Origin of the sequence: Anabaena sp. FACHB-1391, assembly GCF_014696755.1 — a bacterium.
Taxonomy (GTDB): Bacteria; Cyanobacteriota; Cyanobacteriia; order Cyanobacteriales; family Nostocaceae; genus Dolichospermum; species Dolichospermum planctonicum.
On record NZ_JACJQS010000033.1, the window covers coordinates 1 to 53183 of the forward strand.

At 39.8% G+C, this 53183-nt stretch carries 43 protein-coding genes and 1 tRNA gene; 26 read left to right on the forward strand and 18 right to left on the reverse strand.

Translation table 11 applies throughout. The annotated features are described in order from the left end of the window. A partial coding sequence (locus H6F62_RS15220) for a pre-peptidase C-terminal domain-containing protein (RefSeq protein ID WP_190372406.1) occupies positions 1-7310 on the reverse strand: 7310 nt, incomplete at its 3' end. 1078 nt (positions 7311-8388) lie between these two features. Here H6F62_RS15220 and H6F62_RS15225 point away from each other — a divergent pair. From H6F62_RS15225 to H6F62_RS15235, 3 genes are all read left to right on the forward strand, one after another. Beyond that, positions 8389-9327, forward strand: a complete 939-nt coding sequence (locus tag H6F62_RS15225; RefSeq protein WP_190372407.1) for a serine hydrolase — start codon at positions 8389-8391, stop codon at positions 9325-9327. 145 nt (positions 9328-9472) lie between these two features. Then, positions 9473-11338: a tetratricopeptide repeat protein gene (locus H6F62_RS15230; RefSeq protein WP_190372408.1), complete on the forward strand. Its 1866-nt coding sequence runs from the start codon at positions 9473-9475 to the stop codon at positions 11336-11338. Between the two features lie 223 nt (positions 11339-11561). Beyond that, entirely contained in the window at positions 11562-12560 is a 999-nt protein-coding gene (locus H6F62_RS15235; RefSeq protein WP_137908653.1) for a tRNA-dihydrouridine synthase family protein, read from the forward strand. Between the two features lie 274 nt (positions 12561-12834). Here the strand turns inward: H6F62_RS15235 and H6F62_RS15240 are convergent, their stop codons facing one another. The 3 genes from H6F62_RS15240 to ccsB all read right to left on the reverse strand — a co-directional run bounded on the left by H6F62_RS15240 (position 12835) and on the right by ccsB (position 17758). After that, positions 12835-15516 (reverse strand): DEAD/DEAH box helicase, encoded by a 2682-nt coding sequence (locus tag H6F62_RS15240; RefSeq protein WP_190372409.1) that lies wholly within the window; start codon positions 15514-15516, stop codon positions 12835-12837. A gap of 345 nt (positions 15517-15861) precedes the next feature. Next, complete coding sequence (locus H6F62_RS15245; RefSeq protein ID WP_347238717.1) at positions 15862-16551, reverse strand: sterol desaturase family protein; 690 nt, start codon at positions 16549-16551, stop codon at positions 15862-15864. Between the two features lie 163 nt (positions 16552-16714). Continuing rightward, positions 16715-17758 (reverse strand): c-type cytochrome biogenesis protein CcsB, encoded by a 1044-nt coding sequence (ccsB, locus tag H6F62_RS15250; protein WP_190372411.1) that lies wholly within the window; start codon positions 17756-17758, stop codon positions 16715-16717. A gap of 324 nt (positions 17759-18082) precedes the next feature. On the opposite strand from ccsB, the gene H6F62_RS15255 reads away from it, so the two are divergent. Together H6F62_RS15255 and H6F62_RS15260 are read left to right on the forward strand one after the other, a co-directional pair. Next, on the forward strand, positions 18083-18475 hold the full coding sequence (locus H6F62_RS15255) for a hypothetical protein (protein WP_190372412.1): 393 nt from the start codon (positions 18083-18085) through the stop codon (positions 18473-18475). Between the two features lie 226 nt (positions 18476-18701). Next, on the forward strand, positions 18702-18953 hold the full coding sequence (locus tag H6F62_RS15260) for a prevent-host-death protein (RefSeq protein ID WP_228036518.1): 252 nt from the start codon (positions 18702-18704) through the stop codon (positions 18951-18953). Positions 18954-19092: 139 nt separating this feature from the next. Here H6F62_RS15260 and H6F62_RS15265 read toward each other — a convergent pair whose 3' ends face one another. After that, positions 19093-19707, reverse strand: coding sequence for a chorismate lyase (locus tag H6F62_RS15265; protein ID WP_190372413.1), 615 nt, complete (start codon positions 19705-19707; stop codon positions 19093-19095). A gap of 307 nt (positions 19708-20014) precedes the next feature. Further along, positions 20015-20097: transfer RNA gene (locus H6F62_RS15270), tRNA-Leu, on the reverse strand. Between the two features lie 278 nt (positions 20098-20375). Between H6F62_RS15270 and accC the strand changes: the two genes are divergently transcribed. After that, a complete protein-coding gene (gene accC / locus H6F62_RS15275; protein WP_137908646.1) occupies positions 20376-21722 on the forward strand; it encodes an acetyl-CoA carboxylase biotin carboxylase subunit in 1347 nt (448 codons plus the stop codon). A 400-nt stretch (positions 21723-22122) separates the two neighbouring features. On the opposite strand, the gene H6F62_RS15280 is transcribed toward accC, so the two are convergent. Continuing rightward, a complete protein-coding gene (locus H6F62_RS15280) occupies positions 22123-22410 on the reverse strand; it encodes a YggT family protein (RefSeq protein WP_137908645.1) in 288 nt (95 codons plus the stop codon). A 262-nt stretch (positions 22411-22672) separates the two neighbouring features. Between H6F62_RS15280 and H6F62_RS15285 the strand changes: the two genes are divergently transcribed. The 4 genes from H6F62_RS15285 to H6F62_RS15300 all read left to right on the forward strand — a co-directional run bounded on the left by H6F62_RS15285 (position 22673) and on the right by H6F62_RS15300 (position 25237). Then, a complete protein-coding gene (locus tag H6F62_RS15285) occupies positions 22673-22792 on the forward strand; it encodes a photosystem II reaction center X protein (RefSeq protein ID WP_028083398.1) in 120 nt (39 codons plus the stop codon). Between the two features lie 270 nt (positions 22793-23062). Further along, on the forward strand, positions 23063-23989 hold the full coding sequence (locus H6F62_RS15290; RefSeq protein ID WP_137908644.1) for a Ycf66 family protein: 927 nt from the start codon (positions 23063-23065) through the stop codon (positions 23987-23989). A gap of 60 nt (positions 23990-24049) precedes the next feature. Then, positions 24050-24610, forward strand: coding sequence for a TolB family protein (locus H6F62_RS15295; protein ID WP_137908643.1), 561 nt, complete (start codon positions 24050-24052; stop codon positions 24608-24610). Between the two features lie 102 nt (positions 24611-24712). Continuing rightward, positions 24713-25237, forward strand: a complete 525-nt coding sequence (locus H6F62_RS15300) for a PD40 domain-containing protein (RefSeq protein WP_190372414.1) — start codon at positions 24713-24715, stop codon at positions 25235-25237. Between the two features lie 65 nt (positions 25238-25302). On the opposite strand, the gene H6F62_RS15305 is transcribed toward H6F62_RS15300, so the two are convergent. Both H6F62_RS15305 and H6F62_RS21250 read right to left on the reverse strand, forming a co-directional pair. Then, positions 25303-26310 (reverse strand): succinate dehydrogenase/fumarate reductase iron-sulfur subunit, encoded by a 1008-nt coding sequence (locus tag H6F62_RS15305; protein ID WP_137908641.1) that lies wholly within the window; start codon positions 26308-26310, stop codon positions 25303-25305. Between the two features lie 641 nt (positions 26311-26951). Continuing rightward, complete coding sequence (locus H6F62_RS21250) at positions 26952-27086, reverse strand: hypothetical protein (RefSeq protein ID WP_265915575.1); 135 nt, start codon at positions 27084-27086, stop codon at positions 26952-26954. Positions 27087-27555: 469 nt separating this feature from the next. Here H6F62_RS21250 and H6F62_RS15310 point away from each other — a divergent pair, with 469 nt between their 5' ends. The 7 genes from H6F62_RS15310 to H6F62_RS15345 all read left to right on the forward strand — a co-directional run bounded on the left by H6F62_RS15310 (position 27556) and on the right by H6F62_RS15345 (position 35234). Next, positions 27556-27987 (forward strand): AbrB family transcriptional regulator, encoded by a 432-nt coding sequence (locus H6F62_RS15310; RefSeq protein WP_137908640.1) that lies wholly within the window; start codon positions 27556-27558, stop codon positions 27985-27987. A 196-nt stretch (positions 27988-28183) separates the two neighbouring features. Then, positions 28184-29053, forward strand: a complete 870-nt coding sequence (locus tag H6F62_RS15315) for a CPBP family glutamic-type intramembrane protease (RefSeq protein ID WP_190372427.1) — start codon at positions 28184-28186, stop codon at positions 29051-29053. Between the two features lie 176 nt (positions 29054-29229). Further along, the gene (locus H6F62_RS15320; protein WP_137908639.1) at positions 29230-29595 is read left to right on the forward strand and encodes a response regulator; all 366 of its coding nucleotides are present in this window, start codon (positions 29230-29232) and stop codon (positions 29593-29595) included. Between the two features lie 13 nt (positions 29596-29608). After that, complete coding sequence (locus H6F62_RS15325) at positions 29609-30169, forward strand: CheW domain-containing protein (RefSeq protein WP_190372415.1); 561 nt, start codon at positions 29609-29611, stop codon at positions 30167-30169. A gap of 16 nt (positions 30170-30185) precedes the next feature. Then, positions 30186-32546 (forward strand): HAMP domain-containing methyl-accepting chemotaxis protein, encoded by a 2361-nt coding sequence (locus H6F62_RS15330; protein ID WP_190372416.1) that lies wholly within the window; start codon positions 30186-30188, stop codon positions 32544-32546. Between the two features lie 57 nt (positions 32547-32603). After that, the gene (locus tag H6F62_RS15340; protein WP_236097152.1) at positions 32604-35036 is read left to right on the forward strand and encodes a chemotaxis protein CheA; all 2433 of its coding nucleotides are present in this window, start codon (positions 32604-32606) and stop codon (positions 35034-35036) included. Between the two features lie 15 nt (positions 35037-35051). Further along, a complete protein-coding gene (locus H6F62_RS15345; protein WP_137908636.1) occupies positions 35052-35234 on the forward strand; it encodes a hypothetical protein in 183 nt (60 codons plus the stop codon). Here the strand turns inward: H6F62_RS15345 and pheA are convergent. Next, entirely contained in the window at positions 35227-36087 is an 861-nt protein-coding gene (gene pheA, locus H6F62_RS15350) for a prephenate dehydratase (RefSeq protein WP_137908635.1), read from the reverse strand. The two genes, H6F62_RS15345 and pheA, sit on opposite strands and share 8 nt — an antisense overlap. 58 nt (positions 36088-36145) lie before the next feature. Here pheA and H6F62_RS15355 point away from each other — a divergent pair, with 58 nt between their 5' ends. Beyond that, positions 36146-36736 (forward strand): DUF1997 domain-containing protein, encoded by a 591-nt coding sequence (locus H6F62_RS15355; protein ID WP_137908634.1) that lies wholly within the window; start codon positions 36146-36148, stop codon positions 36734-36736. Between the two features lie 24 nt (positions 36737-36760). Here the strand turns inward: H6F62_RS15355 and H6F62_RS15360 are convergent, their stop codons facing one another. Both H6F62_RS15360 and H6F62_RS15365 read right to left on the reverse strand, forming a co-directional pair. Beyond that, positions 36761-37405 (reverse strand): ribonuclease HII, encoded by a 645-nt coding sequence (locus H6F62_RS15360; RefSeq protein WP_190372417.1) that lies wholly within the window; start codon positions 37403-37405, stop codon positions 36761-36763. A 148-nt stretch (positions 37406-37553) separates the two neighbouring features. Further along, positions 37554-39737, reverse strand: a complete 2184-nt coding sequence (locus H6F62_RS15365; RefSeq protein ID WP_190372418.1) for an Rne/Rng family ribonuclease — start codon at positions 39735-39737, stop codon at positions 37554-37556. Positions 39738-40995: 1258 nt separating this feature from the next. On the opposite strand from H6F62_RS15365, the gene H6F62_RS15370 reads away from it, so the two are divergent. After that, the gene (locus tag H6F62_RS15370; RefSeq protein ID WP_137908631.1) at positions 40996-41193 is read left to right on the forward strand and encodes a hypothetical protein; all 198 of its coding nucleotides are present in this window, start codon (positions 40996-40998) and stop codon (positions 41191-41193) included. A gap of 20 nt (positions 41194-41213) precedes the next feature. Here H6F62_RS15370 and H6F62_RS15375 read toward each other — a convergent pair whose 3' ends face one another. Then, positions 41214-41714 carry a thioesterase family protein gene (locus H6F62_RS15375; protein WP_137908630.1) on the reverse strand — a complete coding sequence of 167 codons (501 nt, stop codon included), beginning with the start codon at positions 41712-41714 and terminating at the stop codon, positions 41214-41216. Positions 41715-41899: 185 nt separating this feature from the next. On the opposite strand from H6F62_RS15375, the gene H6F62_RS15380 reads away from it, so the two are divergent. Next, the gene (locus tag H6F62_RS15380; protein WP_190372419.1) at positions 41900-43372 is read left to right on the forward strand and encodes a leucyl aminopeptidase; all 1473 of its coding nucleotides are present in this window, start codon (positions 41900-41902) and stop codon (positions 43370-43372) included. 55 nt (positions 43373-43427) lie between these two features. On the opposite strand, the gene gntT is transcribed toward H6F62_RS15380, so the two are convergent. Beyond that, the gene (gene gntT / locus H6F62_RS15385) at positions 43428-44783 is read right to left on the reverse strand and encodes a guanitoxin biosynthesis MATE family efflux transporter GntT (RefSeq protein WP_137908628.1); all 1356 of its coding nucleotides are present in this window, start codon (positions 44781-44783) and stop codon (positions 43428-43430) included. A gap of 502 nt (positions 44784-45285) precedes the next feature. Between gntT and plsX the strand changes: the two genes are divergently transcribed. From plsX to H6F62_RS15415, 6 genes are all read left to right on the forward strand, one after another. Further along, entirely contained in the window at positions 45286-46311 is a 1026-nt protein-coding gene (gene plsX / locus H6F62_RS15390) for a phosphate acyltransferase PlsX (protein WP_137908627.1), read from the forward strand. 190 nt (positions 46312-46501) lie between these two features. Beyond that, positions 46502-47503, forward strand: a complete 1002-nt coding sequence (locus H6F62_RS15395) for a beta-ketoacyl-ACP synthase 3 (protein WP_190372420.1) — start codon at positions 46502-46504, stop codon at positions 47501-47503. Positions 47504-47538: 35 nt separating this feature from the next. Then, on the forward strand, positions 47539-48420 hold the full coding sequence (gene fabD, locus H6F62_RS15400) for an ACP S-malonyltransferase (protein WP_190372421.1): 882 nt from the start codon (positions 47539-47541) through the stop codon (positions 48418-48420). 227 nt (positions 48421-48647) lie between these two features. After that, the gene (locus H6F62_RS15405) at positions 48648-49361 is read left to right on the forward strand and encodes a PspA/IM30 family protein (RefSeq protein ID WP_028083378.1); all 714 of its coding nucleotides are present in this window, start codon (positions 48648-48650) and stop codon (positions 49359-49361) included. A 20-nt stretch (positions 49362-49381) separates the two neighbouring features. Next, the gene (locus H6F62_RS15410) at positions 49382-50281 is read left to right on the forward strand and encodes a phosphate ABC transporter substrate-binding protein (RefSeq protein ID WP_190372422.1); all 900 of its coding nucleotides are present in this window, start codon (positions 49382-49384) and stop codon (positions 50279-50281) included. A gap of 117 nt (positions 50282-50398) precedes the next feature. Further along, the gene (locus tag H6F62_RS15415; RefSeq protein WP_190372423.1) at positions 50399-50860 is read left to right on the forward strand and encodes a DUF4079 domain-containing protein; all 462 of its coding nucleotides are present in this window, start codon (positions 50399-50401) and stop codon (positions 50858-50860) included. Between the two features lie 11 nt (positions 50861-50871). Here the strand turns inward: H6F62_RS15415 and H6F62_RS15420 are convergent, their stop codons facing one another. The 4 genes from H6F62_RS15420 to H6F62_RS15435 all read right to left on the reverse strand — a co-directional run bounded on the left by H6F62_RS15420 (position 50872) and on the right by H6F62_RS15435 (position 53171). Next, a complete protein-coding gene (locus H6F62_RS15420; RefSeq protein ID WP_190372424.1) occupies positions 50872-51702 on the reverse strand; it encodes a type II CAAX endopeptidase family protein in 831 nt (276 codons plus the stop codon). 30 nt (positions 51703-51732) lie between these two features. Beyond that, complete coding sequence (clpS, locus tag H6F62_RS15425) at positions 51733-52014, reverse strand: ATP-dependent Clp protease adapter ClpS (RefSeq protein WP_190372425.1); 282 nt, start codon at positions 52012-52014, stop codon at positions 51733-51735. Positions 52015-52268: 254 nt separating this feature from the next. Further along, positions 52269-52466 carry a hypothetical protein gene (locus H6F62_RS15430; RefSeq protein WP_137908621.1) on the reverse strand — a complete coding sequence of 66 codons (198 nt, stop codon included), beginning with the start codon at positions 52464-52466 and terminating at the stop codon, positions 52269-52271. Between the two features lie 480 nt (positions 52467-52946). After that, positions 52947-53171 (reverse strand): zinc ribbon domain-containing protein, encoded by a 225-nt coding sequence (locus H6F62_RS15435; RefSeq protein ID WP_347238718.1) that lies wholly within the window; start codon positions 53169-53171, stop codon positions 52947-52949. Positions 53172-53183: the final 12 nt, after the last annotated feature.

A 53183-nucleotide genomic window follows, 5' to 3' on the forward strand; every position in this document is an offset into this window, starting at 1 on the left:
GCTGCTGTTCCTGTTAAAGTCAGGTTTTCCACGTTAGCAGGCAAAACAGTGTAAGTAACACTAGATTGAACGGTATCTATACCTGCGTTGGTAAGTTCAGTAATGGTGTCAGTGGTGCTATCTACAATGTAAATATCATCCCCTAAACCACCAATTAAGGTATCTGTACCTGCACCACCGTCAAGGGTATCATTACCTTCACCACCATCAAGAGTATCATTACCTGCCAAGCCGAAGATCTGATCATTTCCAGCATATCCATACAGAAGATCATTCCCAGCAGCACCGGATAAAGTGTCATTTCCGGCAGTACCCTCAAGAGATGGGTCAAAGAACAACGAATAACCAACTGCTGCTTGACCACTTGGTTGACTGATTTTTAACTGATAGTTTTGCCCATCTTCCGCAGAATACTGGATTTTTAGTTCACCCGTACCAGTTTGAGAAGCGATCGCTGTTGAATTTCCCACCCGGAAAAGTTCTGCACTCACAGTTGAACTACCAGCAATGCTAACAATAACTTGTCCAGGTTTTGCAGTGAGACTTCTGGCACTAGCAAAATTAAAGAAATCTGGGTTTGTGGCATCAATCCTCAGTCCAGGGACCTGTAAATCACTTAAAATCACTCCCAAATCTTCCGACTTACCAGAGCGATTATTAGCCCCCACCCAGTCATTGCCATTAGTAACTGTTCCCGGTGCGTCTATACTCAAAGAGTAATCAGGGACAACCGTTGTACCATTCCCCGTCACCTTAATTAAATATTCTCCCGCAGCCAACCCTGTTAAAGAGACAATTTCTTGTCCCGAACCAGTATTAGAGGTAAGTTGCTGTTGTTGACCATTAGCATTAGTGTAACGGAGTGACAGAGATAGACTTTGTCCATTGATTGGACTATAGTTGACCTTAACGCGATCGCCAGTTGCTCCAGTTTGGTTAATAGTAAAACGGAACCAGTCCTGATCACCAGCTTGATGAATATTCAAGCGATTAAAAGTATGACCATCACCAATCAAAGTCTGTAAATTATAAGCAGTAGCCGCTAAATCATTCGACTCCGACCAATCTAAAGACCAGTCTGGAGCAGAACCACTCCGGCCACCAGTCCGCGTAGTAAAGCTTTGGAGATAATCTTTCCAACCAGTAGCCGTAAAGAAAGATTGATAACCGTTTAGATAACTAATGTCGAGACTTGAGCCAGGTGCAGGAAGATAAATTGACAGTCCTTGGGTATCAAACTGGTCAGTTGTATCAGCAATCACCAAATTATTCAAAGCATTAATTACCAATTGGGCATTAGTGCGAATAACTTGGGTAATACCACTATTATTAGCGATCGCTCCCATATACTGCCCCAAGTCCCGGAACTCTTGGTAACTAAACCCCGTAGCAGAATCACGGGCTGCTTGCAACTTAGTCCAATCACTAGCCGTGGCACTATTGCTGACACTGGTTGTAAAGTTCCTTAGTGCCGTTGTGAAAGCATTAAATTGAGTTGTGTCAGTAGCTGAAAGCGTATCTGCTCCACCTGCACTTCCCTGATATTGATTTTGAAAACTCGTAACCAGTCCCGAAGCCAGAGATTGAGCAGTGACTTGACTGGGATTAGTGAATAAAGTATTAAAGGCAGTAGTGTAATCATAGCCATCTCCACCCACAACTTCCTCAGAAGCAACAAACACCCTAGCGTAATCCTTCAAAGCGAAGCCAACTTCCGCCATCGCCATCAAACAAGCATCAAAAGCCAGCACACTAATATTAATACCCGCTGACTTGAGAGTATTCAAAGCTGTAGCTAACTCACTAGTAGTCAGATTATCACTAGTCGTACCATCAGAGTTATCATAGTTAAAACCATAGACCCCACCACCATGGTCCCACATCACCAAAGCGTAATTATTAGCAGGAGCATTAGTTGTTGCCCATTGTACGAAATTAACTAAAGTATTTGGACTACCCGTATTTTGTTCACCAATGCGTTCAAAAGGAGTAACAACCGTATTTCTATTAGTATCCGGCCGAATAATCGCCCGACCCGTATCACCCCAAGCCGCACTTCCACCAGTAGCATAAGTTGTCTCCTGAGAACTTTGATCCCAAAGAGCCGCAAAATTAACGGTACTAGGTAAACGAGAAGCAGCCACCTCCATTTCATTAATATCTTTAAAGGCATAGTAGTCTAAATCACTTGCCGTTATATAGGCCATTACCGTCCAATCATTGCGGTTATTGGGTTGGTTGCCTTGGGTTGGGGCATCAATATTCAGTTGATAGGAATTGGTAGCAGTTCCATTACCATAGACATGAGCATAGTAAGTACCCGCAGCTAGTCCATTCAAAGAAACGCTTTCATTATTACTAGTCCCTACAGAACTGCTAACCAGGACTTGACTACCGTTTTGTTCTCGATACAGTTTTAGCTGTAAATCACCAAGGCTATTCTCAAATTGCAGACTAATGGAATTAGAATTTGTGCCTATTGCCGTTGTGGTAAACTTGAAATAATCCACATCACTGCTATGGATAGTAGCAGCAATATTAGTCACCCCGTCTACCAAATTTAAATTAGTTGCCGTAGCAAAACTATTATTGGGTTCAAAGTCATCAGCAGCAACAGAAGTGTCCGGGGCAATTACAGAAAGATTATATTGGGGGTTGAGCGCACCATCGTAACCATAAACCTTAACCGTGTAAGTTCCAGCAGCCAAACCATTGAGACTAATCTCTTCAAAGTCTTCCGTACCTTCAGACTTGCCAATCTCTTGACCGCTTTGATTATACAGAACCAAGTCTATATCACCCTGGTCGTGGCTAAAATCAATGCGAACCTTATTAGCTGCTTGTCCTGGCCGTAATGTTGTAAACTTAAACCAATCCTGATCTGTGTCCGTATGGATAGACAGGTTATTGAGATTACGAGTACCATCCACAGTTCGTAAATCGTAAGCTGTGCTAATGGTGTTATTCGCTTCTGCAAAGTCCCCTTGATTAATTGTACCAGTATTCAGCGTAAGCGCGTAAAGGGGATTAGTCGCGCCATTAACTCCACTAACGCGAACATAATAACTGCCCGCTGTTAAACCAGCCAAACTAACTTGCTCATTATCACCACTATTATTAGAACTATCCACTAAATAGCTTTGATATTGACTAGCAGGGGTATTAATCGCAAAAGCCTCAAACAGTTCTAATTGTAAATCCCCCAAATTGTTATCAAAGCTAATAGCAACAAACTGATCCTCTTCTCCACTACCGCTAAGTTCAAACTTAAACCAGTCCGTATCAGTAGAAGTGTGAATAGACAGATTTTCCAGTGGGTTATCAATCCGGTTAGTTACAGTCCGAACAGGAGGACTACTTCCAGCAGCGGGATTATAACCATTGCTATAGGGATTGTCACGACCTGTGTAAACATTATTATTCGCCGCATTAGAACCAACAGCGCCGTCATTACCAGCATTTCTGCTTGTCCTATTCCGCAAATTGTATGCTGCTGCTGGAGAATCATTAGGCTCTAAAGCATCTGCTCGTAAAGCAGCAGGACCATCAATCACTAAACTGTAATTAGGATTAGTTGCTCCACCAACTCCCGACACCCTAACGTAATAAGTTCCTATTCCCTTACCCGCTAAAGAGATTTCTTCAAAATTACTACCCGTGTCAGCATTATAAACCTGACCATCAGCACCGATTAACTGTAAAGCCAGATTACCTACAGCATTTTCAAAATTAATCCGTACCGATTGACCCAGCACAGGAGCAGTTGTTAAATTGAACTTAAACCAATCTACATCTGTACTAGTATGAATGGATAGATCCTCTTGAGTAACTATACCATCAATAGTCCTTAAATTGTATGCAGTCACCTGGGTATTATTGGGTGTACTGGCATCAATAACATCCGCAACAGCGGTTTCTGGAGCATCAATAACCAAGCGATAACTGGGATTAACAGTCGCGCTAGTTGCCCCAAATACCCTGACATAGTAAGTTCCCTGGGCCAGGTTTTCTAAAGAAACTTGCTCACGGTTGGCATTATAGTTTGATGTATATTGTTGACCATTAGCACCAATAACCAACAAACTTAAATCACCCAAACTATTGTCAAATTCAACCGTAACTGCATCCCCAGCCTTACCTTGACCAACAGTAGTGAACTTAAACCAGTCCTGATCTCCGGCTACATGAATTGAGTAATTTTCAGCAATGAATTGTCCCTGTATTTCCCGTAAATCATAAGCGGTGGCTTGAGTATTATTAGCTTCTGCTGCATCACCCGCTGGTTCATTACTATCAGGTGCATTGATGATTAAATCGTATGCTGGGTTAGTCGCACCATTGTAGCCAAATACCTTGAGCAAATATGTCCCCACCGCTAAACCGTTGAGGTCAAACAACTCATAATCGTCAACTGAGTTAGAATTACGCAACCGGGTTGTTCCCGTTGCGTCATATAACTCCAAGTCAAGATCCCCCAAGTCATGACTAAAAATAATTCCCACATTATTTTCTGCCGTACCAGCACCGGTAATCGTAAACTTGAACCAATCCTGATCACCTGTGGTAATTGATAGGGGTTGGGAATTAACAGTAGCAGAATCCCACCAACCGTTAATAGTTCGCAAATCTTTGGCTGTTGCAGCGGTATTATTCGTTTCTGCCCAATCTCCCGTTACCCCTTGAGGTGGGTTAATAAATAGACTATAATCAGGATTAACAGCACCGTTATAACCATAGACTTGCAGATAATAACTGCCAGCAGTTAGTCCCTCTAGGGAAATCGTTTCTTGATTATCTACCCCTGTAGAACTACTGAGGAAATTACCATTACCATCATACAGCCCAATATCCAAGTCCCCTTGAATATGGGTAAAGTCAATGCCCACAGAATTGGTTTCATTACCTGCGGTTGCTAAAGTAAATTTAAACCAGTCAACATCACTACTAGTATGAATTGAGAGATTACCACGGTTAAAGGCGCTCGTTAGAGTTCCTAAATCCGTCGCTTCTGCTTGGGTATTATTAGATTCTGCACTGTCTCCAGAGGGGTTTAACGCAGTCCAAGGTGCGTTAACAAAAAGGGAGTATTCCGGGTTTGTAGCATTGTTATAGCCAAAAACTCGCAGATAATAGTCCCCAGCCACCAAACCATCAAGACTAATTTCCTCGCTGTTGGTGACACAATTAGAGTAGTCTAGTTGAGTTCCCGTAGCGTCATATAGTTCAAAATCTATATCACCCTGATCATGCTCAAACTCAATTTTGGCATAGTGAGTATAATCTCCTGCACCAGCAATGGTGAACTTATACCAGTCCTCATCTCCAGTTGTATAAATAGATAAAGGACGAGCGGGATTATCTAATGCTAATATCTGTTCTCCAGCCTGTAATAATGCATTCAAGTTCGTGGCGGTTGCACGGGTATTATTTGGCTCAAAAGTATCAACAATTGTGGCAGGAGGAGCATTGATAGTTAAGGTATAATCTGGATTAACGGCACCATTGTAACCATAGATTTTAACCCTGTAAGTACCAGCAGCCAAACCATCGAGACTGATTTCTTCAGCATCATCAATGCCTGTGGAACTACCGACTTCAATGCCATTGAGGTCATAAAGTTTGAAGTCTACATCCCCCAGAGAGTGAGTAAACTCAATCCGCACATAATCACTTTCCGTTCCCGCATTAGCTATAGTGAATTGAAACCAATCTTGATCACTAGAAGTATGAAGAGAAAGATTGTCAATTACCCTTAACCCGGTGATTTGTCCTAAATTAGTCGCCGTAGTATTGGTATTATTTACTTCGTAAGCATCCCCACCAGGAGCATTGATAGTTAAGGAATAGTTGGGATTAGTTGCACTATTGTAACCATAGACCTGAACAAAGTAGTCACCAGCAGCAAGTCCCTGTAAACTAATTTCTTCCTCATCTCCAACCCCGGTTGAACTAGCTACCTCAACGTTGCTGGCATTATAGAGTTTGACATCTACATCACCAAGGCTATGAGTAAAAGCTATCTTGAGGAAATTTCCCTCACTACCTGTAGTCCCTAGCCGGAATTTAAACCAATCTTGATCACCAGAAGTTATTGAGAGGTTTTCCCACTCACGAATACCGCTAATTAAACCAAAGTCTTTAGCGGTTAGTTGAGTGTTATTCGGTTCAAATTGATCCCCTGTAATTGTTACTGTTGGTAGACTCGTTTGTAAACTATAGGTATTAGTTGCGCCATAATAACCATAAACCTGAACGAAATAGTTACCCGCAGCCAGTCCAGCTAAAGAAATTAACTCTTCATTACCTGTACCTGTTGAGCCGCTAATGTAAGTTCCATCTGCTTGATAGAGTTTTAGGTCTATGTCTCCTGAACTGCCAGGAAAGTTAATTTTGACGTAGTTGCTGCTCGTCCCGGTGGCCAGCAAAGTAATCTTGAACCAATCTTCATCGCTACTACTGCCAATGGTGAGATTACTCCAAGATTGACTTACAGAGCCTAGTGAAGCAGCGGCACTTTGAGTGTTATTCGGTTCAAATTCATCCCCTGTAATTGTTGTTGTTGGTAGACTGGTTTGTAAACTATAGGTATTGGTTGCGCCATTATAACCATAAACCTGAACGAAGTAGTCACCCGCAGCCAGTTCTTCTAAGGAAATTAACTCTTCATCACCTGTACCTGCTGAGCTGGTAATGTAAGTTCCATCTGCTTGATAGAGTACTAGGTCTATGTCTCCTGAACTGCTAAGAAAGTTAATTTTGACGTAGTTGCTGCTTGTTCCGGTGTCTAGCAAGGTAATCTTGAACCAATCTTCATCGCTACTACTGTCAATGGTGAGATTACTCCAAGATTGACTTACAGACCCTAGTGAAGCAGCGGCGCTTTGAGTATTATTTGGCTCAAATTCATCGCCTGTAATTGTTGTTGTTGGTAGACTCGTTTGTAAACTATAGGTATTGGTTGCGCCATTATAACCATAAACCTGAACGAAGTAGTCACCCGCAGCCAGTTCTTCTAAGGAAATTAACTCTTCATCACCTGTACCTGCTGAGCTGGTAATGTAAGTTCCATCTGCTTGATAGAGTACTAGGTCTATGTCTCCTGAACTGCTAAGAAAGTTAATTTTGACGTAGTTGCTGCTTGTTCCGGTGTCTAGCAAGGTAATCTTGAACCAATCTTCATCGCTACTACTGTCAATGGTGAGATTACTCCAAGATTGACTTACAGACCCTAGTGAAGCAGCGGCGCTTTGAGTATTATTTGGCTCAAATTGATCGCCTAACAGTCTGAAGTTATACAAAGTATTGCTCATAAATTAAATCAGTTCTGAGTAAGTAACTGTATGTACGTTTCTAGTTTAGATAATAACTGCTGATTTAATTTTCGTAAATATACAGAAGTGTTAATTTTTGTATCATAATTTTATTGCCAATTTATTGCCAAAGTTCTGAACTATTCTATTTTACCTTGGGGCTTGAGTAGCTAACGGGAGATATTAGGCACAATCGTATAGAGTGTAAAGACGGATAAAAAACAACCTATTGACAGGAAAACCAGCAGATATTACTCATCTTTGCTGTTCTCTGAAAATGGCAAATGGCACATTAGATCACACTCTATTAGCCATTGAGCGGTACAACGAGGATAAGTATTTGGATCACAAGTCCACACTAGTTTTTGGTGACAGTTTTCACTCTCCTGATTAACTGAGTTTTCACTCTCCTGGTTATTGATATTAGTCGAGGACATAATTTAAACTCCTCTTATCTTTTTTTTAATTAAACCTTAACTATTTTATATACCAAGTTACGGGGAAATTAGTAAATAACTAAAGGAGATATTGTAATATTTATTTACATTGTGTCCCATTTTGTAGGTGTCATGATGTCCGATATTAAGGAGAAAACCAAAAGATGATTTTAGCCAACATTCCGCAATTCAATAAGTAGGATGAATAAACTACCAGGGATTCAAAATATAGGTTTTAAAAATCAATTAGGCATGATAAAATAAATTATGACTGCTGAAATTCCAGGTTTCTTATACAATAAAAAAGCTAGTTAAATAAGTGAACGGAAAAAAACCGACATAAGCAACGAAAAGTAAAGTTGCCCAAAACCTCTTCCCCGTCCCCTGTTCCCAGTTAAGAGTTCCCAGTTAAGAGTTCCCTTGTCATAACGACAATTTTTAACGCCAACCTACTAAATAGGATTTTACTAAACTTTAAAACTTAACTTTAAAACTTATTTAGGACTTATTTAGGGAAAATAAAAGTAAGATAAAAAAAAGATAAAAAAAAGAGATATTTCTCAATAACTAATTACCAATGATCAATGACTAATAACTAATGATAAGATTACACTAGTAAAATATCAGGAAATTATTCACAAATGGTTTTTTTTAATCAAGACAAACAACTAGAAAATCTCGGTAATCAAATATTAGAAGCAACTTGGGCAAAATTTTCGACTTTAGCACCTAACCAAATTGCGCTGACTTGGGTTGTATATGATCCTCCTGCACCAGTTAATACAGGTGGTGCGCTGACTCCCAATGCTTTCTGGGAACACCCAGTCCGGGGATTTAGCTATCGTGGAGGAGAACGTATTTATCCTGCTAGTGTGGTAAAATTATTCTACCTGGTAGCGGTGCAAGAATGGCTAGAAAAAGGCATGAGTCAAACAACGGACGAACTAAACCGAGCTTTGACGGATATGATAGTTGATTCTAGTAATGATGCTACTAGCTTAATTGTTGATATTCTCAGTGGTACTACTTCCGGTCCTCAATTAACCCTTGGTCCTTTTGAAACCTGGAAATATCAGCGTCAGATTGTTAACCGCTATTATCAGTCCTTGGGGTGGGAGGAAATAAACGCAATTAATGTCTGTCAAAAAACCTGGGGTGATGGTCCCTATGGACGGGAAAGGGCGTTTTATGGGGAAATGTTTGAAAACCGCAATATGCTAACAACAGATGCCACTGCGAGATTATTACATAGTATCGTGGGTGGGGTGGCAGTGTCTAGTGGGCGATCGCAAGGGATGATGAAGTTACTTAAACGCGGTCTTAATGCTGATGAATTACCCCAAAATGTGGAAGAAGACCAAGTTACAGGCTTTTTAGGCGGTGGATTACCGGAAAATAGTCAAATCTGGTCAAAACCAGGTTGGACAAGCACGGTGCGTCATGATGCGGCTTATATTGAATTACCAAATCAACGTCCTTATCTGTTAGTGGTATTTACGGAAGGGAAGGAACAAGGAAAAAGTCGGGAAATCTTGCCTTTTGTTTCTGGGAAAATTGCGGAAGCAGTTAGCAAACTATAACCAGGAATTAACCGCAGATAAACACAGATAAACACAGATAAATTTTTCCATTGGTGGATTAGGAAATGCTATAATGATTCCTGAATGATTTTTAGTTGCTTCTAATTCCCAATACTTAAAGCTGCTACAGCTACAATTAGCTAAAGTGTCAAATTCTCTACCATTACGTGATCAATATCTGACTTTAATTGATGACATTATCCAAACCACTCTCAAGGGTAAGATTAGCTCTGTAGAGCAGGTTTATCAAATGTTACTCAAGGGTATTACTTCTGGAACTGGGGAAGTATTTGAGTTAGTTTTGAGCGATCGCCTCAATATTATACAATCTCAAGTAGACTCGGAAACGGATGAACTGAAAAAAGCCAAGGCTACCCGGAGTTTACGCGCCGCTAAAACGATTCAAACTCAATGGCAACGGTGGCAAGAACAAAATAAAGCCACTGAAGCGATATCCTTATCTATGCGGGAAATTACCACAGCCACCGCAGATGAGAGATTAACAGCTTTATTACGAGCCATTGATCCTAATCAAAAGTATCCATTAAATTTATCCCAACTGCAACAGTTAGCCAAGTCTTTACAACAGTTTGCAACTGCTAATGAAGATTTTGGGCAAATTGCTGAAGGTATTACCCATGGTATAGCCTCTTGGCAAAGAATACAAGCAAATTTACTGAATTGGATGTATGAACAACAGAATACTTTAGGATTTGGGGGTTTACCCGGAGAAAATAGTCCTTGGGCAAGTTGGGCTAAAGTAGTCAATAGCGAAATTCCCCAAGTATTTTTTCAGACTTTAGCAGTAGAACAATCAGCGCTAGAATTTGCCCAAAAACAGCAGGGAATTAGTTTAAGTAATTGGGTAGAATTAACAATAGTTTTACAGTTTTTACAAAGGGGTTTAATTACTTGGTTTGATTCCTACGGAGCGCTTCGCTATCAACAAGCTTATGATATTAAAGCCGGACCAAAATTATCTATTTCCACATTTTTAACCTTTGCAGTAATTTGGAGTCAATTAGCAAATGGTTTTGAAAATCAAGCAGTAAAATATAGTAATGCTGCTTCTCAAATCATGCTACAAATTTTGCGAAATTTCGCCCAATGCCCTTATTTTCCTTTATATGGAGGGATTTTTGCCTCATTTTCTGGTAGTTATTTACGTGATGCTTTAGATTATTTAGATGCCCCCTTGCGTTCAACAGCAGGTACTCAAGAAAAAGCCCGGATTTTGACCTTATTGGGTTATTCCCAGCGCGGTTTAGGCAGATATGATCGTTCTCTCAATTTTCATCAACAAGCTTTAGAAATAGCTAGAAATGCGGGTGATAAAACCTGCGAAATTGCTAATCTTAATCACCTCAGTCGCACCTATGTGCAACAACAAAATTATAGCGCAGCCATTAATTATAGTCAACGGGCATTAATTTATAGCAGACAAACAGGAGACAAAACCGGGGAAGCTAACGCTTTAGTCAACTTAGGTTATAGCGAAGTTATGCAAGCCAAAGAAACAGAAATTAGTGAGCCAGAAGTTTATGAAACTGCAATTAACTATTTAGAACAGGGGTTAAAATTAGCAGAAAAATTAGGTGATTTACAAAGTCAAGCTTTATGTTTTAGTAGTTTAGGTATTGCTTATTTAATTACTGCACAATACCCAACAGCAATTAAATATTTAGAAAATGCCTTCAAAACTGCTCAAATTGCTGGTGATTTGTATTTACAAGGCAGAAATTTAGCATATTTAGCCGAGGCTAATTATCATCTTGCTAATTATGAAAAAGCAGTTTACAATGGTAGTTTAGGAATGTATCTTTTAGAGCAAATTGCATCTCAAGAATGGCAAAAACCAGCTAGTTTACTAAATATTATTAAAGGACAAATTGGTATAGACGAATTCCAATTACTACTACAACAAAATCGCCAAAAAATGATCGCCATTATTGGTATTGACGGCTATGATTATATTCCCCCATTGCTGGTAAAATATCAAGAAGAGATGTAATTGAAACTTGTATCTAAATGATACAGGACTTACGCAAAATATCTCTCAAATCCTCATTTCTCCGTGACCTCTGTGCCTGGAGTGGTTCGTTATTCCATGAATCTTGCGTAAGTCCTATGATAAAAAATCAAAGAGTCACCCTGTATACCTAGAAAAGTGGAAATAATTTACTCATAAACAATTCCTTACTCCAGTTATGCCTGATTAAAAGCTACTTATTTCTATGTCCCTACTTCAAAAAGGAATACCACTCACTGCTCTTGCGCCAATGCAAGACGTGACAAATCTCTGGTTTATGAAAGTTATCGCCCATTATGGTAGTCCTGATTACTTTTTTACTGAGTATTTTCGCGTAAATGAAACCTCACGGCTCAACCCTAAAATTTTGGCAGCAATCACGGAAAATGATACAGGTCGCCCAGTTTTTGCACAAATGATAGGGGAAAGTGTTCCCGATTTAGCAAGAACAGCAAAGGAACTCTGTAAATATAATACTGCGGGAATAGACTTGAATATGGGCTGTCCAGCACCGAGGATCTATCGTAAAAATGTAGGAGGTGGATTACTACGAGAACCAGAAAAAATAGAGCGGATTTTAGCAGAACTGCGGTGTGTTGTGAATGACCGCCCCTTAACCGTTAAAATGCGCCTAGGCTTTGAAAATACGGATAACTTTTATAAAATACTCGATATAATTGCCCGTCAAAACATTGATTTATTAAGTTTACATGGTCGCACAGTCAAAGATATGTACCACGGGGTAGTAAAATATGATTTAATTGCTGAAGCCGTCAAACGGGTTGATTGTCCAGTGCTGGCTAATGGTAACATTAACTCAGCCACAACTGCTATGGAGGTGCTTTCTCAAACTGGTGCAGCGGGTGTCATGGTGGGACGTTGGGCTATCGGGAATCCTTGGCTGTTTGATCAAATTCGTCAGGCTTTAGCAGGATACCCTATTATACCTGTATCTTTAGTAAAAGTACGTAATTATATTGACCGCTTGTGGCAAACCCCCACAGCGTCAACTATGCCAGAACGAGCGCGGGTTGGCTACCTGAAAATGTTTCTTAACTACATTGCTTTAAGTGTTGATACTGATGGTTATTTCCTCCGCATGATGCGACAAGCACAAACGGAGGTAGAATTATTTACTATCTGCGATCGCTTTCTCCTGGCTGAAACTAAAACTTTGGCTTTAGTACCATCATTAAGCGGGTAATTTTAATCACTATTTAGATGAGGAGGGATTTTCTAATTGTGGTATAAATTATGTTTCGCGCCAAGCCGCAAAGTCGCAAAGTCGCAAAGTCGCAAAGTCGCAAAGTTGGAGATCTTGAATTTTCTTGATTAAAGGCAACTATTTAGAGATTATGCTTATTTAATTAAGATTAAATCTACTCTTACTCTATATTCTGTATTCTTGAACAGCCCGGACAGGCATCTTGCCTGTCCCACAATGGTTTAATTATGGTTTAATTTAAGTATGGTCTGATTTACTCCATTGCTTCATTCACAGGGAATCTATCAATTAACTGCATAGCTCTTTGAGCATTACGCCGCAATACATCTGGTAAATTAGGCACATGAGGAATCTGGGATAATAAATCCAGGGTTCGGCGCAAAATTCGCACTACGTCCCCTTCGTCTAAAGTGGTTTTCTCACATAATACCTTCCACTCTACCCCTAGCGCCCACTGTTCCACTAGAGAAATCAAGCTAATAAAGCGAGTTTCCAAGCCTACTGGTAAAGCCACACCATGACGATACTGTACTTTTAACACAGAACGGCGAATAGGTTGTAATGCTAACCAGGCTGTATCCGCTTCCGTGGATAAACTAAAGTCAACTTTAGTATCTGGACGGGGGCTTTCAGTCACTAAAGCCGCTACTACTGCTGCTAGGTTATGGGGACCAATATTATCTAATTCCCCACTGGCCAAGACTAAACCTAACCATAACTCATTTTCGCCACGAATGGCTGCCGCAATCTCTCCTAATTTTGTCGGTATTAAATTATCTAAACATTCAAATGACTGCAAAATTTCAATTAAACAAAGAAATTCCTCCCAGTATCTTTGGGATTGTAATGATACTTGTTCTTCTAAATGTTCGATTTCTGCTTCTAATTCGACACAACGCGCTCTATTTTTAAATATTTTGGCAATATTTCCTGATTTATAGATGGGGTGATTTTCTAACTGTTCTTGAATAGCGGTTAAGCGGATAAGTTGTTCTCTTACTTCTGTTGGTAGATGATTAAATTCTTCAGGGTTAGGGATGCTTTGAGCAAGAGCAATTGTGCTTTCATCACCACGTATAGAGTGTCCTCTTTTTAAGCTCAATTCTGAGGGTGGGATAATATCATCTGGTACTTCTACTCGTGGCATTTCTGCATACATATCTAATATATCTGCCGAAGTTGCTACATACCAACGATTATTTTGTCCCAAGCAGACAAAGTAAGAGATTTCACCAGCACTCACAGCCTTATCAATTAATACTACTGTTATCGGTAAAGGTGACATGGCACTTCTGTCTTGAAGACTCAACATAGTCCCAGATATGGCAAAATCTAGCATCATTGCCAATTGGGCTTTTCTGTCCTCCTGTGCTTGTTCTTGCAAGGTTTTGAAAATTTGCCGTTCTACTTTCAATCTTTGACGCAATTTTTCATACACCATTAATTCATTTTCATCAATAGCTGCCAGTTGTCGTTGAATTTGCCCTAATTCGGCTTTAAATTGCGCTAATTCTTCAAAATCTGGTTGTAGATGCAAATTAGACATATATTGTCCAAAACTGCGTTCTATCAGTTCTCTGGCTTTTTCTATGGTATGAGTTTGCAAGAGATTCAATACCATGCCGTAGCTGGGTGTAAACTGACTTACAAGGGGATCAGCTTTAGCTGTGGCTAAATAAGATGCTTCCTTAGCTCCTTCAAAGGGCGTTTGCAATGTCACTACATAACCTTGTAGATCCATGCCTCGACGACCAGCGCGGCCTGCCATTTGCAAAAATTCTGAAGCATTGAGTAAGCGATGTCCGTTATCAGTGCGTTTAGATAAGGTAGAAATTACTGTAGTTCGTGCAGGCATATTAATTCCCGCTGCCAAGGTTTCCGTAGCGAACACTACTTTAATTAATCCCTGTTGAAAGAGTTCTTCAACTAATCCCTTCCAAGCTGGTAAAATACCCGCATGATGAGCGGCAATTCCTCGGTATAATGGGGCAACTTGTCCAGTCCTGGCTGCGTCAGGGTTTTTACGTAAAAATTCATCAATTTGTTTACGTAGAATTTGAGACTCATCATTATTCACTAACCATAAATCACCGACTTCCTCCACCGCTTTATCACAGCCTCGACGACTGAAAATAAAGTAAATTGCCGGTAGCATATCCCGTTCTTGTAGTTGGCTGAGGGTATAAATAATACTCGGTGGCTCTGGTCTTCCAGCTTTGCCTTTTTCCCAATATCCCTTTTTAGCCCGTTTTACCAAGCGGGGGTTAATTTTGCTATTAGTTTCATTTAATAACGGAAATAAGCCCTTGGGATTACAAAAGTTAAATTCTAGGGGAACAGGGCGAAAATCGGAGTAAATTAGGTCTGTCGGACCATGAACGTGATTTAACCAACTGGTGAGTTGATCACTGTTGGCAACGGTAGCAGAAAGCGCTACAAGTTGGATAGAGCGGGGACAGTAAATAATGGATTCTTCCCATACTGTACCCCGTTGGCGATCGTTCATGTAGTGGCACTCATCTAGGACTACAGCCTCAACATCTGTCAAGGAGATGCCAATTTGACCTATGGGCGTGCCATAGAGCATATTACGGAAAATCTCCGTAGTCATAACCAAAATTGGCGCATCTCGATGAATGGAAGCGTCTCCCGTCAGGAGTCCAACTTGATCAAAGCCAAACTTTTCGCGGAAGTCCCGCAGTTTTTGATTAGATAAGGCTTTGAGGGGAGTGGTGTAAAATACCCGTTTCCCGCGAGATAAGGCACGATAGATAGCATATTCCCCAATTAAGGTCTTTCCTGAGCCTGTGGGCGCACAGACCACTACTGAACGGTCAGCATTTAGGGAAGAAATCGCTTCCTTCTGGAATTGATCTAATTCAAAGGGGAAAATTGACCCAAGGTCAATGTCATTAACAGGGGGAGAATAATTCACTCAATCATAATTTACAAGCAGACTATCTACTATCATAACGTGATTAGTGGTTGGCTACGTTGGTAAGAAAAGCTGAGTTGTGGAAGCATTGCTTAAAGGTTGTTTTAAAAGTATATGGCCATGTCACGCTACTAGCGATTATACGGTAATTTTCTCGTAAATAAACCACATTTTTTATCTCACACAAAAGCACACCGGGCGCGGATTTGTAGTTAGCTCAGTCAGGTGTAAGCGCCTGTGCTTTGCTAGAAATGTTTGATTATACAGCAAGTAGCTTTGAGTGAGGTACACTTTGTGCGGGCAAGATGCCCGCACCACAAGAGTTTTATTATTAATATCTGTACTTCATAAGATCGGGAACTGCTGTTTTTTAGTAACTATCATCACATCAGTATTCATCAATTTATCCCAAAAGCGAAAGTAAAGACCATAATTACAATTAAACTTATGATGATGGAGTGTATGGTGGGTTGGTGTAATCCAATTTTTACCCCAAAAACCACTCATCCGAGAACGGGGATAAACTTCATAACCAGTATGATTGACAACAGCAAATATGGTCATTAAGGTTAATAATAAAAGTACCATACTAATGTGAATGGGAATGATAAAAACCAGAATAGGAATAATAATTGCTTGAATAACACTCTCAAAGGGATCAAAAGAAAAAGATGTCCAGGGTGTAGGATTAATAGATTCGTGATGTATTTGATGATAACGACGATATATACGGGGAATGTGTAACCAGCGGTGGGTCCAGTAAAAATAAGTATCGTGAAGAAATAAATAAATAAACAAACTCAAAGGTAAATATAATAAACTATATTCCAGCGGATTAAAATAAACTTTCGTATATCCTGAGACAATCAGAGTCATCATTAAAGCACCAGGTACAGCAAAAATCAGACAAGATAAAAGTGACCATTTGATTTCGCTGTTGATTTTACTTTTACGTCCGTCCAAGTCATGAAGACGACGACCCTCCCAAGACTTTGGACGACGCACCCAAAGTAACCAATAGAGAAATGAGGACACAACTAGGTATCGTGTGGAAAGTACAAAAAACATAAACAAAATTGAGATGGCAAATTGTGTCAAGTTAGGGAGCATAGGGGTAGGATATAAAATGATGGCTAAGAGATAATATAATATACATCCCCCTCAACCCAAGAGTTAAGGGGGTTATGGGGTAAGATGATTACAAAAACCAACCGTAGGAGTGTAAACCTTTACCCAAAAGATTTACACCCAGGTAACAAATCCAAACCACGACAAAACCAGCAGCGGCTAAAATTGCGGGTTTTTTACCTTGCCAACCGCGAGTGATTCTAGAATGCAGATAGGCCGCGAAAACTAACCAGGTAATTAGCGCCCAAGTTTCTTTGGGGTCCCAACTCCAGTAAGAACCCCAGGCTTCGTTAGCCCAAACTCCACCAGCGATAATACCGATAGTTAAGAGGGGAAATCCTAAGCCAATAATGCGGTAACTAATATTATCCAGGGTTTCGGCTAAATTCAGGCGTTGAGGTGAAAGATTTTCAGTAGTTTTAGTAGAAGTAGTTGTCACTAAATTTAAAACTGCTGTGCCATTTCCGTTGTTATTACTTTCCATGGGTGAAAAGCCATTAGTTTCCGCAGTGTTTGTAGATGTAATTAACTCTAACTCATCTGCTTTGATTAATTTATAACCATTACTGCGATAACCGCCATTACCAACAGAACTACCTTGTAATTGGATATTTTTGCCGCCAGTGACAATTAAAAAAGCGATCGCTAACAATGCCCCTACCATTAAAGCAGAGTAGCTTAACATCATAACACTAACGTGCATCATCAGCCAATTGGATTTCAAAGCTGGGACTAAAGGCTCTGAAACCTGCATATTTGCTGGTAGAGTCAGAGTAGCAAAAGCTGTAATTCCCATAGCTACTGGTGCAGTGACAACACCAACCAAGCGACTACGACTACTATTTTCAGCAATGAGATGTACAGCGGTAATTCCCCAAGTCAGGAAAAATAGAGACTCATAGAGATTACTGAGGGGAAAATAGCCAGCTTCTATCCATCTAGCTCCCAACAAAGTAGCCATACACAAATTAGCAATGGCCATTCCGGCTGTCCCCAAAGCCGCTGTCAGCGATAAACTCGGAAAAGCTGCCCCCACCCAGTACACCAACATTGTACAGAATAAGACAGCAAAAGAGGCGTTATCTAGCCAGTTCTGGAGTACAACCAGATTCATAAACAATTCTCTCCAGTGGATACTTGAAAAATTAATTGCGCTTACCTTGATCCTATCTGGTTTTGGGGATTAGTTATTGGCAAGATTAACCGTTGATTAACCTGGATAATTCATCTGACCGCTCCCAACCCAAATATTTAGATAAAAACCCAGGTGTGTAGGGGTTTAGCAGTGCTAAACCCTGACTAAAGAATCACACGATTAAGCAATTTTAAATACAACTTGGTTCATAACCTGACTAAACTTGTTTACATTTAGATATAATTTAGGAGAGCAAAAGTATTGAGTTTTATTAAATTAATATTGCACAAATTACCTAAAGTTATGAAACAAAGGTTATTTAGTCAATGGTGGATAGGGTTGACGCAAACCGTCACCCTTGCCTCCCTGACAGCATTCACAACCATTGCGACTACCAACCAACCCAGCCACGCTAAGGGTCAGACCTTTTACTGTGGTAAGAGTAAAGGTATACCTGTTACCTTTGTCCGTACTCAAGATGGTAGAATTGATTTTGATCAGATCAATAGCTCTAGTGTGACTGTAAAGGGAATAAATTCCGGTGATATTCTATCTCAAGGTTTCTCTGAACCACCAAAGACGACAAAACAAAAAGTTGATGATCTCTTAGTTCAGGCTGCGGATAAGTATGAAATAGGAGATTTGCGAAATTATATCAACAACAAGGTGAAAATGAAGATTACCAAAATGCTTTGAATAGAATTAGGGAATTACAACAATAGTATTTTTGTCAGAATCAGGATATCCAGGATTTAAGGATTAACAGGATGTTTAATTGTAATTGAATGATGAGATTTTGATAATTTTCTATTATTCTCACAGTTACTTTCTTCTTTGCGTCTTTGCTCTTTTGCCACTTTGCCACTTTGCGCGAAACATACAGCACTTGCCGGTGTTATGAGGTACATATCTAGCGGGGAAGATGCCCGCACCACAAGAGTTTCATGATTCAACACAAATTCAAGAATTACTAAAATTTCCTTCACTGCAAGAAACTGAACATTTTTTAGAACAATCTCAAATTTCTCTAGATTATCGTCAAGAAAATTTGGTACAAGATCAACAAATAAAAACTTTAGCTGATGCTTTTAACGAACTTCAGCAAATCTGTATTGAAGAAGATTATTCTTTAGAAATTCCTTCTCGTCAAGACCGTCCTAATTTCTTTTTTTAATATCCGCAATGACTTTTTTATGTGATAGGAACATTATTAGCGAATTAGTGCGACCCCAGCCTAATCCTGGTGTTTTAATATGGGTGAAAAATTTATCTTCCCTAAAGATTAGTGTAATTACTCTGGAAGAAATACATTATTAACTTTCAAAATTCATCGGACCTAAGTATTTAGTCAAAAAAGGCGAAAAAACTTCATAAATCAAAGTTAGCGGTTGTCCATGATGCCAAAATAAATAATGACGACCCCAAAAAGGTCCTTTTTCCTGAAAACCTGTCTCTAATGCTTCTGAGTTACCATAATAAATACCTTGTACATCTCTATATAATTCAGTCCGTAACCGCGCTAAACTTGCCCAAATTGGTAGAGACTTGTTTTGTAAATATTCATCTACATGACTAGCTTCCCACCAAGAAGCAGCATAGTATAAACGTTGACCGGAAGCAGTTCGCACCCATACCTGTCTTCTAATTCTTGGACCTGGTAGCATTTGCATCATAGCTGGTGCCTGGTCTGTACTCATACCAATGGGTGACATATCAATCACATCTACCTCCGTTGGCTCACCGGTCAGCAGTTGTACGTGTCGAGTCGGAGAACCATCGCCTAAAAGCAGTAATTGCCACGCTGGAGCTAACTGGGTGTGAGGTAAACCTCGTTTAACAACCTCCTCCCCACCGGTCCAAATGGGAGTTAGAGAATACCAAGGGTTAGGGAGGATTAAGTTATGTATGGGATTACAAGTAGTAGTCAATTTTCTTTACAAAAGTTCATTTATCTACATAATATAGCAATTTTCATTTTTCTGTGCGCCGCTGCGCGAGATAAAAAATGTGGTTTAAGCTGTTATGCAGCTAAATTGTAGAATCCTAATATGGCCATAATATGGATAAATATTGTGGTGCGGGCATCCTGCTTGCTATAATTATACAAATAAAGTAAATTGAATTCAGTACAGCCTAGCTAGGGAAAAATCGCTGTAATAGTTGAAAAACCGCCCCTAGGATTATGTTTACAACATTAGGAGCGGGTAACTTATATGTAAAAAATGTATGTAAGAATGCGGATGGCGAGACTCGAACTCGCAAGGGCTATGCCCACACGCACCTCAAGCGTGCGCGTATACCAATTCCGCCACATCCGCAGGATTTCAACACAGATTAGACTATAACATAAAAAATGCTCAAATACAATATTTTCCCAAAATTTGGCAAATATTTTTTGAATGGGTGTGAGACTGACAGAAATATGGTGACAGCAAAGGTGATATTAAAAGGTTTAGTCAGGAGGCCACATCATCCAATAGTCTGCTAAGAATTATGTTTGGGGATCTCTCGTCACGATTTATAGTAATGCAATAGCCTTATGTTAACAGGATGGGAGAAAATGTGAATCTACTCGTACTGATATCCTAACTAGAAAATGAAATTTGACAAAATATTAATTGCCAATCGAGGAGAAATCGCCCTTCGCATTCTCCGGGCTTGTGAAGAAATGGGAATTGCTACAGTTGCGGTTCATTCCACTGTTGACACAAACGCTCTCCACGTCCAACTTGCAGACGAAGCGGTTTGTATTGGTGAACCGGCCAGCAGTAAAAGTTATTTGAATATTCCCAATATTATTGCGGCTGCATTAACGCGTAACACCAGTGCTATTCATCCCGGATATGGTTTTTTATCGGAAAATGCCAAATTTGCAGAAATTTGTGCGGATCATCATATTGCTTTTATTGGTCCTAGTCCCGAAGCGATTCGACTAATGGGGGATAAGTCTACCGCGAAAGAAACTATGCAAAAAGCTGGTGTACCTACAGTTCCCGGTAGTGAAGGGTTAGTGGAGTCAGAAGCGGAAGGACTAGCGATCGCCAAAAAAATTGGTTATCCTGTAATGATTAAAGCCACTGCTGGTGGTGGTGGTAGAGGAATGCGGCTTGTCCGCTCTGAGGATGAATTTGTTAGACTATTCTTAGCTGCTCAAGGAGAAGCAGGAGCAGCCTTTGGTAATTCAGGCGTTTATATAGAAAAATTTATTGAACGTCCTCGTCACATTGAATTTCAGATATTAGCGGATAACTATGGTAACGTGATCCATTTAGGTGAAAGGGATTGTTCAATTCAGCGTCGCAACCAAAAACTCCTAGAAGAAGCCCCCAGTCCGGCTCTTGACCCCGACTTACGGCAAAAAATGGGAAAGGCCGCCGTCAAAGCCGCCCAATTTATCCATTACACTGGTGCTGGAACTATCGAGTTTCTCCTTGATAAATTCGGTAAATTCTATTTCATGGAAATGAACACCCGGATACAAGTTGAGCATCCAGTCACTGAGATGATTACTGGTATAGACTTAGTAGTAGAACAAATTCGCATTGCTCAGGGGGAAAGACTCAAACTGACACAAAAAGACGTAGTTTTAAGGGGACATTCTATAGAATGTCGTATTAACGCTGAAGATCCAGATCGTGATTTTCGCCCAGCCCCTGGTAAAATTAGTGGTTATCTTCCCCCCGGAGGACCTGGTGTACGTATAGATTCTCATGTATACACAGATTATCAAATTCCGCCTTATTATGACTCTTTAATTGGTAAATTAATTGTCTGGGGACCAGATAGAGCCACCGCTATTACCCGCATGAGACGAGCATTGCGAGAATGTGCCATTACTGGAGTTCCTACAACTATTCCCTTTCACCAAAAAATCATGGAAAACTCCCAATTTTTACAAGGTAATATTTACACCAGCTTTGTTCAGGACATGAAAATGCAGTAATTAACTCAAGTTGCTAGTTATCTAGTTGAGACTGGTAATAGGTAATGGGTAATTGGTAATTGGTAATTGGTGATAAAATCCCTGTTTTCATCCTGTTTATCCTTTAACCTTGGACATTCTGATTCTGACACTGTGTCTAACTAGCAACTTACGTTAATTATTGACATACCCGTCCTAGAAAGACGGGGCTTGTATCCGATTTTTTTCAGTCAGTGGTCAGTGGTCAGTTGCAAAAGAATATTTCTCTCCCCTGTCACCTATTACCTGTCACATATCACATATCACCTATCACCTATTACCTATCACCTGTCCCCTGTCCCCTGTCACCTATCACCTATCACCTATCACCTGTCCCCTATCACCTATCACCTGTCACCTATCACCTATCACCTGTCCCCTATTACTTATATAACATGATCAGTAACCCTTGCTGACCTAGTAGAATTTCCCTGATAAAACTAAAAATACCCACCCAAATAATCGGGGTAATATCTACACCACCAATAGGTTGGATCAACTTCCGCAACGGGATTAAAAATGGTTCAGTAGGCCAAGCGATTAGACTAAAAGGCAGACGATTGAGATGGACTTGGGGATACCATGTGAGAATAATGCGGAAAATAAACAAAAACGTCATTACTCCCAAAAATGGACTGAGAACCCAAGCAGTCAAGTTAACACCGGTCATGTTGTTTAGCTACTATCTGTGATAAAATCCAAAACTTGGGCGCAAGCTGAAAAACTTTAAGCTTTGTAACGGATTCTTGCTTTAATTTTAACCATAAGGTGACATTTTCTTGTCAGAATCCAAAAACAAAGTTATTGACTTGAGTTTGAAACTGATCATCAATCAAGTAAATACTAAGTTAGATAAATAATCTTGATCTGCTTTTCAAGAAAGTGATCCAAGATTAAAATAAGAATAAACTGTGTAAAAAAGGTCGAAAACTATGACACCCTCTTTAGCAAATTTTCTTTGGAGTCTGGTTTGGGGTACTGCAATTGTCGTTATCCCTGCTACTGTTGGTTTAATTTTCATTAGCCAAAAAGATAAAATCCAACGTTTTTAATCCCTGGGGACTGGAGACTGGAGAAAAATTATCTCCTTTCTCCTCCTGATTCTCCCCATTTCCCCCAGACTCCTGAATTATTCTATAGTATTGTGACTAGTTAAAGTAGTGATGGGCTATTGAGCATTTAACTTAGGATAACAGTAGAAAGTCTAACTCTTGTGAAGTGATTATGCTTGTGTACTCATCCACACAAGTATCTAAAATTAACTAGATTTTAGCTGACTAACTGTAACTCGTTAACATAGATTTAATATTAGGAAAATAGTCATGATTAATTTTGGGCTAAACTCAGCCAGTGTTTTGGCTCAGGTAAATTTTGGAGCGAACTCAGCCAGTATTCTAGGAATTTTCTTGGCTGTAGCTGGAGCAGCACTATACTTCCTGCGTTCTGTTCGTCCTGAACTGTCAAGAGATCAAGATATCTTTTTTGCGGCAGTTGGTTTATTATGTGGTTTTATTCTCGTCTTCCAAGGATGGCGACTTGACCCGATTTTACAATTCGGTCAACTGCTTTTGGTCGGTTCTACGGTATTTTTTGCGGTCGAAAGTATTCGTCTACGTAGTATAGCTACACAACAAGCAAAACGTAATACTCCCATTGTAGATGATGAGCGAGAAGTCAGTAGAAAATACTCTTACTCAGAGCGACGAAATTATCAAGCGGAAATGGATGCTGATTTAGAACCCCTACCTTATGAAGAAGAAGAGGCTCCTCCACGTCCGAGAATTCGCGGTAGTCGAGATGAACGTTCTAGCCGTGATGACTATTATGATGAAGCACCATCACGCAGTTCACAAAGCCCACGGAATAGGGAAAAACCAGATTCAGGCGAAAGAAAGCGTCGTCCTAATTCCGGGCGTTCTGTTAGCCCTTCCAGCCCAGGCTATGAAGATGAAAATTGGGGTTCTGCTCCCAAAACAGTTGATGATTGGGGAAGTTCCAACTCTCAAGATGAGTTAAGAAAACCACCACGTCGCAATAATAGCAGTAATAATCGTCCCCAAAGTCCAGACAGCCGTGAAGATGATGTTACCCCCACTCCTAGACCAAGAAAACGTCGTCCACCTAGAGATTCCGTTCCCCCAAGAAGACAGGATGATGATGAGGCTATCCCAACTGAATATGTACCATACAATCCCATTAAGAAGCCAAATAATGAGCCGGATAATTCCGATTTCAATGACGATATTTAAAATTAAAATTAAAATCTTGGTATTGGCCATATTTGGGGTGGACAACGGAAAAACAGGAATGTGAAAACATTTACACCTAGTTTCTGGCTCCAAAAATCAATTTATTGGAGCCTAATTTTGGGAACTACAAATTTACTAGTATCTTGTAATGCTGCTGATATCCCTATGGGAGTTACCTCCCTCAATAGCCGCTATACTGAGGAACAACCTGCTATCAGTGGAAATGGACGTTTTTTGGCTTTGATCTCCAATCGTTCTCGTTATCAGCAGTTGTTGGTATATGATTTGGAAAATCAAACTTTTATTCCCACACCAGGGTTAAATCGAGGATCAGTAATTGCAGAAAGTCCTAGTCTCAGTTATACGGGTCGCTATATTTGTTATCTGACCAGTGACCAGGGTAGACCTGTAGTTGCACTTTATGATCGTGCTTCCCAACAGTCACAAATTCTCACTCCTACTTTTCGTGGTTGGGTGAGAAATCCTAGTATTAGTCCTGACGGCCGTTATGTTGTCTTTGAATCTTCTACTCGTGGACAATGGGATATTGAGGTTCTTGATAGGGGTCCGACTATTGAGTTAGATATTCCTAATGGTACAACTGTTTCAATTAAAAATTAAAACTAAAACTAAAATTAAAACTAAAATTAAAATTAAAACTAAAATTAAAATTAAAATTAAAACTAAAATTTTTTAAAATTTTTTCTGTTGCTTTATGCTTCAATGAATTACAAAATATCAATTATTTTATTTTTCTGCTCAAGTCTATTAACTGGGTGTTTTGGCTATCCACGGTTACTCAGTTACCCCTTTGATTCTGGGGGAAGAGGTCTTAATAGTTTTGCATCGGAATTAAACCCGCAGATATCTGGCCGATATATTATATTTACCAGCGATCGCAGAGGAAGTCAAGATGTGTATATGTTTGATACGTTAACTCGTAATTTAGTAGACTTACCTGGATTAAATTCCTTTGATACAATTGCTTCCCATCCTGCGGCTTCTGAAAATGGTAAATTTATTGTCTTTGCTGCGAGTCGTCAAGGAAGAACACAAATTGTATTTTATGATCAAGATGTGCGTCAATTACGGAATTTAGCAGGTGATCTACAAGGAGAAGTCCGCAATCCCACAATTAGCGCTGATGGTAGTAGAATTGCCTTTGAGTATAGTAATAATGGACAGTGGGATATTTTAGTTTATGACCGATTTGGGCGAAAATTGAATATTCGTCAAGATCCAAGTTAGGGAAAAGTCAAGAAAGAAGAAAATAAATTCTTCCCCATGACTAAATTACTAATCATTGAATATAATTAACCCTGATTTTGTCCAGAATTTTGTACAGACTCAATCAGAGAACGCACTTGTTGAGTTCCTTGGGAAGGTTCAAAAGAAAGGGGAAATTTACCCCTGACAAGCATTCGTAACCCCAAAGGTGCAATACTAAGTAATCCCTGAAGATCCCGAAAATAATTACCAACTACTTGGAGTCCAAATTGACGTTCATCAATCCAACCACCCTGTTTTACTAAGTCTACTAAAACTTGACGGTGACGAATTGAACGACTATCATTTTTCTGTTTACGCTCCAGAATTTCCTGTTTAATTTTGGTGATTTGCTCCAAGGGAGCAACTTCCATGGGACAAACCGAATCACAGTAAAGACAACGAGTACAACCCCACACTCCTTGAATTCCCGCGCTATAGTTTTCTAATCGTTGTTCTGTATTGCTATCACGGGAATCTGCCACCATGCGGTATGCTTTAGCCAGAGCATGAGGACCGACAAAATCAGAATTGACTTCAACAGCATTACATTCAGAATAACAAGCTCCACACATAATACAATTGCCCGTTTGATCCAGGAGCGATCTTTCTTGTGGTGTTTGTAAAAACTCCCTTTCAGGAACTTGTCTACCGGCCGTACTTACATAAGGAGCAACGGTCTCTAAATTATGCCAAAAATTGCTCATATCCACAACTAAATCTTTAATTACAGGCATATTCCCCAAAGGTGCTACTGTAATTTCTGGAGTAGTTTGAGACTGATTGTGAGATGATGAGATTTTTTCCAGTCTGGCCAGTTCACCCCTTACATTTTCCTTACAAGCCAAAGCAGAACGGCCATTAATCCTCACAGCACAACTACCACAAATTGTATTGCGACAATTTTTGCGAAATGCTAGAGTCCCATCTTGTTCCCACTTAATTTGATTCAGACAATCCAGGATAGTATTACCTGGTTCTACCTGCAAAAGGTAGGATTTGAAAACAGGGTGAGAATTTTCTTGTTGTCGAGCAATCTTAAAAATAACTTCCATAATGATCAGTCCAAATCTTGGGTTCAAATTTTCTCTCTTCTCTGATATATCTCAAAAACCATCAGCACAGGTAAGGACGAAGTATGCAGCATGAAGTATAAAAATCGTTTTCTTTGATGCTGAAGTTAACCATAGGCTTTACTGCTTCACCATTGATCCTTTACACTTAATAGGAATTTCGTCAAGCCCTAGTTATCAAAATTCTACATCTTTAAATATATAGAAGTGTTACAACCAGTGAAAATATTTGCTAGTGGCTATCAAATCCCCCATAGATGTGGTAAATTTATTATTCCCCTAGACAGACGTAGATAATCTTATGAGAGCTGGGAATTTAACGGTGATCAACAGCGAGGATTTTCTCCCCCGCTTTTTGTCTTTGACCACTGATAGCTGCTGTGGCCAATCCTTAGAAATTCCCTGGCATTAACTCACTCTCTCAAGCCCAGCCAATCTGAATCAGATTAACTTTTATAAAAGTCCTGAGATTATCCTCTTGACAGCATCAACCACAGCGAAAATCTCTACTGCTTTTTACCCGCTCAACTTCAGGGATTTAGATCAAAATTTAGTGGCAATATAAATTTAAAATTCCCAAAATATTTTGCTATTATTATTTCATGCTACTATTTAATAGGAAATTACGAACTCACAAAATCAGGAACAATAACCGCATAAGCACGGCTAAAACTTCTGTGGTTTTCTCGCAATCTAGAGACTAGAAAAATCATGTCTCTACTGGTAGAATCAAAGGGTGTATGTTCGTTAGACCACATACAAATACTATGCTGTCTTCAGCTAAAAACGAGAATTAGGTGTAAGCCCATAACTCCAAAGCGGTAAAAGTCAGCATTAAATGTGAAAAACCTGTAATTTATTGGCTCTACAACTTTTTTGGAGTAGAACTAACCTGATTTGTAAAGGTGGCTGGAAGTTACACCGCACTCAGCAGCCCAAAGAGAAAATAATTTAATTTCTGATGGCCAATCATGGTTAAAATCGCGGTAAAATTACTGGAATTAATGTCTGTGGCAGCCATGACTTAAACTGCTATTATAGTTATCTATAATAGACTATTTTAGTGCTTCCATATCAGCAGAAATTCATCCATCACCCTTCTATCTATCTGCTTCTGAAATCTGGTCTTTAGCTAAAAAGCTCAATACTAGATTCAGAGAAAATTTTTCCATGGCTAAGGCCAGACTACCCTATCAGTTTGAAGAGATTAAGGACAATTAGAGCATAATGACTGAAACTGCAACTGCCCCATTAACTGGAAAAACACTACTAGCGAAAGTTAAAGAACTTTCAACTTTACCGCGTCGGGAAAGAGCAAAACAGTGTGGTTACTACACCGTTACTAAAAATAGCCAAGTTCGCGTTAATCTCACAGATTTTTATGATGCTTTACTGTCAGCTAGAGGCATTCCCCTTAGCCCAGAAGCACCTAAAGATGGCCGTGGACGTGAACCGACATACCGGGTGAGTGTACACCAAAATGGTCAAATCGTGATTGGCGCAACCTACACTAAAGCTATGGGTTTAAAGCCCGGTGATGAATTTGAAATTAGACTAGGTTACAAACACATTCACTTGATTCAGTTAAGCGAAAGTGAGAAACAATTAGTCCAGTCTGATGATGATGCTGATGCTGATGAATCAGACGCAGAAGAATAATTCTTTCACTGATTAAATATCAATTTCAGGTCAATACTAACGAATTTATCCCTAAAGCTACAGCTACTACTTAGCTGTAGTTAAATAATTTCAGTGGCATAAGACATAAAAAACAATTTGGACTCTTCCATGATTGACAAATTCTGGTAGAGTCTTGATTATTAATCAAGAAATATATTTTTGCGGGAAGTTAGCCGTGTTTTTTATGTCTATTCTACTGTCATTTTTAGAATCATCGGCCAATATTTTGCTGGAGTTGCTTAAACATACACCAGTATTTTTGGTCATGGCTTTTTTTATGATCTGGGTAGGTTGTTGGTTGCCATTAGTAGCAATTTTAGCCATTACCTGGAATTGGCAAATACACAAATCTTTGCAACCAGAGCAAAAAGTTCCTTTATTGGTGTCTCTTTACTTATTAGTCCCCCTAATTCTGTGGGGATTTCAATGGTTGAACTTGGGTTCTTTTTCTGATTATGGATTAGTAGGGAAAATAGAAATTTTCCGTTCTTTATTACTTGGTTTTAGCTTGGGTGTTTTCATTTTAGCTATAGTATTCTTTGGTCAAATCTGTCTGGGTTGGTGCTATTTAGAAAAACCTAATATCAAGTTAATACAATCTAGTTTCCTGACAATTTTCTTAGTGGCTTGGTTTGTAGGAGGAATAGAAGAACTTGTATTTCGGGGATTTTTATTGAGCAAATTAGAGCAGAATTATTCAATTTGGTTAGCGGCAATTATTTCTAGCTTAGTTTTTGCCATTTTACATTTGGTATGGGAACAAAAAGAAACTATTCCTCAACTTCCTGGACTATGGTTAATGGGCATGGTATTAGTATTGGCTAGATTAGCTGATGGCCAGAATTTAGGAATAGCATGGGGACTTCATGCTGGTTGGGTATGGGCTATTGCCACCATAGATACAGCAGAATTAATTACTTATACGGATAAAGTTTCTGAATGGGTGACAGGTAAAAATAAAAAACCCTTAGCGGGATTAACAGGAATTATGTCCATTTTGGCAACAGGGGCAGCACTGTTATTGATATCTGTGATAGCTAACTAACAATCTCTTTGGTGCGCCTACTCCCAAAGCAGGTAAAATTCTCATGTTCTACTAGCAACTGACGTTGTATGGTAAGTTAGTGAAACGATCGAGTTAATTTATATAGTTTCCTTTTGCCGTCAAAGCAAGTTATATTGCCTAACAGCACATTTGAATCAAAATGTAAATCAACAGTTATGATGACAGTTCTCATTGTTGAAGACAGTGTCTCCCAAAGAATGATAATCACAAACCTCCTCAAAGCTAGTGGTTTAACAGTCACCCAAGCCGCAGACGGAGTAGAGGCTTTACAGGTGATTCAAAACACACCTCCCGATTTAGTTGTTTTGGATATTTTTATGCCCCGCATGAATGGCTATGAACTCTGCCGATGCTTAAAATCCGATCCTAAAACCGAAAATATTCCTGTGCTGATGTGTTCTTTTAAAAGTACAGAATTTGACCGCTATTGGGGGATGAAGCAAGGGGCAGATGCCTACATAGGTAAACCCTTTAAAGAAACTGAATTGGTGGGAACAGTCAAACAACTCTTGCGAGGATAAGGATAAAAGCAATATGGTTAGCAACTCGGAGTTTTTAACTGACCCTGGGCAAGATCAATTCTCTCCCCAATTACAACTAGAAAATCCTCCAGGACATGGTGACGAGATAGGATTATTATGTGAGCTACATTTGCGGTTTTATCTACCTTCAGGTCAGGAGTTTGCATTTCCAGCCACGGGAATCCGGGAAGTAATTGAACTTAGTCCAGATCGGATTACACAAATTCCTAATACATCCCCCTTACTCTTAGGTACGCTAAATTTACGGGGGCGTTTGATTTGGGTCGCTGATTTGGGGCAATTTCTGGGTGAAACAACCCCATTAAACACAGATTGCTCAGAAATACCCATAATTGTCATTGAAGATCAAGACACGTTACTAGGCTTAGGAGTCGCAGAACTTTCTGGAATAGACTGGCTGGATATAAGGCATCTGAAGCCACTCAATCATGTACCAGATCATCAGGCTGAGTTTTTGCGTGGTGCTTATGTATTTGATACAGAAAAAGAAAAGAAGTATTTGCAACTATTAGATCAAGTAACAATTTTACGAAGTGCGCGGTGGTCAGAATAAACTTGGGAGAGAGGCAATGGCAAAACCTACAGATGATCAAGATCCAACTTATAATCAGGACAAAACAGTATATCAACAACAGGTTTCTCAAGACGATGTTACAGAGGCTTTATCTTATGAACCGTTGATAAGTGAAGAGGAATCTGGCGATATTTGTGAACTTAATTCCTTTGCAGAATATGAACCACCCCTAGATTCGCTGGAAAATCCGTTTCTTGCTGGTGATGAAATAATTGATACAATTATTGGCGAATTAGACAGCAATTTTGTGGAGCGACCGGCGGCTAGGAGTGATGATCCCTTTGTCTTAATTCCAGAAGATATCACAAGTAATCCGATATCAGATCATAGTAATTTAGCTAATGAAAGTTCAATAATGAGTGATGGTGATGACAGCTATTCACCTTTTTTGGAAGACTTTAACCCCAGCCAAAAAGATAACTCCAAAGGGGTTTCCTTTACCAACAATTATATAGTACCAAAACAGGAGTTTAATCTTAACTACATGACTACGCCACGCAGGCTATCATCAGAAAAAAATAACGATAATAAATTTGATTTAGAAGCGTTTGTAGCCGCTTTCGATGGGGAAAATCAAGCAAACATGACTGGCAAAATATTGATTTCTGGCGGAGATATTCATAATGATAGAGAGGTTTTAAACGACCTTGATGAATTTGACAATCTCGGTGATATACCAGTATTTGAATTTATTGAAGATGATAGTCATGAACTCATGGGAATGCTGTCAGAATCCCTAGATAGTTCTGAAAATGTTTTAAATATTGATGAGTCATTTGCTCATGAAAGAATCTATAATGATCAAGAATTATTGACGATTAGTGCAGCTCAAGAAGTGATTCCCGTTTATATCACCCCATCAGAAGTTGCCAAAATAGAAACCAATGTAGGTCTTGAAAAAAGTTTATTTGGATGCTTTGAAAATGCTTCTTTAGAGAAAAAACAATGGTGGATAGCTGGAACTGTAGGCGTTGTATCAGTTATGGCTGTAGTGATTGTTAGTGCCTTGGCGAACTTCACAACACCTGTGAAACAACGGGAATCAATTAGAAATACAAACTGGTTAATGCCTTTATTAATTCCTCTAACCGCAGGAGCTACAGGTGCAGTTACCGCCTGGTTTATGACTAATTTCATGGTCAAAAAAATTAGCCGCAGCACGAAGGATTTACAAAGTCAGTTTAATGCTATAGGTGAAGGTAATCTCAATGTGGCAGCCACAGTCTATTCAAAAGATGAATTAGGGCAGTTAGCCACTGATTTTAATAATATGGTGCAGTCTATGGTCGCAAAAACACAAGACAATGCTCGTCTTGCTATTGAACAAAAAGAAACTAAAGAAAATCTGCAAAGTCAAGTAATTCGCCTTCTAGATGAGGTAGAAGGGGCAGCCAAGGGAGATTTGACAGTGCGAGCCGAAGTGACAGCCGAAGGACTGGGAGCGGTAGCTGATGCCTTTAATCTGATCATTCAAAATCTTCAAAATATTGTGCAACAGGTAAAAGTGTCAGCACACGATGTCACAAAAGCTGCCAGCACCTCAGAAACCTTTGTGAGAAACTTATCTATGGAGGCCTTAAGACAAGCAGAAGAATTAGCTGTGGCGTTGAATTCCGTACAGGCAATGAACAATTCCATCCAACGGGTAGCAGAAGCAGCAAGAGAGGCCGAAATTGTAGCCTGTGAAGCAAGTAAAATCGCCCAAAGAGGAGGAGAAGTAGTAGAAAATACTGTGGTAGGGATTTTGGAACTGCGGCAAACAGTGGCGGAAACTAGCCGAAAAGTGAAAAGACTCGGAGAATCATCCCAAGAAATCAACTCTATCGTGGCTCTAGTTAGTCAGATTGCTTCCCGCACCAACTTACTCGCGCTCAATGCCAGTATTGAAGCAGCAAGAGCGGGAGAAGCAGGACGAGGGTTTGCAATTGTAGCTGATGAAGTTCGTCAGTTAGCAGATAAATCAGCCAAGTCCTTGCGGGAAATTGAACAGATTGTCATGCAAATTCAAGGTGAAACTAGCTCGGTGATGATGGCTATGGAAGAGGGAACACAACAGGTAATTCACCAAACTAGATTAGCCGAAGAGTCCAAGCGATCGCTAGATAATATCATTCAAGTGGCAAATCACATTGATATGTTGGTACGCTCAATTACTAATGATACTGGAGAACAAAGGGAAACTTCTCGCGGTGTAGCACAAGTAATGCAATCTGTAGAGCGAACAGCCCAGGAAACTTCTCAAGAAGCACAGCGGTCTGCTCAAGCTTTGCAATATTTAGTGGGAGTATCCCGCAACTTGATTATCTCTGTGGAACGCTTCCGAGTGGAATCTAACCCAGAATCAGGTGAGACTTGACGATGGTATCAGTACCGCAAGTCAAAGAGAATGATTTGTTTATTTAAGACAATGACTATGCAGCAAGAAGAACAAGAAATTTTAGGTTACTTTCTCGAAGATGCCAGAGAACAGCTAAATACCATTGAACAAAGATTACTGAATCTGGAAATTACCCTAAGAAATTCGGAAATGATGAATGAAGTCTTCCGCGCAGCCCATTCCATCAAAGGTGCTGCATCTATGTTAGGTCTCAGCAGTATTCAGCACACATCCCACTGTCTGGAGGATTGGTTCAGGATTCTTCAAGAACATCCTGTTAAAATAGACCTGAATTTAGAGTCTTTACTACTGGATATCTGTGACAGATTAAAAACCCTGATAGATAATCTTAGTCATCCGGTTGGTTTATCAGAGCAAGAATCAGAAGTTTTGATGTCAAAATGGCTGAATAAACATAGAAAAAAACTGGAGTCATTACAATTTATTGATCATGATCATCGTCAGGTGGGAATTTATGAGTTAAATAGCTTTGCTGATTTATTTGAAACTGATATATACGCTTTAGATGATAATTGGCAAGAAGAAGAAATATTAAAAGATATCACTAACTATCAACTACTAATTACTGATAATGAAATTGAGGATAATCATCAGGATTTAAGTGATTTACTCCTCTTAGAAGATGAAGAAATGAGTAGAAAAAATGAAGATAATGCACCGCAGATTAGCTCAAAGCCACTAGTAATTGGTGAATCTGCTGTAGTCGAGTCGGAAAATCCTTTTTCTTTATTGAGACCAGAAGATGAGTTTAGTGAGTCGGAAAATTTGTTAACACAGTCCGATTTATCCCCAAGGAGTAGGTATCAAAAATTATCGGGTAGCAATGCAACATCACGGAAAACTGCTACTAGCAAAATCCCAGGTGATAGAACTCGTGAGACAATGGGAGAATTGGAAACCATAAAAGTTCCCGTTAAACAACTGGATGATATAAGCAACTTGGTCGGGGAGTTGGTGGTAAATCGCAACACCCTAGAGCAGGATCATGAACGTCTAAGACAGTCAGTGGATACCCTGCTGGCTGAGGTACAGCATCTTTCAGAGGCGGGAATAAGAATGCAGGAATACTACGAGGGATCGCTTCTGAAAACATCTCTCCTATCCAGTCGTCGCGCTAGAGAACATAATATCGCCTCTAATTCTCGTTATCGCTCCCGTGACAATGGTGATCATGTCGGGTTTAGCGAAATCGAAATGGACCAGTTTACGCCTTTCCATGTTCTAGCCCAAGAAATGATTGAGTTTATCGTCGGAGTTCGGGAGTCAGCCAGTGATATTGAATTTGTTACTGAAAAAATAGAACAGGTAACCCGACAGTTGGGACAAGCAACCAGTAGACTACAAGAAAGACTAACAAAAGCACGGATGGTTCCATTTAGTCAAGTGATTGATCGCTTGCGACCAGGAGTGCGGGATAATGCTATTAAGTATGGCAAACAAGTGGAGTTGGTAACGGAAGGAGTCCATACTTTGATTGATAAGATGATTTTAGATCATCTTACATATCCTTTGACTCATATCCTCAATAATGCGATCGCCCATGGAATTGAAACCCCTCAAGTGCGCCAAGCTGTTGGTAAATCAGCTACAGGAATCATTAGCATTCGCGCCCTACAGGAGGTAAACCAAACCGTTATTTCTGTAAGTGATGATGGTGTTGGTATTGATCATCAAGAAGTTAAAAATCAGGCCATCAAAAAAGGTTTTATTACGTTTGAACAGGCAAAAACGATGTCTCGTTTTGATATCTATAAGCTTTTATTCCTCCCCTGCTTTAGTACCGCCGATGGGGTAGATGATATCAAAGGTAGGGGTGTGGGTCTGAATGTCGTTGAAAATGATATTAGCCAGATTCGTGGTAGAGTTACCACTGACTCCACACCAGGTAGAGGAACTACCTTTACCATTTTTCTCCCACAGACTCTGAGTATTTGTAGAGCTTTATTATGCGCCTGTGATAGATTTAAAATTGCTTTCCCAATAGATGGTGTGGAGGATACTCTAAATATCCCCGCCAATTCCCAAAAAATCCAACAAGATATTAATGAAGAATCATTTATTGTCTGGCGAGGTATCAAACTTCCTGTCAAACCCCTCAAAGACATCTTAGTTTTTAATCGTCAGTTTGGTTCTGGTGAAGCATTAATCATGAACAGAAATAATGACATGATTTCCGTACTCGTTGTCCGCTCAGGTAATACGATGCTTGGTTTACAGATTGACCAGGTTTTGGGTGAACAGGAAATTGTCATTAAGCAATTTGAAGGACCAATATCTAAACCTATTGGTCTAGCAGGTGCCACAGTTCTTGGTGATGGGATGATTATGCCCATTGCTGACGTGGGAGAAATCATTGATCTCTCCCAAGGTAAGACATCTAAATTTTGGCAAAGCCCAGCTTCTCCTACTGTTGACCAAAAAAATGGGACACAAGCCCCGTCCTTCTAAGTTTGGAAGATTTGAATGTGTCGGGCATGGTTAAAAATCGCCGACTTGCTAGGGCGATTAGCCTTCAGGGATAGAGAGAATTTCGGATGTGATGGTACTATTAATCACTTAAATGTTGCCATGCTCACCTCTCGCGGTGCTGATAAACATAGAAAAATGGCGATACAACTCGGCGCTAGTGGCTACTTTACTAACTAATTGGTAAGACTCTATAGCTGCCAAAAATTTTCAAGATTTCTGTATAATTTTGTAATTCCCCTAAAGCAGATTTCATCATCACTGCATTTACATCCGCTTCTATGTCCAAATAAAATAAATATTCCCCCAGAGAACGTTTTGTAGGCCGCGATTCAATGCGACTCAGATTAATGCCTAAACTGGCAAATACTTCTAGTGCTTTCACTAATGCACCTGGTACATTAGCTGGTACGCTAAAAGCTAAGGATGTATGTGTACAATCAATAGTATTATTTTCCTCTGTGCTAACTACCCAAAACCGAGTACAATTTTCTGGATAATCATTAATCCCCTGGGCAAGAATAGGTAAATTATACAGTTGTGCCGCACGACTAGAGGAAATTGCCGCTGTTGTTAGTTCTGCTTCTAATCTCTGTAGCGCTTCCGTCGTCGAATTACTAGCAATCAAGTTGACATTTGGCAAAAACTGTGATAACCACCCTTGACATTGAGCTAAAGCTTGAGGATGAGAATAAACAGTTTTAATATTATCTAAGCTAGTGGATCTGGAAACTAATGTATGTTGGATGGGTAAAACTAAAGCTAATTGAATTTTTAAATTATCTAATTGCCATAAGCTATCTAGTGTCATGTTGACACTTCCTTCAATGGAGTTTTCCACCGGGACAACAGCTATTTCTGCAATTCTTTTGATTACCGCTTGTAATGATTGAGCTATAGTAGGATAGGGACATAGTTCAAAACTTTGTTGAGCGGTAATACCCTCATAAGTTTGCAACCAATTGAGATAAAAAAAGGCAGCTTGTTCAGCATAAGTACCCGGTGGACCTAAATGTGCGATTTTTAGATTCATACTTTTAAATTTGACGATTTTGACTGATAATTAATTAAACAGATGGTTGAATTTGCTTATGGTTACCAAGTTTACTGCCTCTGAGTCCGTTGAAATTTCCGTCCCTAAGCATTCTATTCCTATTGGTCACTACCTCCGTCAGCCTCAACGGTTGGTGAATACCTTGGCTGATAATACCAGAATTCAGCAGTTGTCGGAGGAAGTGTTTCGGTTGAAAATGCGTCCTCTGTCTTTTATGTCACTGAGTATTCAGCCAACGGTAGATATGAGAGTTTGGGCAGATGCAAGCGGAACGATTTATTTGCGATCGCTCGGTTGTGAAATTATGGGTTTCGAGTATATTAACGAAAGGTTTGATCTGAATTTAAAAGGTTATTTATCGCCAGTTGAACTCAGTAGTGGTACTTACCTGCAAGGGAAAGCAGATTTAGAAGTTTTAATCGCCATACCCCAACCATTTTCCCTGACACCCAAATCAATTTTAGAAGCTACAGGTAATGGATTGCTCAAAAGTGTGTTGTTAACTATTAAGCAAAGATTATTACATCATCTTCTATCAGATTATCGCCATTGGTGCAACCAAGCCACAAAAGACTTAGGGACTGATCACCACACTACTGATAGCGGCAGCGTGGTGCAAGCCTTATGAACAATTTTGAACCTCACAAGTAGTTTAGTGCTGAATTTGGCAAGGGCGAAAAGATTGACGATGTAAAGGTGAAGGTCCATATTGTTGGAGTGCTAGTAAATGACGCTGGCTTCCGTAACCTTTATTCCTTTCTAGATCATACCAAGGGTATTTCAATGCCAAACGCTGTAGCAAATCATCACGCCAAACCTTGGCCATGATACTAGCTGCGGCAATATTCAGCGAACGCTCATCACCTTTGACGATACTTACTTGTGGTATTGGTAAATTCTTTACCAACTGATTACCATCAATTAAACACAGTGCAGGTTTTACCCGCAACTTGACTATAGCACGCCGCATTGCTAATAAAGTTGCCTGTAAAATATTCAACTCATCTATTTCCGCCGTTGTCGCATAACCGATTCTCCAGTCTAAAGCCAGAGTCGTAATTTTTTCAGCCAGCTTAGTTCTGCGGGAACTAGACAACTTTTTGCTGTCATTAATATTCTCTACCATTAGAATTGATAAAGCTTCTACTGGTAATATAACCGCTGCTGCAACCACCGGACCGAATAAAGCACCTCGTCCTACCTCATCAACACCTAAAACCGCACCCTGAATATCCGAGTAGCTAGAAAACTCTAACCAACTCAAATTATTCCCGGCTGCTGGTTTGATTTCTTGCATAAAAAAGTCAAAACGTAATTTTTGTGATTTTTGTGATTTTTGTGATTTTTGTGATTTTTGTCTGTTAAGAGTTCCCTCAAATCATAGTCCAATTACAAAGGCCGATTTCAAGCAGAACACAATCTAAAATCCTTTTAGGGTATTGACTTCAATCTTGGCTAAAACCATCTGCATCCATGGCTGATGAACGACGACGACGGCGACGATTAGGCACGGAAGTGAAAGTGTTAGAAGAGTCAGTTTCAGATTCAGTTTCCCCGGGAATTATTGTCAATTCTGGGACGATAGTTAATGAAGATTCAATTTCCGGCTCAAGGGTTTGTTGGGTTGGTACTTTCTTATGTGCAGGAATGACTGTATGCCTGAAGCTATCAGAATTTTCCGTTTCACTAATAATTGGTTGAGTTGGTTGAGTTGGTTGAGTTGGTTGAGTTGGTTGAGTTGGTTGAGTTAGTTGAGTTATTTCAGTTAGTTCAGTTAGTTCAGTTAGTTCAGTTGGTAATTCTCCTGGTTGAACAACATTAATAATCACCGATCTAGAACTTTTCCCCTCACGATCTAACTTGAGTAAAGGAGAAATTCCCATTTCAGCATAAGTATCTTGTTCTTTTGCTGACATTTCCACAGTGATAATCTCCGGTGGTTCTACTTTAATCGGTTCTAGTTTGACTTTTACCCGTTCTGGCCTTTCTGTCCAACCAGATTTATTAATAGTAGGTGAAGAGATTTCTGGTATTGGTAGTTCAACCTCTTCCAAGTCTAAATCTGAATCATTAACAAAAGCTAGGGGAGTTAGCCCAGATCGGGGTTCATCTTTACCATTAGCTGGATTGACACCCGTTCTGGGGCGACGGGTACGGGTACGGCGCTTGCTATCATTTAATTCCTGGTAACTAGGATGATTGATCAGATGCAGGGGACTAAATTCTGGTTCACCTTCAAATCCTTCCCCAAAGCCATCGTAAGTATCTCGTGGTATAGCGGCAGTCATGCTACCGATATCAGGTATGCGAGTAGCTAAACGTGGTTCTTTTGGCGGCATACTTCCAAACCGTTCTGGTATATCTGTGGACGGAATGGGCAGGCGGTTTTCCGTTTCTCCCGGTAATCTCACAGTATGTCCTAAACCACCGCAAGCGGGACAGGGTTCGCCAAATAATTCATAAATGTTTTGGCCTTGACGCTTGCGAGTTAGTTCAACTAAACCTAATTCGGTCAATTGGGCAATTTGTGGACGGGCTTTATCAGCTTTGAGAGCTTTGTTAAAGTGTTCTAACACTTGCATTTGATCGCGTCGGGATTCCATATCAATGAAATCAACCACAATCACACCCGCAATATTCCGCAAACGTAACTGACGGGCAATTTCCGCAGCAGCTTCACAGTTTGTCCATAACACTGTTTCTCTAGCGGTTGCAGAACGGGTGAAAGAACCAGAGTTAACATCTACTACGGTTAAAGCTTCCGTAGGTTGGATGATAATATAACCACCTGATGGCAAATCTACCCTTGGTCTGAGGGCTTCACGGACAGCGGCATTAATGCGGAAATATTCTAAAATCGGAGAGCGATCGCGGTGATGATCAATCAGCAATCCCTGGGGCGTTTGTCCACCACTCCAGTTTTGTAAATATTGTTTCACCCGTTTTAATCCCGTGCTGGAATCAACAACAATGCGATTCACATCACTACCATACATATCCCTGAGTACGCGCTGAATAAAGTCATCATCACGATTCAGTAGAGCCGGCGCGCGGGAGGTTACTGCTTCTTGTTGAACAATTTCCCACTGCTTTTGCAGCACTTCTAAATCTTCAATAATTGCTTCTTCTGGCTTCCCTTCTGCTTCTGTGCGTACTAGCAAACCCATCCCTGCTGGTTTCACCAAAATTGCCAAAGCTCTGAGACGGTTACGCTCACTTTCACTCTTAATGCGTCTCGATAAATTTACACCCCGTCCATAGGGCATTAACACCACATAACGGCCAGGTAAGGTAATGTTCCCTGTCAACCTGGGACCTTTTGAGCCTGTTGGCTCTTTCATCACTTGCACTAAGGTTTTTTGCTGTGGTGTCAACAGTTCTGTAATTGCTGCTGCACTTCGTTTCAGCCTCAATGGACCTAAATCAGTGACGTGAATAAAACCGTTGCGCTCCGGGTCGCCGATATTGACAAAAGCCGCATCTATCCCAGGTAATACGTTTTCTACTACACCTAAATAGATATCACCAATTTGGTGATGACCAGTAGCTACAACGAGTTCTTGTATTTGATCTTCAGAAAATACAGCAGCGATTTGATGCTGCTCCGCGATGATAATTTGTTTTGGCATTCAATTTCCTCAAAAACTGGCAGCACTGGTGGGAATCACCAGAAAGTTCTCTGTTATCCCCCTTCTACAGTCACTGCTACAAGGTGCTACTAGTAATAAAAACTTCCAATTTGCAGCTCTGCTTTAGTTTGGAGAGCTAATCATACTGTGATGGGGTTTACACACCAGATCACTCCTGAACAGAATATAGTTTAAGAACTTGAATCAACCTTCCTTGGCCGATTTACCATACTATACGCTGCTATTTAAACTTTGGATATCCGTAGATATCTGTCCCAATGTTAACGTTTCATCAGCTAAAGTTGACTGTACCTAAATGGCAAGCACTTGATCACTTTTTAGAAACTTCCGTTAGACACGGTCTATTACACATTGGTTTGACCGTCGGCTGAGGGAAACAAACCTGCCTTTAGCAATGGATTTGCTATCCGTGTTTACACCAGAAAATCTAGCTAAGTGCAAACAACCCACTGAGTCATCTTGACAAGAATTTTGGCAGCTTTTTAATCTCTGTCATTACTTATGTAGTATATTTTAATACTAGCCGCTCTCGCTTCTGTAGTAATTGCACAAAAGCCCGCAATAAAAGCAAGTCTCATTTAAGGGATAGAATCTATCAATGAATCGAGAAGCTAACAAAAGCTATTGTTAGTCATCAATTCACAAGGTAGCTAAAGAGAGAGTGGTTTGTAATCAGCAGCAGAGTTGATCCGGGATACAATTTTAGAAGTTGCACTCTTATATCTTTGCCTTCGCACCCGTGAGTATCACAGGTAGTGAATCAATTGACATACCTTCTCTTCCTTTCATGAGAGAGGATTCCTTAACGCTTCATTGGGTTGTGCTATCGAAATAGTCTTACCATCCCTCGACGTTCGTTTAAAGTCTCCCAATGCCATAAGGCGACTAAACAAAATTCTACCACAATAATCGCCAATCCGTCCTAGAAGGACGGGGCTTGTATCATAAGTTTTTGGTCACTCAATGCAGCACCAGAAAATTTCTCTTAATCGCCATTCTAACGCAACTTTGCTAAAAATCAATTGCCAAAATAGATATCTGGTGAAAATTAAATGGGATAGGATAATTTCCTTTGTCTAGTGGTAAATTAGACGATAAATTTTCAACTATCCCTAAGAAAGATGTCATTTTTCCCAAAAACAAAAATAGGTGACAGAGCACAGTAAATAGTTTATTTTGGAAACAAACTCAATACCCGTTCATACCCCTTGTCGTTTATTCCCTATCACCTAACGTTATGATTATTACATTAATAGTAGCTTGGATAGTTTTTATGATTCTGTGGAAATTAATCAAAACTACCATTAAAACCGCCCTGCTCTGTGCCTCTATTGTCATGTTATTATACTTTGGTTTCCATATTACTCCCCAAGATATTTGGCATCAAATCAGCCAGTTTGTTCAAACCTTTTCCCAAACACCAGCAAAGAAGTAAAACTACCAATTACCAATCAATTACCCAATTTTTCGAGAGCCTGAAATCTTTGCTAAAGCATCTTGAAATGCAGGTGGTAACTGACGCATAATTTTACCCTTTTCCCGATCTAAAGCCACTAACGTCACCTGAGCGGTAATATATAAATCCTGGTTATCAGGAGAAACAATAGTATAATCCCAGTTCATACGCACTCCCGTCACCTCATTCATCCGTGTTTTTACTATGACTGGCATCCCCAATTGCACGGAACGATGATAACGAATTGACAACTCCACTACGGGCAAATCACAACCTAAAGCTACTAAATCAGCAAATTCAATGCCGATAGAACGTAAACATTCTACCCGTGCTTCTTCCATCCAAGTTAAATAAGTACCGTGCCAAACAATACCAGCATAGTCAGTGTGATGGGGTTGGGCCCTGACTGGATATTCAAACCAATTTTCAAATGCTACATTGGTAACATTCTCAATAGCACTTGTTGGTGGTAATTGGGGTGGGGTTGTTTCTTGAGACATTTTAATAATTTTTTGATCCTTTTTTGAGCAACAGACTACCAAAAATTGATAAAATTTTGTAAATTGGGAATTTTTCAACTCTATTCCAATTTTACCAGATTGTGAAAACGTTGCATGAAACCTGCATAATTCAGAAAATTTGAGCAATACTGGTACAAGAAGGAAGATAAGCAGAACTTACAAAAATGACCATTCAACCTACTGATAAGACTTTACTGGACTGGACGGGCGATACTTTAGCAATTGGCTTATTTGAAGATGCAGTACAATTAATTGGTGATTTGGCGAATTTAGACCAGAAATTGGCTGGAATCCTCACAGAAATAATTGCTGAAGAAGAATTTACTGGTAAAGTCAATAGTACCATCTTTACGAGGGTAGGCGCGGGTAATTTGGTACGGAAGGTGATTTTAGTTGGCTTAGGTAAACCAGAGGCACTACAATTAGAAACCCTGCGACGAGTTGCGGCCACAGTTGCACGCACCGCTAAAAAGCAGAAAACTAAAACTCTGGGAATTAGTTTACCACTATGGAACAATGATCCAGCAGCTACAGCCCAAGCTATTACTGAGGGTATAGAATTAGCACTTTACCAAGATATTCGCTTTAAGTCTGAACCAGAGGATAAAAGCCCCAATATTGAAACTATTGATTTACTGGGTTTAGCAGGACAACAAGCGGCTATTACCCGCGCTGATCAAATTGTTTCTGGAGTCATTTTAGCACGGCAGTTAGTGGCAGCCCCAGCTAATGCAGTGACACCGATTACTATGGCCGAAACTGCTGGGGCGATCGCTCACGAATATGGGTTAGAATTAGAGATTCTAGAACAGGCAGAATGTGAAAAATTAGGTATGGGGGCATTTTTAGGAGTAGCCCAGGCTTCTGAGTTACCACCTAAATTCATTCACTTAATTTATAAACCAGCTACTACACCCAGACGCAAGTTGGCTATTATTGGTAAGGGTTTAACTTTCGATTCTGGTGGTTTAAATATTAAAGGTGCGGGTAGTGGGATTGAAACCATGAAAATTGACATGGGTGGTGCTGCGGCTACTCTGGGTGCTGCTAAAGTGATTGGACAATTAAAGCCAGATGTGGAGGTTCACTTTATATCAGCCGTCACCGAAAATATGATTAGCGGTAAGGCTATGCACCCTGGAGACATCTTAACCGCCTCAAATGGCAAAACCATTGAAGTGAATAACACCGATGCTGAAGGGCGTTTAACTTTGGCTGATGCCTTGGTATATGCTGATAAATTGGGTGTAGATGCGATCGTTGATTTAGCTACGCTTACAGGTGCCTGTGTGGTGGCTTTGGGTGAAGATATTGCTGGTTTATTTACACCGGACGATGCTATGGCCTCCCAACTCCAAACAGCCGCAGAAGCAGCTGGTGAGAAAATTTGGCGTTTACCAATGGAAGATAAATATTTTGATGGGCTGAAATCTGGTATTGCCGATATGAAGAATACAGGACCTCGTTATGGCGGTTCTATTACTGCTGCTTTGTTTCTGAAACAGTTTGTTAAGGATACTGCCTGGGCGCATTTAGATATTGCCGGTCCTGTGTGGGCTGATAAGGAAAATGGCTATAACGGTGCAGGGGCGACCGGTTTTGGTGTCAGAACTTTAGTAAATTGGGTGTTAAGTTAAACTTTGATAGCCCTGTATTCCCAGTCTGGAGACTGGGAACGAGAATTCTGGACTATCAACTAGAAATTAATGGCTGATTTTGTAAACTTTCATCTTTCAAGGTTCGGGGGATAGATACAGCTAGTAAAAGCATATTACCTGCCATATAAGAGACTAAAGTAGACCACAATAAATGATTACTATGAAAATACCAGGCAGCAATTACTAGTGGCATGAAACCTACTGCAAAAGATAATAATACTACATTCCGCAAAGTTGCACCTTCTCTTAAACCGATAAAATAACCTTCTAAAACAAAAGTTATACCTGTAACTACGCAAACCGGAAGTAACCAAATCGTATATTGATTAATATCTTGATTAACTTCTGCATGATTAGTTAATAATCCAAATATCTGATTAGGAAATAAGATAGATGTGCCAGCAAACCCTAATGCTATGACTAAACTAGTCAGTCCAGCAACTATCAATAAAGGTATCATTTCTTGGGTATTACCTTTACTTTTAAAATTAGCTGTCATAGTTTGCACTGTTAGTCCGACACCATTAATGGTGAACTGACTTAAAATGGCAATTTGTAACAATAAACCATTTTGTGCTAAGATCGTTGTTCCCATGGTGGCACTTAAATTAGTAAAGATAGAATAGACAGAAATCAATAATATGTAACGGATCAAAATATTACCTTTTAAAGCAACAGTTCCTTGCAAAGCTACCCAATCAAATAATTCCTTAATAGCGGCTGGTACGGTTTGCCAAGGAATAGTAAAAACCATCCATATTAAGCCGACAATTAAGGCTAAATATTGGCTTAATGCTGTTGCTAAACCGGCTCCTGTACTTGCCCAACCCCATTGAAAAATCATTAAGTAATCTAATAATACATTAGAACCATTACCCACAATTGACATTAATAAGACTACCCAATTCATTTCTCTACCTAAAAACCAACCGAATAAAACAAAATTGAGTAGTACAGCCGGTGCAGCCCAAATTCGTGCATAAAAATAATCAACTCCAGCAGCTTCGATATCTGAAGACCCACTTAAAATAAAAAAGCCAATTTTTTGTAAAGGATACTGTAATAAAATAATAATTAAACCCAGGAATAAAGCAATTAAACCGCTACGTAAACCAGCTAAAATTACCTCCTTATTATCATCTTTGCCTACTGCTTGAGCGGTAATGGCATTAGTGCTAGAACGGATAAATTTTAATACTCGATAAAGATAATCAAAGAGAATAGTTGCTAAAATTACTCCTGCTAAATGTCGAATATCTGTTAAATGTCCTAAAAAAGCAATGTCTACCAAACCAGCTAAAGGAATCATCATGTTACTGAGAACGCTGATACTGGTTAATCGGTAAAACCGGCCTAAGAAGTTGTACTTATTGGGAACTGTAAATATCATCTTTGTTCTTTGGAGTGCCGTAATTTTAGTAAAAATAGGTAGAGTTAATGCCTGCTAATAAGTATTTATGCAAACTTATGGATGTCCACAGCTTAATTCTGTCATCAATGCTAACACGATTGTTAATTAATAACTCAAGTTACTAGTTATCTAGTTGGGGCTGGTAATGGGTAATGGGTCATTTCATTGGTGAGTAATTTTCTGTTGTAATTCTGTAAATCCTTTAATCATGGACATCCTGGGCTATCAGACATTTTCCCTAACTAGCAGATGCCCAAGGCTAATTTTAAGCGGGTTGTACCATTAGTTGTTGTTGTGTGCTTACCGTGGGGAGGTTTGATAGGTCACTGGGAGATAAATCTGGTGCTTTGATGCTATCTAGATTTTGATTCTAGGGTTCTGAACCTACTTCCCGATAATTTCTGATGGCTTTTTTGAGAATTTTGCATTTTTAAGTATTACAATCTGATAAAATTTGTAAGGTTTCTATAAGCTCTGAGCAATGGGATCGACAGGTGTAAGAATCGCAATTGACGCGATGGGGGGAGATCATGCACCCGCTGAAATTGTCGCTGGCGCACTGCGGGCGAGAGAAGAATTGGGTGTGAAAATATTATTGGTCGGAGATCCCCAAGGAATTGAGGCTGTAATACCGCCAAAAACTAATATGGCGGACTTGGAGATTGTTCCTGCTAAGGAAGCGATCGCTATGGATGAAGAGCCTCTCAACGCAGTTAGGCGTAAGCGAGAATCTTCTATCAATGTAGCGATGGATTTAGTCAAAAATAAACGAGCAGATGCGGTATTTTCTGCGGGACACTCTGGGGCGGCCATGGCCTCGGCTTTGCTGCGATTAGGAAGATTACCGGGAATAGACCGTCCAGCCATTGCTACAGTATTCCCCACCATCAAAGTCGGTAAACCAGTAATGATACTGGATGTCGGTGCGAATGTAGACTGTCGCCCTAAATTTTTGGAACAGTTTGCAGTCATGGGTTCAATTTACAGTCAGTATGTTTTGGGAACAGAAAACCCCAAAATAGGTTTACTGAATATTGGCGAAGAAGATACCAAGGGTAATGAAGTGGTTTTTCGCGCCCACCAATTGTTAAGGGAAAATACTCAAATTAATTTTACTGGTAATGCAGAAGGACGCGATGTATTATCCGGTGAATTTGATGTGATTGTCTGTGACGGCTTTGTGGGTAATATTTTACTAAAATTTGCCGAAGCAGTCGGAGGTGTAATTCTGCAAATTCTGCGAGAAGAATTACCCCAAGGGCTACATGGTCAAATCGGGACAGCAATTTTAAAACCCAACCTCAAGCGCGTTAAACAGCGCATGGATCACGCTGAACATGGAGGGGCTTTGCTTTTAGGTGTTAGCGGTATTTGTTTTATTGGTCATGGTAGTTCCCAAGCACCATCTATTTTTAGCGCCATTCGCATGGCTAAGGAAGCTGTAGATAATCAGGTGTTAACAAGACTCCAATCCCAATATCAAATTCTGCAAAATGAAAGTAGTTAGTTGGTATTTCTCAACTATGGAAATTATCGCTAACAGCTATTTGTCAATTGTCATCCAATTTTAGATTAGGGATGAAAATCCCTAATTTGATAACTCAAATTGGAATTGTCATTGGTACTCGTTATTAATGCTTACAAACAAGACAATTGACAATTAATAACTGACAATTGACAACTGAGGATATTAAGAAGTGCAAAATTTTTTAGCCAGCGGCATAGCAATTACAGGCAGTGGTTCAGCAGTCCCAGCAACGGTTTTACATAACCAACAATTAACTCAATTGGTGGAAACATCAGATGAGTGGATTACTTCTAGAACAGGTATAAGTCAGCGACGGTTAGCATTACCCGCTGACTCACTCACATTATTAGCCACCGCTGCGAGTCAACAGGCTATTGCAGCAGCAGGAATTACAGCAGCAGACATAGACTTAATTTTACTGGCAACTTCTACCCCGGATGACCTATTTGGAACTGCTTGCCGTGTTCAAAGTGAGTTAGGTGCTGTCAAAGCAGTGGCCTTTGACTTAACTGCTGCTTGTTCCGGTTTTGTCTTCGGTTTGGTAACGGCGGCACAATACATTAAAACAGGTGTTTATCAGAATGTACTCTTGATTGGGGCAGATATCCTCTCTCGCTGGGTAGATTGGCAGGATAGACGCAGTTGTGTATTGTTTGGTGATGGGGCTGGAGCAGTGGTATTACAAGCGAGTAAAAGCGATCGCTTATTAGGATTTTCCCTGAAAAGCGACGGTTCTCAAAACCAATATCTGAATCTGTCCTATCATGGCTCTAGTGTAGAACTGACAGGGGATATTCATGTATCTACGGGCAAATATCAGCCCATGACCATGAATGGAAAAGAAGTTTACCGCTTTGCTGTCCAAAAAGTTCCCGAAGTAATAGATAAAGCCCTATTTGTAGCTAACCTGAGAGTGGAAAATATAGACTGGCTAATATTACATCAAGCAAATCAAAGAATTATTAATTCCGTTGCTGAACGCTTGAATATTCCTGAACATAAAGTAATCAGCAATGTTGCTAACTATGGTAACACCTCTGCCGCCTCTATTCCCCTAGCTTTAGATGAAGCGGTGCGAGAGGGAAAAATCAAAACTAATGATATCATTGCCATCTCTGGTTTTGGGGCTGGACTTTCCTGGGGTGCGGCCATTTTCCAATGGGGAAGATAATTGACAACTGACAACTGACAACTGATTAATAACAAATGACTAAAACTGCATGGGTGTTTCCCGGACAAGGTTCTCAAGCATTGTCCATGGGAGTAGACCTATTAAATCTACCATCTGCCAAAGAAAAATTTATTCAAGCTGAGGCCATTTTGGGCTGGTCTGTGATAGATATCTGTCAAAGCGACATTGACACTTTATCACGGACACTTTATACCCAGCCGAGTTTATATGTCATCGAAAGTATAATTGCTGATATATTGCGAGAGAAAGGACAGCAACCAGACTTAGTTGCAGGTCACAGTTTAGGGGAATATATCGCTCTTTATGTTGCAGGAGTTTTTGAATGGTCTGCTGGTTTATACTTAGTAAAGCGGCGGGCGGAACTGATGGAAAGTGCTGCTGGCGGGATGATGGCCGCACTGGTAAACTTTAATAGAGAAGAGTTGGAAAAAGTTATTAGTGAAACACCTAATGTAGTTTTGGCAAATGATAACAGTCCTACTCAAGTCGTAATTTCTGGCACACCTGAAGCTGTGCAAGCTGTCACGTCTCGAGTCAAAACCAGAAAGGCTATTCCTTTAAAGGTTTCAGGAGCATTTCATTCCCATTTAATGAAAGCAGCAGCAACGGAATTTCAAGAAGTTTTAGACTCAGTGATTTTTCAGTCAGCAACGGTGCCGGTTTTATCTAATGTTGACCCAATTCCAGCCACAGAAGCAAAAACTTTGAAAGAGCGCCTTTGTCAACAAATGACAGGACCTGTGCGTTGGCGAGAAATTTCCTTACAATTCCCAGAAAATGGTGTTGAGAAGGTTGTGGAAATAGGTCCTGGTAACGTTTTAACTGGTTTGATTAAACGGACTACTTCTGGGTTAATTTTGGAAAATATTCGTAATGCTGGTGAGTTGCCTGTTTAGGTTAAATTCATTAAACATCGTGAGCAGTTAGCGGAATCAGTTCATCATTTATCAGGTGTTGTAAATTGTTTAACCTGATTTCAACCTAATTTGTTCACGTTTGTTAACTGCTGTGACTAAAAAATATTCAAGACAATCTTGAAAAAGTTGACAGACAATTGCGATGTATGCCTAAATTAGAGTAAAAATATAACTATCACCATCCTGATGGGAATAACTTTACGGTTATGAAAAAAGCTCTCTATTGGTTAATGGGTGAAAGAGCAGGAAGAACCATAGTTGGGACTTGGAACTGGTTATGGGGGATGCCTGTAGAGTCCGGTGGTAAAGTGGCTGTAGCGGTTGCTGAAGAATCTCTTGAGTCCATGCAAGAGGCTGTTCAAAAATTGGCTGTAGCAGTTGCGGCTCAAGAAGGTGCTTATAAAAATGCTAAGCGCAAATATGAGGCAAAAATTACTGAGTTTAAGACCTTTGAACAGCAAGCCATGACTGCTCAAAAAGGTGGTAATGAAGACGCAGCGCGAATGGCTATGACTAAGGCTATTCAAACCGAGCAAATCTTGCCCAAACTGGAGGACATGGTTAAACAGGCTGAAATGGCTGTCAAAGCTTCTAAGGATAAACTTAGTCGTGAGCGGATGAAGCTAGAAAGCTACAAAGCTGATATGCAGAATATGAAAGATATGTCAGAGGTGAATGAAGCTTTGGCTATGATTGCTAAAGTCAATAATGAATTTGACATTGGTTCGGCTAAAAGTGACTTTGAAAAAGCTAAGGGTGCTGTTGAACGTCGGAATATGCAGATAGATGCTTTAGCAGAATTATCCGAAAATCCGGCGGAAAGACTGCAAGCAGAAATCGAAAATATGACCTTGGATGATGAAGTTGCTCGTCGTTTGCAAAGGTTACAAGATTCTCAACCCAAACAATTAGCAGAATAACTAAGAAGGAGGGAAAAAGTATGAATACGAGTCGGAAAAGCGGACCACCACCTATTGTTTTTATTTTGCTATTTTTATTGATTTCGGGTGCAGGTTACTGGTGGTTTTTTATGCGTAAACCTACTACAGTCTCTCCTGGTGTTGAAGAAACTACTACACCATTAACAACTACCACACCATTCCCACTACCCACAACTGTAGCCGGCGGTACTACTGTAAAGATAGACGGTTCTACTAGCATGGTGACAATTAATAAAAATCTCAAAAATGGTTTTGAGAAGCAGTTTCCTGGTACGAAAGTCGAAATCAATGGGAATGGGACGGATCAGGGAATTGAGGATATATTAGCTGGTAAAGTTGATATTGCTGCTGCTTCTAGACCATTGACAGCGCTAGAGCAAAGTCAGGGATTAAAAAGTGTTACTATATCACAAGATGCGATCGCTTTGATGGTCGGTAAGGCAAATCCTTTTAACCAAGGATTAACTAGTAGTCAAGTTGCAGATATATTTCAGGGGAAAATTAATAATTGGTCGGCTGTGGGGGGTCCATCTGTAACTATCCGTGTTATTAATCGCCCGGTAATTAGTGGCACACATCAAATATTTAAGGAATTAGTCCTCAAAGGAGCTAATTTTGGAACTACACCTAATATTACCACACTCTCGCGCGATGCTACAACTCCGCTAATTCAAGCCTTGGGAATTGATGGTATCGCTTACGCTACCTGGAGTCAAGCTGCTAATCAAAAAACGGCGCGGGTTCTATCTATAGATGGGTTAGCTCCAAATGCTGGTAGTTATCCTTACCAGCGATCGCTCTATTATATCTATAAAGACCCTGCTAATGTGGGAGTTAAAGCATTTTTAGGTTATGCAACTTCTCCTCAAGGACAGCAGGTTTTGACATTAGGTAACTAAATAAATTTGAAGTGTATAACCTGTTCGATATCTGACTTTTGTAGGCTGGTCATCTTACCAGCCTATATATTATGTATTTATGTATTTAAGTAATTTTCATTAACTGAACTGTTTTTTATGCACTTACCTTCTTTTCTATGGTTATGGAAAATAGCCGCTTGGTCAATGGGGTTATCCTTGATGGCATACTTGTTTTTAGCAATAACTGGTATTTGGATGTTACTGGCTAAAACTACTCTCAAAGTCCCCATGGGGATTATATTACCGTGGCATCGTGGTCAAGTGCTATTGCTCCATTATATCATCGGCATCACTATGGTCAGTCTAGTTTTACTCTTGTTAGCAGTTGGTATTGTGGGTACTTTGGGACATTTTGGTTCTTTAGGACATTCTCTACATTTAGGGGCTGGGTTAATAGTGGTGATACTAGTTTTAGTATCGGCTTTTAGCGCCACGCAAATTAGTACGGGTAAGTCTTGGGCTAGACCTTTACATCTTGGTTGTAATCTATTATTATTACCGGGCTTTATTTGGGTATCGCTGAGTGGTTGGACGGTGGTACAAAAGTATTTACCTTAATTAGCTATAGGTTAATTTGGCCTTTTTAATTGTTGACTACCTATCCACCAAGCTAGTCCAGCCATGAATAATACTCCCATAACTCCCTGCAAAGGATTATTATTCACACCAGTTACCCAATCAGGAACTTGTCCCGAATATTGGGTTAATTGTCCAACATTAATGATATAATAACCCCAAACTAGTCCACCATGTAAACCAATAGGTAGGCCTAAACGCCCCCGTTTCCAACGTTTTCCCCATACTTGGGTTAAACCTAACAGCACTAAGGCGGGAAACTGTGGTAAAGTGTGAATAATTGCCTCTAAGGGTTTAATGAAATGGGTTACAGCAAATAAAATTGCATTTATCCAAAGGGCAGTATTTAATTTATAATCTCTTTGTAGTTCATTTAGTAACCAACCCCGGAATAATAGTTCTTCTGCAAAACCTACACCAAAACCAACTAATAAACCTTCTAATATTATTTTCCCTAAAAATGCTTTGGGTTGTTGCCATACTAACCAACCTAGCACAGCTTCTAAACTAAATAAGACTAAAACACTAATTAATCCTATGGTCAACCCTTGGAAGAGTTCTATACCATTAAAGCGTGTAAATTCTAACCCATAACGGCTGAATATTCCTGGTTTTTGATAGACTTTTTTCCCCCAGATATTCAGCAGCAAAATAAACTCGACATATAATATCACAATTGTCAAGATACTTTCTAAATTAGAATCTGGAACTAACCAATAAATTGGTACAGCTAGGGGTAGCCACAACAACAGTAAGGCTAGTATAAAGCAAACCAGCCTTACATAAACCGGGTATTGGGTAAGGTGAGTGAGATTAATTTTCATCCTTATTGACCAATGGCCAATGACCAATGATTATTCATCGGGTTCAATTGTACTAATCAAACCATGGCTTGTGAGTGTTTCACAATAAAATTCCGCGTGTTCTTGAGCGCAACTAATCACCAAAGCTAACCCGTTATGGTGAGCTTCCATCATGATACTAACAGCCTGGGGTTGAGTAATGCTAGTAACGGTAGTCATTAGCACTTGAACTACGTACTCCATGGAATTGTAATCATCATTATGAAGCAAAACGCGATATCGAGGCGCGAGCTGGCGGGATGTAGAACGCTTCTCAATGGTTTCGACTGACACGATTTTTTGCTCTTTTATCCTTGATTTACTAGAATATAGTTACTGTTGAGCAGCTGCTTAACAGTTATTTACCTCTGTATAGACTATCCAATCTGAAGATTGGGGTACGCCGTATTTTTATCTGAAAATACTTGTGGCGTTGCTTACAGATTTTTCACTTTAGCATTATAACACAAATAAAGCGGCTTGGCCTATGGTCCAGGAAAATTCTCCTTTGTTTTCCCATGCTTTCACTCACAACTGGAGTTATCAGGCTATCCCCAGCTAGGAACTAACTGTACCCTACCAGCGTCCATTTCTGCCATCAGTAATTCTAAGGCTTCATAGTCAACATCAGATATATGACCCAGTTTTGTCAGTTCTGAGTTAATCTCATTTTCTATTTCTGGTGTTAATTTTCTGATATGTAGGGCTTTTTCGACCAAGTGACGAATGACGTATCGAGTTTTCATAAGCAATAAACCAGGTAGTTACTAGTCATTATCTTAGATAATGGTTGGTATAAGATGTTTTTTTGTCTTCTCTATCTCCGTGATTTACATGACCACTTAATTCACAAGATTAGTTATTCAATAACTCTGTTTTTTTGTCAACTACACTGGCAAAAAACATGACTGAAAACTACGGAGAAATGTGGCTGAAACTAGGTTTATTTATAGGTTCAACCTTGGTAACTTCTATGGCTACAGATGATTAATCTGCATTCAGAATCTATATGTAGATTGTTTTTTAACTGCTCGAAAAAAAAAGTATATATAAATACATTTTACTACTAACTTATAACAATCTTTAAATAAGGGTCGTAAAATGGTAAGGATTTAGCAAAGATAGATTAAACTTGTCGCCAATTCGGAAAAAAAAGTTTCTCTGCAAATAGAGAGCAAATTTTGACATACTCACCGTCCTAAAGAAGCGGGGAAACACTTGACGCTTCACTGACTGACGCTAACCGAAGTAGTCTTATTCTGTCTCTGCGTCCGTTTAGAGCCGTGGCAATGACCTATCCCGGCTTTATTTATATTTTTAGCAGCATTTTCATCTCGGTCGTGTTCAGTTCCGCAATTTAAACACTTAACCGACCGAATTTTTAAATCAAGTTTGCCCCATTTGTATCCACATTTAGAGCAAATTTGACTTGTTGCTTCCCATCTACTAATAACACGGAAATC

What these genes read in the sequence shown, in the direction of transcription:
- H6F62_RS15280 (WP_137908645.1), bottom strand. Translation starts at nt 22,410, where the DNA reads ATGACCGGTGTTAACTTGACTGCTTGGGTTCTCAGTCCATTTTTGGGA.
- fabD (WP_190372421.1), top strand. Translation starts at nt 47,539, where the DNA reads ATGACTAAAACTGCATGGGTGTTTCCCGGACAAGGTTCTCAAGCATTG.
- H6F62_RS15235 (WP_137908653.1), top strand. Translation starts at nt 11,562, where the DNA reads ATGTCCCTACTTCAAAAAGGAATACCACTCACTGCTCTTGCGCCAATG.
- H6F62_RS15285 (WP_028083398.1), top strand. Translation starts at nt 22,673, where the DNA reads ATGACACCCTCTTTAGCAAATTTTCTTTGGAGTCTGGTTTGGGGTACT.
- H6F62_RS15380 (WP_190372419.1), top strand. Translation starts at nt 41,900, where the DNA reads ATGACCATTCAACCTACTGATAAGACTTTACTGGACTGGACGGGCGAT.
- H6F62_RS15355 (WP_137908634.1), top strand. Translation starts at nt 36,146, where the DNA reads ATGGTTACCAAGTTTACTGCCTCTGAGTCCGTTGAAATTTCCGTCCCT.
- plsX (WP_137908627.1), top strand. Translation starts at nt 45,286, where the DNA reads ATGGGATCGACAGGTGTAAGAATCGCAATTGACGCGATGGGGGGAGAT.
- H6F62_RS15360 (WP_190372417.1), bottom strand. Translation starts at nt 37,405, where the DNA reads ATGCAAGAAATCAAACCAGCAGCCGGGAATAATTTGAGTTGGTTAGAG.
- H6F62_RS15430 (WP_137908621.1), bottom strand. Translation starts at nt 52,466, where the DNA reads ATGAAAACTCGATACGTCATTCGTCACTTGGTCGAAAAAGCCCTACAT.
- H6F62_RS15305 (WP_137908641.1), bottom strand. Translation starts at nt 26,310, where the DNA reads ATGGAAGTTATTTTTAAGATTGCTCGACAACAAGAAAATTCTCACCCT.
- H6F62_RS21250 (WP_265915575.1), bottom strand. Translation starts at nt 27,086, where the DNA reads ATGTGGTCTAACGAACATACACCCTTTGATTCTACCAGTAGAGACATG.
- H6F62_RS15405 (WP_028083378.1), top strand. Translation starts at nt 48,648, where the DNA reads ATGAAAAAAGCTCTCTATTGGTTAATGGGTGAAAGAGCAGGAAGAACC.
- accC (WP_137908646.1), top strand. Translation starts at nt 20,376, where the DNA reads ATGAAATTTGACAAAATATTAATTGCCAATCGAGGAGAAATCGCCCTT.
- H6F62_RS15225 (WP_190372407.1), top strand. Translation starts at nt 8,389, where the DNA reads ATGGTTTTTTTTAATCAAGACAAACAACTAGAAAATCTCGGTAATCAA.
- pheA (WP_137908635.1), bottom strand. Translation starts at nt 36,087, where the DNA reads ATGAATCTAAAAATCGCACATTTAGGTCCACCGGGTACTTATGCTGAA.
- H6F62_RS15410 (WP_190372422.1), top strand. Translation starts at nt 49,382, where the DNA reads ATGAATACGAGTCGGAAAAGCGGACCACCACCTATTGTTTTTATTTTG.
- H6F62_RS15370 (WP_137908631.1), top strand. Translation starts at nt 40,996, where the DNA reads ATGATTATTACATTAATAGTAGCTTGGATAGTTTTTATGATTCTGTGG.
- gntT (WP_137908628.1), bottom strand. Translation starts at nt 44,783, where the DNA reads ATGATATTTACAGTTCCCAATAAGTACAACTTCTTAGGCCGGTTTTAC.
- H6F62_RS15415 (WP_190372423.1), top strand. Translation starts at nt 50,399, where the DNA reads ATGCACTTACCTTCTTTTCTATGGTTATGGAAAATAGCCGCTTGGTCA.
- H6F62_RS15375 (WP_137908630.1), bottom strand. Translation starts at nt 41,714, where the DNA reads ATGTCTCAAGAAACAACCCCACCCCAATTACCACCAACAAGTGCTATT.
- H6F62_RS15340 (WP_236097152.1), top strand. Translation starts at nt 32,604, where the DNA reads ATGCAGCAAGAAGAACAAGAAATTTTAGGTTACTTTCTCGAAGATGCC.
- H6F62_RS15290 (WP_137908644.1), top strand. Translation starts at nt 23,063, where the DNA reads ATGATTAATTTTGGGCTAAACTCAGCCAGTGTTTTGGCTCAGGTAAAT.
- H6F62_RS15255 (WP_190372412.1), top strand. Translation starts at nt 18,083, where the DNA reads ATGAAACAAAGGTTATTTAGTCAATGGTGGATAGGGTTGACGCAAACC.
- H6F62_RS15365 (WP_190372418.1), bottom strand. Translation starts at nt 39,737, where the DNA reads ATGCCAAAACAAATTATCATCGCGGAGCAGCATCAAATCGCTGCTGTA.
- H6F62_RS15320 (WP_137908639.1), top strand. Translation starts at nt 29,230, where the DNA reads ATGATGACAGTTCTCATTGTTGAAGACAGTGTCTCCCAAAGAATGATA.
- ccsB (WP_190372411.1), bottom strand. Translation starts at nt 17,758, where the DNA reads ATGAATCTGGTTGTACTCCAGAACTGGCTAGATAACGCCTCTTTTGCT.
- H6F62_RS15345 (WP_137908636.1), top strand. Translation starts at nt 35,052, where the DNA reads ATGTGTCGGGCATGGTTAAAAATCGCCGACTTGCTAGGGCGATTAGCC.
- H6F62_RS15330 (WP_190372416.1), top strand. Translation starts at nt 30,186, where the DNA reads ATGGCAAAACCTACAGATGATCAAGATCCAACTTATAATCAGGACAAA.
- H6F62_RS15420 (WP_190372424.1), bottom strand. Translation starts at nt 51,702, where the DNA reads ATGAAAATTAATCTCACTCACCTTACCCAATACCCGGTTTATGTAAGG.
- H6F62_RS15325 (WP_190372415.1), top strand. Translation starts at nt 29,609, where the DNA reads ATGGTTAGCAACTCGGAGTTTTTAACTGACCCTGGGCAAGATCAATTC.
- H6F62_RS15260 (WP_228036518.1), top strand. Translation starts at nt 18,702, where the DNA reads ATGCCCGCACCACAAGAGTTTCATGATTCAACACAAATTCAAGAATTA.
- H6F62_RS15310 (WP_137908640.1), top strand. Translation starts at nt 27,556, where the DNA reads ATGACTGAAACTGCAACTGCCCCATTAACTGGAAAAACACTACTAGCG.
- H6F62_RS15300 (WP_190372414.1), top strand. Translation starts at nt 24,713, where the DNA reads ATGAATTACAAAATATCAATTATTTTATTTTTCTGCTCAAGTCTATTA.